The 54475-nt window shown below is 51.7% G+C and carries 60 protein-coding genes and 1 tRNA gene (2 of these 61 running past the window's edge); 41 read left to right on the forward strand and 20 right to left on the reverse strand.

The features are described 5' to 3' along the window. Positions 1-167: the 5' portion of a methyl-accepting chemotaxis protein gene (locus HG1285_RS20225; protein ID WP_008287292.1), read on the reverse strand. The gene continues 121 nt to the left of window position 1, outside the view; the window shows 167 of its 288 coding nt (coding positions 1-167); the start codon lies at positions 165-167; its stop codon lies beyond the left edge, outside the window. A gap of 29 nt (positions 168-196) precedes the next feature. Next, positions 197-2188, reverse strand: a complete 1992-nt coding sequence (locus HG1285_RS10180) for a methyl-accepting chemotaxis protein (protein WP_343122630.1) — start codon at positions 2186-2188, stop codon at positions 197-199. Between the two features lie 38 nt (positions 2189-2226). Here HG1285_RS10180 and HG1285_RS10175 point away from each other — a divergent pair, with 38 nt between their 5' ends. From HG1285_RS10175 to HG1285_RS10155, 6 genes are read left to right on the forward strand one after another with little or no spacing between them, the layout of a single operon-like run. Further along, complete coding sequence (locus tag HG1285_RS10175) at positions 2227-3237, forward strand: FliM/FliN family flagellar motor switch protein (RefSeq protein WP_083793056.1); 1011 nt, start codon at positions 2227-2229, stop codon at positions 3235-3237. Next, complete coding sequence (locus tag HG1285_RS10170; RefSeq protein ID WP_008287295.1) at positions 3234-3791, forward strand: protein phosphatase CheZ; 558 nt, start codon at positions 3234-3236, stop codon at positions 3789-3791. Before HG1285_RS10175 ends, HG1285_RS10170 begins: the two co-directional genes overlap by 4 nt. A 12-nt stretch (positions 3792-3803) precedes the next feature. Beyond that, complete coding sequence (locus HG1285_RS10165; RefSeq protein ID WP_008287296.1) at positions 3804-4187, forward strand: chemotaxis response regulator CheY; 384 nt, start codon at positions 3804-3806, stop codon at positions 4185-4187. Between the two features lie 9 nt (positions 4188-4196). Further along, positions 4197-5141: a methyl-accepting chemotaxis protein gene (locus HG1285_RS10160; protein ID WP_008287297.1), complete on the forward strand. Its 945-nt coding sequence runs from the start codon at positions 4197-4199 to the stop codon at positions 5139-5141. After that, entirely contained in the window at positions 5141-5638 is a 498-nt protein-coding gene (locus tag HG1285_RS18765) for a J domain-containing protein (protein WP_008287298.1), read from the forward strand. The genes HG1285_RS10160 and HG1285_RS18765 overlap by 1 nt, the downstream gene beginning before the upstream one ends. After that, positions 5604-6209, forward strand: coding sequence for a PilZ domain-containing protein (locus HG1285_RS10155; RefSeq protein WP_008287299.1), 606 nt, complete (start codon positions 5604-5606; stop codon positions 6207-6209). The genes HG1285_RS18765 and HG1285_RS10155 overlap by 35 nt, the downstream gene beginning before the upstream one ends. On the opposite strand, the gene glmU is transcribed toward HG1285_RS10155, so the two are convergent. Genes glmU through HG1285_RS10140 form a run of 3 tightly spaced genes read right to left on the reverse strand, consistent with a single transcriptional unit; the run spans position 6206 to position 9084 of the window. Further along, the gene (gene glmU / locus HG1285_RS10150; RefSeq protein WP_008287300.1) at positions 6206-7594 is read right to left on the reverse strand and encodes a bifunctional UDP-N-acetylglucosamine diphosphorylase/glucosamine-1-phosphate N-acetyltransferase GlmU; all 1389 of its coding nucleotides are present in this window, start codon (positions 7592-7594) and stop codon (positions 6206-6208) included. The two genes, HG1285_RS10155 and glmU, sit on opposite strands and share 4 nt — an antisense overlap. A 12-nt stretch (positions 7595-7606) precedes the next feature. Continuing rightward, positions 7607-8392: an acyl-ACP--UDP-N-acetylglucosamine O-acyltransferase gene (gene lpxA, locus HG1285_RS10145; protein ID WP_008287301.1), complete on the reverse strand. Its 786-nt coding sequence runs from the start codon at positions 8390-8392 to the stop codon at positions 7607-7609. Then, entirely contained in the window at positions 8389-9084 is a 696-nt protein-coding gene (locus tag HG1285_RS10140) for a nicotinamide-nucleotide amidohydrolase family protein (protein WP_008287302.1), read from the reverse strand. Before HG1285_RS10140 ends, lpxA begins: the two co-directional genes overlap by 4 nt. 26 nt (positions 9085-9110) lie before the next feature. On the opposite strand from HG1285_RS10140, the gene HG1285_RS10135 reads away from it, so the two are divergent. Genes HG1285_RS10135 through lpxC form a run of 4 tightly spaced genes read left to right on the forward strand, consistent with a single transcriptional unit; the run spans position 9111 to position 12861 of the window. Next, complete coding sequence (locus tag HG1285_RS10135) at positions 9111-9977, forward strand: prohibitin family protein (protein WP_008287303.1); 867 nt, start codon at positions 9111-9113, stop codon at positions 9975-9977. 46 nt (positions 9978-10023) lie between these two features. Beyond that, positions 10024-11337: an FADH(2)-oxidizing methylenetetrahydrofolate--tRNA-(uracil(54)-C(5))-methyltransferase TrmFO gene (trmFO, locus tag HG1285_RS10130; protein WP_008287304.1), complete on the forward strand. Its 1314-nt coding sequence runs from the start codon at positions 10024-10026 to the stop codon at positions 11335-11337. Next, positions 11310-12044: a uroporphyrinogen-III synthase gene (locus tag HG1285_RS10125; protein WP_008287305.1), complete on the forward strand. Its 735-nt coding sequence runs from the start codon at positions 11310-11312 to the stop codon at positions 12042-12044. The genes trmFO and HG1285_RS10125 overlap by 28 nt, the downstream gene beginning before the upstream one ends. 7 nt (positions 12045-12051) lie before the next feature. Next, positions 12052-12861 carry a UDP-3-O-acyl-N-acetylglucosamine deacetylase gene (gene lpxC, locus HG1285_RS10120; protein WP_008287306.1) on the forward strand — a complete coding sequence of 270 codons (810 nt, stop codon included), beginning with the start codon at positions 12052-12054 and terminating at the stop codon, positions 12859-12861. 29 nt (positions 12862-12890) lie between these two features. Here the strand turns inward: lpxC and HG1285_RS10115 are convergent, their stop codons facing one another. Next, positions 12891-13967 carry a cytochrome-c peroxidase gene (locus tag HG1285_RS10115; RefSeq protein WP_008287307.1) on the reverse strand — a complete coding sequence of 359 codons (1077 nt, stop codon included), beginning with the start codon at positions 13965-13967 and terminating at the stop codon, positions 12891-12893. Between the two features lie 101 nt (positions 13968-14068). Between HG1285_RS10115 and HG1285_RS10110 the strand changes: the two genes are divergently transcribed. Continuing rightward, a complete protein-coding gene (locus tag HG1285_RS10110) occupies positions 14069-15250 on the forward strand; it encodes a TRC40/GET3/ArsA family transport-energizing ATPase (protein ID WP_008287308.1) in 1182 nt (393 codons plus the stop codon). Here the strand turns inward: HG1285_RS10110 and HG1285_RS10105 are convergent. Then, positions 15242-16951, reverse strand: coding sequence for a chloride channel protein (locus HG1285_RS10105; protein WP_008287309.1), 1710 nt, complete (start codon positions 16949-16951; stop codon positions 15242-15244). The genes HG1285_RS10110 and HG1285_RS10105 overlap by 9 nt on opposite strands. Before the next feature lie 17 nt (positions 16952-16968). Here HG1285_RS10105 and rtcA point away from each other — a divergent pair, with 17 nt between their 5' ends. Genes rtcA through HG1285_RS10080 form a run of 5 tightly spaced genes read left to right on the forward strand, consistent with a single transcriptional unit; the run spans position 16969 to position 22356 of the window. After that, positions 16969-18039, forward strand: coding sequence for an RNA 3'-terminal phosphate cyclase (gene rtcA / locus HG1285_RS10100; protein WP_008287310.1), 1071 nt, complete (start codon positions 16969-16971; stop codon positions 18037-18039). A gap of 8 nt (positions 18040-18047) precedes the next feature. Next, entirely contained in the window at positions 18048-20393 is a 2346-nt protein-coding gene (locus HG1285_RS10095) for a DNA topoisomerase (ATP-hydrolyzing) (protein WP_008287311.1), read from the forward strand. After that, positions 20362-20583 (forward strand): phosphoribosylformylglycinamidine synthase subunit PurS, encoded by a 222-nt coding sequence (gene purS, locus HG1285_RS10090; protein ID WP_008287313.1) that lies wholly within the window; start codon positions 20362-20364, stop codon positions 20581-20583. The genes HG1285_RS10095 and purS overlap by 32 nt, the downstream gene beginning before the upstream one ends. Beyond that, entirely contained in the window at positions 20583-21266 is a 684-nt protein-coding gene (purQ, locus tag HG1285_RS10085; protein ID WP_008287314.1) for a phosphoribosylformylglycinamidine synthase I, read from the forward strand. Before purS ends, purQ begins: the two co-directional genes overlap by 1 nt. Then, positions 21259-22356 carry an RNA ligase gene (locus HG1285_RS10080; protein WP_008287315.1) on the forward strand — a complete coding sequence of 366 codons (1098 nt, stop codon included), beginning with the start codon at positions 21259-21261 and terminating at the stop codon, positions 22354-22356. The genes purQ and HG1285_RS10080 overlap by 8 nt, the downstream gene beginning before the upstream one ends. On the opposite strand, the gene HG1285_RS10075 is transcribed toward HG1285_RS10080, so the two are convergent. Next, complete coding sequence (locus HG1285_RS10075) at positions 22327-22923, reverse strand: RNA ligase partner protein (RefSeq protein ID WP_008287316.1); 597 nt, start codon at positions 22921-22923, stop codon at positions 22327-22329. The genes HG1285_RS10080 and HG1285_RS10075 overlap by 30 nt on opposite strands. Before the next feature lie 51 nt (positions 22924-22974). On the opposite strand from HG1285_RS10075, the gene HG1285_RS10070 reads away from it, so the two are divergent. Continuing rightward, positions 22975-24363 (forward strand): sigma-54 dependent transcriptional regulator, encoded by a 1389-nt coding sequence (locus HG1285_RS10070; RefSeq protein WP_232219473.1) that lies wholly within the window; start codon positions 22975-22977, stop codon positions 24361-24363. Here HG1285_RS10070 and HG1285_RS10065 read toward each other — a convergent pair. Further along, complete coding sequence (locus HG1285_RS10065; protein WP_008287318.1) at positions 24298-25317, reverse strand: PAS domain-containing sensor histidine kinase; 1020 nt, start codon at positions 25315-25317, stop codon at positions 24298-24300. The two genes, HG1285_RS10070 and HG1285_RS10065, sit on opposite strands and share 66 nt — an antisense overlap. Positions 25318-25504: 187 nt before the next feature. Between HG1285_RS10065 and HG1285_RS10060 the strand changes: the two genes are divergently transcribed. From HG1285_RS10060 to HG1285_RS10035, 6 genes are all read left to right on the forward strand, one after another. Beyond that, entirely contained in the window at positions 25505-26818 is a 1314-nt protein-coding gene (locus HG1285_RS10060; protein WP_008287319.1) for an FAD/NAD(P)-binding oxidoreductase, read from the forward strand. A gap of 11 nt (positions 26819-26829) precedes the next feature. After that, positions 26830-27546, forward strand: coding sequence for a twin-arginine translocation signal domain-containing protein (locus HG1285_RS10055; RefSeq protein WP_008287320.1), 717 nt, complete (start codon positions 26830-26832; stop codon positions 27544-27546). After that, positions 27521-28798 (forward strand): FAD/NAD(P)-binding oxidoreductase, encoded by a 1278-nt coding sequence (locus tag HG1285_RS10050; protein WP_008287321.1) that lies wholly within the window; start codon positions 27521-27523, stop codon positions 28796-28798. Before HG1285_RS10055 ends, HG1285_RS10050 begins: the two co-directional genes overlap by 26 nt. Positions 28799-28887: 89 nt before the next feature. Continuing rightward, the gene (locus HG1285_RS10045) at positions 28888-29943 is read left to right on the forward strand and encodes an OmpA family protein (RefSeq protein WP_008287322.1); all 1056 of its coding nucleotides are present in this window, start codon (positions 28888-28890) and stop codon (positions 29941-29943) included. A gap of 2 nt (positions 29944-29945) precedes the next feature. Further along, a complete protein-coding gene (gene argJ, locus HG1285_RS10040) occupies positions 29946-31085 on the forward strand; it encodes a bifunctional glutamate N-acetyltransferase/amino-acid acetyltransferase ArgJ (protein WP_008287323.1) in 1140 nt (379 codons plus the stop codon). An 8-nt stretch (positions 31086-31093) separates the two neighbouring features. Next, positions 31094-31957, forward strand: coding sequence for a slipin family protein (locus HG1285_RS10035; protein WP_008287324.1), 864 nt, complete (start codon positions 31094-31096; stop codon positions 31955-31957). Between the two features lie 20 nt (positions 31958-31977). On the opposite strand, the gene speD is transcribed toward HG1285_RS10035, so the two are convergent. After that, positions 31978-32376: an adenosylmethionine decarboxylase gene (gene speD / locus HG1285_RS10030; RefSeq protein WP_008287325.1), complete on the reverse strand. Its 399-nt coding sequence runs from the start codon at positions 32374-32376 to the stop codon at positions 31978-31980. Positions 32377-32477: 101 nt separating this feature from the next. Between speD and HG1285_RS10025 the strand changes: the two genes are divergently transcribed. From HG1285_RS10025 to minE, 15 genes are read left to right on the forward strand one after another with little or no spacing between them, the layout of a single operon-like run. Further along, on the forward strand, positions 32478-32930 hold the full coding sequence (locus HG1285_RS10025; protein ID WP_008287326.1) for an RsmD family RNA methyltransferase: 453 nt from the start codon (positions 32478-32480) through the stop codon (positions 32928-32930). After that, positions 32930-33418, forward strand: a complete 489-nt coding sequence (gene coaD / locus HG1285_RS10020; protein WP_008287327.1) for a pantetheine-phosphate adenylyltransferase — start codon at positions 32930-32932, stop codon at positions 33416-33418. The genes HG1285_RS10025 and coaD overlap by 1 nt, the downstream gene beginning before the upstream one ends. After that, positions 33403-33828 (forward strand): hypothetical protein, encoded by a 426-nt coding sequence (locus HG1285_RS10015; protein ID WP_008287328.1) that lies wholly within the window; start codon positions 33403-33405, stop codon positions 33826-33828. The genes coaD and HG1285_RS10015 overlap by 16 nt, the downstream gene beginning before the upstream one ends. 5 nt (positions 33829-33833) lie before the next feature. Further along, positions 33834-34217 (forward strand): DUF302 domain-containing protein, encoded by a 384-nt coding sequence (locus HG1285_RS10010; protein ID WP_008287329.1) that lies wholly within the window; start codon positions 33834-33836, stop codon positions 34215-34217. Then, positions 34214-35302, forward strand: a complete 1089-nt coding sequence (gene ribD, locus HG1285_RS10005) for a bifunctional diaminohydroxyphosphoribosylaminopyrimidine deaminase/5-amino-6-(5-phosphoribosylamino)uracil reductase RibD (protein WP_008287330.1) — start codon at positions 34214-34216, stop codon at positions 35300-35302. The genes HG1285_RS10010 and ribD overlap by 4 nt, the downstream gene beginning before the upstream one ends. Positions 35303-35311: 9 nt before the next feature. After that, positions 35312-36238: a folate-binding protein YgfZ gene (locus tag HG1285_RS10000; RefSeq protein WP_008287331.1), complete on the forward strand. Its 927-nt coding sequence runs from the start codon at positions 35312-35314 to the stop codon at positions 36236-36238. Beyond that, a complete protein-coding gene (locus tag HG1285_RS09995) occupies positions 36189-36530 on the forward strand; it encodes a hypothetical protein (RefSeq protein ID WP_157560558.1) in 342 nt (113 codons plus the stop codon). The genes HG1285_RS10000 and HG1285_RS09995 overlap by 50 nt, the downstream gene beginning before the upstream one ends. Before the next feature lie 17 nt (positions 36531-36547). Next, on the forward strand, positions 36548-37243 hold the full coding sequence (locus HG1285_RS09990) for a dienelactone hydrolase family protein (protein ID WP_008287333.1): 696 nt from the start codon (positions 36548-36550) through the stop codon (positions 37241-37243). A 36-nt stretch (positions 37244-37279) separates the two neighbouring features. Continuing rightward, complete coding sequence (gene rpmB, locus HG1285_RS09985; protein ID WP_008287334.1) at positions 37280-37486, forward strand: 50S ribosomal protein L28; 207 nt, start codon at positions 37280-37282, stop codon at positions 37484-37486. After that, a complete protein-coding gene (gene aroC / locus HG1285_RS09980; protein ID WP_008287335.1) occupies positions 37487-38659 on the forward strand; it encodes a chorismate synthase in 1173 nt (390 codons plus the stop codon). A 24-nt stretch (positions 38660-38683) separates the two neighbouring features. Continuing rightward, a complete protein-coding gene (locus HG1285_RS09975; RefSeq protein WP_032496636.1) occupies positions 38684-39421 on the forward strand; it encodes an MlaE family lipid ABC transporter permease subunit in 738 nt (245 codons plus the stop codon). A 26-nt stretch (positions 39422-39447) separates the two neighbouring features. Further along, positions 39448-40359 carry a cation diffusion facilitator family transporter gene (locus tag HG1285_RS09970; RefSeq protein WP_008287337.1) on the forward strand — a complete coding sequence of 304 codons (912 nt, stop codon included), beginning with the start codon at positions 39448-39450 and terminating at the stop codon, positions 40357-40359. 14 nt (positions 40360-40373) lie between these two features. Further along, positions 40374-40949 carry a septum site-determining protein MinC gene (gene minC, locus HG1285_RS09965; protein ID WP_008287338.1) on the forward strand — a complete coding sequence of 192 codons (576 nt, stop codon included), beginning with the start codon at positions 40374-40376 and terminating at the stop codon, positions 40947-40949. Between the two features lie 12 nt (positions 40950-40961). Then, the gene (gene minD / locus HG1285_RS09960) at positions 40962-41750 is read left to right on the forward strand and encodes a septum site-determining protein MinD (protein ID WP_008287339.1); all 789 of its coding nucleotides are present in this window, start codon (positions 40962-40964) and stop codon (positions 41748-41750) included. Between the two features lie 3 nt (positions 41751-41753). Continuing rightward, a complete protein-coding gene (minE, locus tag HG1285_RS09955) occupies positions 41754-41999 on the forward strand; it encodes a cell division topological specificity factor MinE (RefSeq protein ID WP_343122629.1) in 246 nt (81 codons plus the stop codon). Here the strand turns inward: minE and prfA are convergent. The 4 genes from prfA to mnmE are packed head-to-tail and all read right to left on the reverse strand — an operon-like array spanning position 41996 to position 45955. Further along, complete coding sequence (gene prfA, locus HG1285_RS09950) at positions 41996-43081, reverse strand: peptide chain release factor 1 (protein WP_008287341.1); 1086 nt, start codon at positions 43079-43081, stop codon at positions 41996-41998. The genes minE and prfA overlap by 4 nt on opposite strands. Continuing rightward, entirely contained in the window at positions 43081-43281 is a 201-nt protein-coding gene (gene rpmE, locus HG1285_RS09945) for a 50S ribosomal protein L31 (protein ID WP_008287342.1), read from the reverse strand. The genes prfA and rpmE overlap by 1 nt, the downstream gene beginning before the upstream one ends. 33 nt (positions 43282-43314) lie before the next feature. After that, the gene (gene rho, locus HG1285_RS09940; protein ID WP_008287343.1) at positions 43315-44595 is read right to left on the reverse strand and encodes a transcription termination factor Rho; all 1281 of its coding nucleotides are present in this window, start codon (positions 44593-44595) and stop codon (positions 43315-43317) included. A gap of 13 nt (positions 44596-44608) precedes the next feature. Next, a complete protein-coding gene (gene mnmE, locus HG1285_RS09935; RefSeq protein ID WP_008287344.1) occupies positions 44609-45955 on the reverse strand; it encodes a tRNA uridine-5-carboxymethylaminomethyl(34) synthesis GTPase MnmE in 1347 nt (448 codons plus the stop codon). A 46-nt stretch (positions 45956-46001) separates the two neighbouring features. Between mnmE and HG1285_RS09930 the strand changes: the two genes are divergently transcribed. The 3 genes from HG1285_RS09930 to HG1285_RS09920 all read left to right on the forward strand — a co-directional run bounded on the left by HG1285_RS09930 (position 46002) and on the right by HG1285_RS09920 (position 48227). Continuing rightward, positions 46002-46085 (forward strand) — tRNA-Leu (locus HG1285_RS09930). Between the two features lie 10 nt (positions 46086-46095). Beyond that, on the forward strand, positions 46096-47268 hold the full coding sequence (locus HG1285_RS09925; RefSeq protein WP_008287345.1) for a tRNA (guanine(10)-N(2))-dimethyltransferase: 1173 nt from the start codon (positions 46096-46098) through the stop codon (positions 47266-47268). Beyond that, complete coding sequence (locus HG1285_RS09920; RefSeq protein ID WP_008287346.1) at positions 47268-48227, forward strand: bifunctional phosphoglucose/phosphomannose isomerase; 960 nt, start codon at positions 47268-47270, stop codon at positions 48225-48227. Before HG1285_RS09925 ends, HG1285_RS09920 begins: the two co-directional genes overlap by 1 nt. Here HG1285_RS09920 and HG1285_RS20480 read toward each other — a convergent pair. The 6 genes in view from HG1285_RS20480 to HG1285_RS09895 are tightly spaced (at most 17 nt apart) and all read right to left on the reverse strand, a layout consistent with a single transcriptional unit that may run on beyond the window. Next, positions 48224-48349, reverse strand: a complete 126-nt coding sequence (locus HG1285_RS20480) for a hypothetical protein (RefSeq protein ID WP_008287347.1) — start codon at positions 48347-48349, stop codon at positions 48224-48226. The genes HG1285_RS09920 and HG1285_RS20480 overlap by 4 nt on opposite strands. Further along, a complete protein-coding gene (gene rgy / locus HG1285_RS09915; protein WP_008287348.1) occupies positions 48342-51839 on the reverse strand; it encodes a reverse gyrase in 3498 nt (1165 codons plus the stop codon). Before rgy ends, HG1285_RS20480 begins: the two co-directional genes overlap by 8 nt. 17 nt (positions 51840-51856) lie before the next feature. Then, positions 51857-52153 (reverse strand): 4a-hydroxytetrahydrobiopterin dehydratase, encoded by a 297-nt coding sequence (locus tag HG1285_RS09910; protein WP_008287349.1) that lies wholly within the window; start codon positions 52151-52153, stop codon positions 51857-51859. Further along, a complete protein-coding gene (locus HG1285_RS09905) occupies positions 52153-53025 on the reverse strand; it encodes a methyl-accepting chemotaxis protein (RefSeq protein WP_008287351.1) in 873 nt (290 codons plus the stop codon). The genes HG1285_RS09910 and HG1285_RS09905 overlap by 1 nt, the downstream gene beginning before the upstream one ends. 3 nt (positions 53026-53028) lie before the next feature. Next, positions 53029-53784, reverse strand: coding sequence for an MBL fold metallo-hydrolase (locus tag HG1285_RS09900; protein ID WP_008287352.1), 756 nt, complete (start codon positions 53782-53784; stop codon positions 53029-53031). Positions 53785-53786: 2 nt separating this feature from the next. Continuing rightward, positions 53787-54475, reverse strand: partial view of an MBL fold metallo-hydrolase gene (locus HG1285_RS09895; protein ID WP_008287353.1) — the 3' portion only. The gene runs 211 nt beyond the window's last position; 689 of the gene's 900 nt are visible here — the last part of the coding sequence; the start codon falls outside the window, past its right edge; the stop codon is at positions 53787-53789.

Here is a 54475-nt window from a genome sequence, read left to right on the forward strand (position 1 = left end):
GAAGCGACCACGGCAAAGCCTTTACCCGATTCCCCAACTCTCGCGGCTTCTATCGCAGCGTTCAGGGCAAGGAGGTTTGACTGCTTGGCTATCTTCATAAGGCTCTCGGTTAGTTTAGAGAGCTCCTCCATGTACTTTCCACATTCCAAAGACTTCTCTTCAGCCATAACCCTGCCTCCATTCTACATTATAGGTCTTAATCGGTGCGTGAGCACTCAGCCTTCAACCTGTCAAGGTTGGAAACTATCTCGGAAGCCACCTCCTTCACCCTTAAGAGCTTCTCCGCCGCCTCCTGTTCGTTGCCGGCCTTCTTTAGCTCGTATATCTCCCTCGCGAGCCTGTGCAGTTCTATGTGGGGAGGCTCAATGGCTCTGAAGCTGTCAAGGTGCCCACAGTGCTCCTTACCCATGGAGTAGTACCACTTACCGAGGTAACACTGGGTATGGTCAACGAGTTCGGAGGGATCCATCTCAAGCTCACCCTCAACGAACTTAAGGAGCTTCAGCTTCCACATGTTGTGGGCTACCTTCGCCTTCTCTATGCTGAAGGCGTCAAGCTGGAACTTCTGCATGTCCTCAAGGAGTCCCTTCAACTTCTCCATGGTTTCGTTAGCGATATTCTTAAGCTCCCTCGCCCTGTCCTTGTCCTCATCGGCGAGCCTGCTGAGCTCCATGACAGACTGGGTGAGCTGGTTCGCGGTGCTTGACTCCTCTTCCCCTGCGGTTGCGAGCGCGGATATCCTTCCCTCAACCTCCTTTATCCTCTCCGCAAGCTCCGAGATGGCGTCGCTCGCCTTGTCGGAGACCTCCATGCCCCTCTGAACCGATTCAAGGATCTTGTGGACGAGGTCAACAGCCTTGCTGGTTGATTCACCTATTCCCTCAATTATCTCTATTATGTCCTTCGCCGACTCGGAGGTTCTCTCAGCCAGCTTCCTCACCTCGTCGGCGACCACCGCAAAACCCCTTCCTGCTTCTCCAGCCCTCGCAGCCTCTATGGCAGCGTTGAGAGAGAGCAGGCTCGTCTGCTCCGCTATGGAGTTTATCGTGCCCGTTATCTCCCCAATCCTCTCCACGGACTTGCTGAGCTCCCTTATAACTTCGGAGTACTTCTGGACGGACTCGTATATGTCCTTCATACCCGCTATGAGGGCGTCCAGAGTCTTGTGGCTCTCGTTGAAGGTGGAGTACATGGTCTCAACGAGGTTCTTTGCCTCAAGTATGTTGCCAGCGTTCTGCTGGACTATCATGGAGAACTCTTCTGCGGAGGTTGATATGGCGTTTATCTGTTCGTGTAACCTCTGGAGGTTCTTCTCCATGCCGTAGGCTATATCGGTTAGGACTATAGCCTTGTCGGTGAGGTCGCTTGAGCTGGAGAAGGTCTTGTTGAGCACCTCCTTGAGCTTTAAAACCATGTTGTTGAAATTTTTGTAAAGGTCTTCGTACTCGCCCTTTCTCACCTCTACGGATATGGTGAAGTCTCCCCTGCTCAGCTTTTCCATAGCCTCGGAGAGCTGCCTTATTACCTCCTCAACCTCTCTCGCCCTCTCCTCCATCTTGTCCTTCACGAGCTTCTTTAGTTCAACGTAGAAGTCGGAGAGATCCTTCATGGGGTCTTTCGCTTCCTCTATCCTGTCAATGTCAACACCAACGTCCTTGAGGAAGTCAAAGAAGAAGGCATCAAAGACGCTCTGCATGTCGTAGACGAACACCTTCACTATAGCCTTTATAGCCTTCTCCCTGAACCCTGGCTTGAACCTGAAGGCTCTCTGGAGGTACTTTATTACGAGCTCGGTGTATATGGCGTAGCTGCCTATGTACCACTTCATAGGGAGGTTCAGGACGTTGTGTATGGAACCTATCCTGAGCCTCCTCTCAAAGTAGGGGACTCCGAAGTTCCCCCCTCTCTTGGCTTCCTCAAATATGTCCAGGAAGTACTGGAGCTGGGTTCGCTCCACCTGAGCCCTGAGGGCTTCAAGGGTTATGCCCTTCCTCTGGGCAACCTTCTGCAAGAAGTCCCTCGTTTCGGGGAAGCTGAACTGGACGTCGTAAAACTCCTTGACTATCCTGGGTCCGTACTCTCGCGCCCAGGAGTAAAGCTGGGAGAGGGTTGATATATCTTCGGCAGAAAGACCCATAAACTCCTTCCTGAGCCTGAGGTTCTCCTCAGATATGCCGTAAGTTGTCAGTTGTCATTTATTAACCTCCTTCAAAACGCAATTAAATAATGTTATACAAAATCGGCAAAAGCTCTGCTATATTTAATCCCATGGCGGAGGAAGACTTCCTCTCTCAAGACGAGATAGACATGCTCCTTCAGAGCCTCGGAAAGGAGGAGGAGGAAGCAGAGGAGGAGGTAAAGTACAAACCCTTTGACATAAACGAGCTTGAGCGCATATCCCCCACGAGGCTGATAAAGCTTGAGCAGGTCATAAACCGGTGGATAGCGAGTGCGACCGCAGAGCTAAGAGGGATCATCTTCAACCTGGACAACATATCCCTCTCGGAGATAAAGACTGAGAAGATATCGGACTTCGTCCTGAAGATACCCCTGCCCGCGGCGATAGCGGTTCTTAACGTGGAAGCCCTGAACGGAAGGCTCTACATGGTCTTAGACACACGTCTCATATACACGATAATAAGCATAATCTTCGGTGGACCAGCTCAGCCTTACAAAGTGGAGGGCAAGAGCTTCACCAAGTTTGAGCAGAAGATAATAAACAACCTCGTAGAGGTTCTCGTGAGACACCTCAATACCGCATGGGTTGAGCTCATAAGGGAGGGTGAAGTCCAGTTCGTAGGCATAGAGGACAACCCCAGAAGACTCATAACCATAAGCAGGAACGAGATAGTGATCGTCATAACCCTTGAGGTGGAGATAGAGGGCTTCAAGGGATACGTCTATCTCGCCATACCGATGAAAACCATAGATCCCATAAAGGACATACTCAGAACGGCGGATACGGAGAGCGGTGACTTCAGAGATGTGATACTCAGCAACCTGATGGGCACACCTGTGCTCCTTGAAGCCATACTGCCTACGCTGGTCATGAACGTCCACGAGCTCCTTGAAATGAAGGAGGGAGACTTCATACCCCTTGACCCGAGGGCGACGGACTCCATAACGGTTAAGGTTGCGGGCGTTCCCATGTTCAAGGGGATACTCGGTGAGTCGGCGGGCAGGAAGGCTGTTAAAATAAAATCGTTCGTTGAGCTTCCCGTGAGAGGAGAGGAATGAAGGAACTTGAGGGGATAATAAAGGAGCTCATAACCAACGTAAAGGAGCTTGAGAGCGTTATAGAGGGCATCAAGAAGCCCGTTAGCGAAAGCTCCCAGCTCTTACCGGAGACAGCAAAGAACATAGAGGACGTTATGGTCTTCCTTGAGCAGACCTCCCACACCATAATGAACCTCCTGGAAAAGATAAACAAGAACTCTGACGCCATAGGGAAGGACGTGGAGTTCCTCCTGTCTCTAAACCCCATACCTAAGGTAAGGGAGAGGCTTGAGTCCATAAAGGAGAAAAACGACGATAACATAAACACCCTTTTGGAGCTGTACACCCACATGTCCTTCCACGACCTCGCGGGTCAGCAGTTGAAGACCGTCCTTCAGGTTCTTGAGAAGATAAAGAGCACGCTGCTGGACATAATAGTCTCCCAGGTTATCGCCGGTAAGGAGCTGAAGGAGGAGGAGGTCTCCGGTATAAAGGGCAAGGTGAGTGAGCTACTTTCCCAGGACAGGATAGACCAGGACGATGTGGATAAACTCCTTGAAGAGTTCGGTTTATAGGAGGAAGGAAAGATGCCGATGCCCCCAACCGACATAAAGATCCTCGTGGTTGACGACATGAGCACCATGAGGAGGATTATAAGGACTATACTCAACCAGCTCGGCTACTCAAACATAGAGGAGGCCGAGAACGGCAAACAGGCTCTCGCAAAGCTGAAGAAGGAAAAGTTTGACTTCGTGGTCACAGACTGGAACATGCCCGAGATGGACGGGCTATCGCTCGTGAAGGCTATAAGGAGTGACGACGAGCTAAAGCACATTCCCGTGCTGATGGTCACAGCGGAGGCGAAGAAGGAGAACGTCATGGAAGCTCTCAAGGCGGGGGTGAACAACTACATAGTCAAACCTTTCACACCGGAGGTTCTCAAGGAGAAGATGGAAAAGGTGTTTAAGTGAGGAAAGTGTATGTTCTGGGGTGGTAAGGAGAAGATAAAGAAACTGGAGGAGGAGCTCGCGGGGTGTAAGGAGGAGAACCTTCTCCTGAGGGAGCTCATGAACCTCATGGAGGAGGGGGTCGTCCTCTTTGATAACGGGAAGATCCGCTTCATGAACGAAAAAGCCAAGGAGCTCCTGGGGGAGAGGTCTATCAGGGAGCTACCTACGGAAGATATAGAGGTGGTCGCCCAGAGGTCAACCTTCATCGTCTTCAAGAAAAAAGAGAAGCCTGCCGAGGAGAAGGCTGAAGAACCGGAGAAACCTAACGGTAAGTGTATAGAGGACATAATGGCTCAGATAGAGCCCCTTATTGAGGAACTGAACCGGCTCTCCTCCCAGTCTGCGGCGAGCTTCACGGAGCTGGACGAGGTCGCCAGGATAGTTACCAACGGGCTATCAATAGTTCAGGAGATGAACGAAGCTGTCAAGAAAACGGAGGAGTCCTTGAGGAAGGATATGGAGATAATAAACGAGCTCACACGCCAGTCGGAGAACATAATAAAGATACTCTCCCTCATAAACGAGATATCGGAACAGACAAACCTCTTGGCTCTGAACGCCGCCATAGAGGCGGCGAGGGCTGGAGAGGTGGGAAGGGGTTTTGCGGTGGTTGCCGACGAGGTCAGGAGGCTCGCGAGCAAGACGATGGAGTTCACGGACAACATAGACAGCGTTTTAAAGGAGATAGACAGAAAGATAAACGACGCAAAGAGACACATAGAGGAGGTGGCACGGGAGGCAGACCTTCAGAAGGAGCAGTCCTCCAACGTTGAAGAGCTCTTCTACTTAGTCCAGTACAGGATGGAGGCTCTGAAGAGCAAGTACGAGGAGGTAGCATCCAACTTAGAGTCCCTTATGAACATCATGCAGGATACAAAGAGAATGATAGAAGCCCGGCTCTCCGAGGGAGGCTGATGAGCTCCTTTTGCAGGAAGGTCATTGAGTACATGTATGAGAACAGGTTGAATCAGTTCATATCCTCCTTTTACGAGCTCTACCAGAAGTACAGAGACCTCGGGGAGGAGGACTTCCTTAGGGAGTGGTTCCACCGCTCCATAATAAGGGACCTCGTGTACTACTTCCCGCCCTCTACCCTGATAACCTCCTTTGAGGAGTTTCAGAGCTCAAGGGGACACCTCCTGAGAACCTACGTGAAGACCTACTGGGGTTTCTGCCAGAACCCGAAGAAACACCCCGTAAAGATTGAGGAGGCTATGGAGTTCTTCGGGCTGAAGGAGCTGACAGAGAACAAACTGAAGGTTCGCTACAGAAGGCTCGTGAGGGAGCACCACCCGGACAGGGTCGGCAAAAGTAGGGAAGCCCACACTATGATGGTGAAGATAAACTATTACTATCAGATTCTCAGGAGGTACTTGAGTGACAGACGCAACCAAGCTCTTCAGGTCGGGTAAGAGGTACAGAGGGTTTGTAAGCTTAAACGGAGGCTCCCTTCCCGTCACCTTCACCGCCTATGTCGTAAACACAAGAGAGGTTAAGCTCAAGTATATATTCCCGAGCAAGCTCTTTGACAAGTTCACCGAGGGAACAGTTCTGTACGTTTTAATAGAGGACGAAGACAGGCTCATAGGTGAGCTAAGGATCACGAAGAAGGATGTGGAAAAGAAGGTTCTTCTGGCATCCCTTGACTTTACAACCAAGGATAAACGGAAGCTCCCACGCATACTCGTCAAGGGCATTCTGGATATAAGCGCAAAGGTTCACTGCGGGGACGCTCAGGTGGAAGGAAAGGTGGTGGACATAAGCATGGCTTCCATGAGCCTGGAAGCAAACGAGAGTATAGAGGAGCAGGAGTGTGAGGTTGAGCTAACATACAGAGGCAGGAAGACAAAGGTAAAGGGCAAGGTTGTCAGGAGCGACGGCAACAGCATAGTGATAGAGTTTCTGGAGGGCAACCACGAAATAACCAACTTCCTAAGCAGGATATACTCGGACGTCCTCCTGAAGACCCAGAGGGAAGACTAAGGCTTAAGGAGCTTCTTTCCTCTCCCCTTCAATATCCTAAGCTCCGCCCTCTCAACTGCCAGGGCTTCTTCAGGAACGTCCTTGGTGACAACCGAGCCTCCGGCTACGTAGGCGAAGTCACCCAGCTTTATGGGTGCCACAAGAAGGGAGTTACTCCCCACGAAGACGTTCTTGCCTATCTCCGTTCTGTGCTTCTTCCTGCCGTCATAGTTTGCAGTAACAACCCCTGCACCCACGTTGGTGCCGTCCCCCACCTCTGCGTCACCTATGTAGGCGAGGTGTTTCGCCTTGACCCTCTTACCGAAAGTGCTCCTCTTCACCTCAACGAAGTTACCCACCTCGCTCTTCTCGCCTACCCTCGTCCTCTCCCTGATGTGGGCGTAAGGTCCCACCTTAGCTCCACGTTCCACCTTACTCTTCTCTATGACAGAATACGGTTCTACCACCACGTTCTCTGAGAGCTCAGAGTCGCGTACGACGGCTCCGGTCTTTACCACCACCCCCTCCGATAGCCTGGTTCTGCCCTTCAGAAAGACGTTCGGGTAAACCTCCACGTTCTTAGAGAGCGAAACGTCCGGCTCAATCCAAACGGTCTCCGGTATGTGGAAGGTCACTCCCCTCTGAGCCCAGTACTTTATGAGCTTAAGCCTGAGTATGTTCTCCGCGAAGCTCAATTCCCACCTGGTATTCACCCCCAGAACCTCCGTGGGGTCTGAAGCCATAAAACTCCTTATCTCATACCCCTTGGAGACCATGTAGTCCACCACGTCGGTAAGGTAGAGTTCCCCCGTTGCCTCACTGGGCTTTATCTTGAAGAGGGCTTCAAGCAGGTAGGGAATGTAAAAGATGTAAACCCCTCCGTTCACCTCTCTTATGTTTCTCTCCTGAGGCGTGGCGTCCTTCTCCTCAACTATCCTGAGTATCCTGTCCGTTCCCTCCTCCTTAACTATCCTTCCGTAACCCGTAGGGTCCTGGAGAACCGAGGTCAGGACGACCCCGGCGAGCTCAACCTTCTCATACTCTTCAACGAGAGTGAGAAAGCGCTGCATGTTCTTTATGGTGTCAGAGGTGACGAGAGGAGAGTCGCCGTTTATGATAAGGAGGTAATCCTCCGCGTTCCTCCAGAAGTCAACGGACGCGAGCACCGCATCGGCGGTTCCACCCTTAGGGTTCTCCTGAACGAAGTAGGCGAACTCATCACCAAAGGTTTTCTTGACCTCTTCAGCCCCGTGTCCCACGACAACGGCTATGTCCTCTATACCGCCCTGCCTAACCGTGTTCAGGACGTACCATAGCATTGGCTTACCGAGTATCTCATGGAGAACCTTCGGTTTATCACTCTTAAAGCGTGTCCCCTTACCCGCAGCGAGCACAACCGCCTTCATTCCCCTTCCTCCTTAGGCTTTAGCATCCTTGGAAACTCCTCTCTTGGAGCTCTCTATAAAGCTCACGAGCAACTCCACGTCCTCGTTACCTTTGAACTCCTTCCTCAGCAACTCTATAGCCTCCTTCTTCAGCAGGTTGCTCCTGAAGAGTATTCTGTAGGCTTTCTTTATAGCCATTATCCTCTCCTTTGAGAAACCTCTCCTCTGCAGACCCACCGTATTTACACCGTAGAGCTCCGCATGCTGACCTGAAGCCCTCGTGAAGGGAGGGACGTCCAGGGATACCCCCGTGAGCCCACCTACCATGGCGTAAGCACCTATCCTCGCCCACTGGTGGACTGCCGAGAGTCCCCCTATAAAGGTGTACTCTCCAACCTCAACGTGTCCCCCGAGGGTCGCACAGTTTGCCATTATCACCCCCTTACCCACAACACAGTCGTGGGCTACATGGGAGTAAGCCATCAGCATGACGTCGTCACCTATAACGGTCTTCATTTTGTCTATCTTTGTGCCCCTGTGAATCGTGACGTACTCCCTTATCAGAACGTTGTTTCCTATGATTACCTCGCTCTCCTCCCCTTCGTACTTGAGGTGTTGTGGGTCTTCTCCTATAACGGCTCCCTCGTATATCCGGCAGTTCTCTCCTATCCTCGTCTTTCCCTTTATCGTCACCCTGTTGCCTACCCTGGTTCCCCTGCCTATCTCAACATCACCCTCTATAACACAGAAGGCTCCTATCTCAACGTCTTCACCGAGCTTTACCTTGTCTCCTACCACGCTTGTAGGGTGTATCTTCATGCTTCCTCCTCAAGGATAAGTTTCCTTAGGTTATTTAATGCTACCTGAGAGGATAGAAATCTGTTGGGATTTCTACCCACGCCGAACACCCTCTCGTCAACGTGCACCCTGTCTCTGTAATAGACACCCACGTATGTAAGCCCTTCGGGCTTGCTCTCTGAACCCCCGGGACCGGCTATGCCGGTTATGGCTATACCTGAGGTCGTCCCGAACCTCTCCTTTAACCCTTTGAGCATCTCCCTGCAGGTCTCTTCAGACACAGCTCCGAAGTTTCTCAGGGTTTCCTCTCCAACTCCCAGCAGTTCCACCTTCAGCTCGTTGGAATAGACCACGACACCGCCCACGAAGTACTCGGAACTGCCGGGGACGTTCACAAGTCTCGCCGAGACGAGTCCGGCGGTGCAGCTCTCAGCGGTGCTTAGGGTCTCTCCCCTTTCCTTCAGGAGCTTCCCAACAACGTTCTCAAGGGGAGAGCCGTCCTCCGAATAAATGAACTCAGAGAGCTCCTTCCTCGCCCTATCCCAGTTTTCCTTATCCTCAAAGATTATGTCCACACCCGCAAGGGTAATTTCAAGCTTAAAATCAAGACCCCTGAGCCTTACCTCCACTTCCTCGGGAGAGAGGTCAAAGGTTCTCAGCAGGTAAAGGTTCGTGTAAGACTTTTCCTCAGAGAGACAAACTTCACACTCCATATCCTCTAAGGGAGTATTATATAACCATGGACTTTGACCCCCAGAGATACCCAAAGCCTCCACAGGTTCCCAAGGGGCTTATGGCTTTAGGTGCCCTCGCTGTTGCGGTGGTCCTTCTCGTGCTGCTCTCAAACCCCTTCGTTGTTGTGCCGAGCGGATACGTGGGTGTTAAGCTCACCCTCGGGAAGGCGAGTCCTGACGAGCTCAAACCGGGTCTGCACCTGATAATACCCTTCATACAGAGGGTTGAGAAGATGTCTGTGAGGACCCACAGCTATGACCTCACGGGTTCCAACTCAATAAACGCTTTGTCCAGGGACGGGCTCACGATAAACGTGGAGCTTACAACCCTCTACAAGATAATGCCCGACAAGGCTGCGGAGATATACATAGAGTACGGCCTCCTTTACGAAGACAGGATAATAAAGCCCGTTATACGTTCCTCCGTTAGAGACGTTATAGCCACCCTTGACAGCGCCCAGGTCTACCAGGAGAGGGCTCTCATACAGGAGAAGATAGCCCAGCAGGTCAGGAGCGAGCTTGAGAAGAGGTTCATAATGCTGGACGAGATACTCATAAGGGACATAAAACTCCCCAGAAAGGTGGTGGAAGCTATAGAGCAGAAGAGGAGAGCCCTTGAGGAAGCCCAGAGGATGAAGTTCCTCGTTGAGAAGGAGAAGCTTGAGGCAGAGAGGAAGAAGATAGAGGCGAAGGGTATAGCGGAGGCAAACAGGATAATAGCGGGCTCCTTAACCAAGGAATACCTGATGTGGAAGTTTCTTGAGAACATAAAGGTCTATGCGGAGAGCCCTAACAACACGATAATCCTCATACCCTACGATACGAAGATGACCCCTATAATTCAGCTTCCTGAGCCTAAGGGGAAGAGATAAGGTTAGCTTCTAAATCCGACCTCTGGGGCTATATTATTCTTTTCCGATGAAAGAGCGCATCATCGTAATTGGTGGTGGTCTCGCAGGGGTAGAGTCCGCCTGGAGGCTGGCTAACGAAGGGCATAAGGTAATCCTATACGAGATGAGACCCCAGAAACAGACGCCAGCCCATAAAACGGACAAGCTCGCCGAGCTCGTTTGTAGCAACACCCTCGGAGGAACAGAGCTCACCACGGGTGCGGGGTTGCTCAAGGCTGAGATGAGCCTGCTTAACTCCCTGGTGATAGAAGCCGCGAAGGAGGCAAGGGTTCCCGCCGGGGGCGCCCTCGGGGTTGATAGGGAAATATTCGCTTCATACATAACAAGGAGGATAGAAGGGCACCACAACGTTGAGGTCAGGAGGGAGGAGGTAGAGCGCATACCCGAAGATGAGATAGTTATAGTCGCCACTGGACCTCTAACCTCCGAAAGGCTCACAGAGCACATAAGGGAGCTCGTTGGCTATGACACCCTGTACTTTTACGATGCTATATCTCCCATAGTTGAAGCGGAGAGCGTTGACTTCTCCAAAGGTTTCTGGGGTTCCCGTTACGGAAGGGGCGGGGACGATTACTTCAACTGTGTCCTTACGGAGGAGGATTACAGAAGGTTTTACGAGGAACTCCTGAAAGCGGAGAAGGTTCAACCCAAGGACTTTGAGAAGGCGGTTCACTTTGAGGGTTGTCTTCCCATAGAGGAGATAGCCCAGAGAGGATATCAGACGCTGCTCTTTGGTCCCATGAAACCCGTAGGGTTGGTTGACCCAGAAACAGGGGAGAGACCCTTTGCCGTCGTCCAGCTACGGAAGGAGAACGCTGAAGGGACGCTCCTCTCCCTCGTTGGCTTCCAGACCAAACTCACCTACCCGGAGCAGAAGAGGGTATTCAGGCTAATACCAGCCCTCAGGAATGCTGTGTTTGTCAGGCTCGGTTCCATGCACAGGAACACCTTCATCCAGTCAAACAGGGTTCTGACCCCCTTCCTGAACATGAGGAAGATGGAGAACATATTCTTCGCAGGGCAGATAACTGGGGTGGAGGGCTACGTTGCATCTTCAGCAACCGGCATCCTTGCGGGAATAAACGCGGGAAGGCTTGCAGAGGGCAAAGAGCTCGTAGTTCCTCCGGCTGAGACCATGCTGGGTTCCCTCGTGAGATACGTAACGGGCAAGGAAGGTGAACTCCAACCCATGAACCCCGTGTTCGGTCTCCTACCCCCGCTGGAGAAGAGAGTGAAAGACAAGAAAAGGAGAAAGGAACTCTTTGCTGAGAGAGCCCTGAATAAAATGAGAGAATGGGTGGAAGACTTCCAAAGAGGGTGATACTCACCCGGTCAGTAGAAGATATAGAAAGGGACAGGAAGCTCTTTGAAAAGTATAGATTTGAGGTCGTTGAACTACCCTTGATCAGAACGGAGCCTTTGGACTTCCAGGTTCCCAAGGACAGCTACGAGTATGTGGTCTTCCAGAGCGCAAAAGCGGTTAAGCACTTCCTCAAAAGCTCCGATATACCAAAAGGGGTAAAGGTTATAGCCGTGGGCAATAGGACGAGGGAAGAGCTGGAAAGGCTCGGATACAAGGTGTGGCTCGTCCCGAAAGACATGAGCGCCGAAGGCGTAGTGAATGAATTCCCACTTGGTAGAGGTGAAACAGTCCTCATCCCGCGCTCGGAACAGGGCAGGGACGAAGCTGTGGAAGGGCTCTCAAGTAAAGGATACAGAGTTGTCACAATTAACGTTTACAGAACCTCAAAGGTCAGTTATTCAGAGGAAGAGGTAGTGTCTATACTTAAGGGGGGTGGCTTCATAGTATTCGCGAGCCCTTCGGCGGTCAGGAGCTTTTTTGCAAATTTGCGAAAGGGCACGGCGAAAGCTGTACTCAACGACCTGGTGGTCGTGTCTATTGGAAAAACTACAAAAAAGGAGCTGGAAAAGTTCGGTGTAACCCCAGCCATAGTGCCACCCAAACCCTTGATGGAAGAGGTCACGGGTAAAATTCACGAGTTCTGGCAGGAAAATTGCATAAGTTAAAGTCGCTATGAAGCAGAGAACTATAAAAGAAGCTTTGGAGTTTGAGGGCGTCGGAATACACTCAGGGGAGAAGACGAAGATAATACTGCACCCGGAGAAAGAGGACACGGGGATAAGCTTTTACAGGCACGGCGTCAGGATACCGGTCAGCCCGGAAAACGTCGTAAACACCTTCCACTCAACGGACTTAGGTAAGGATGGTGTCGTGGTCAAAACGGTGGAGCACTTACTCGCAACGCTACACCTCCTCGGCATATCCAACCTTACCATAGAGGTGCAGGGCGGGAACGAGATACCCATAATGGACGGGAGCGGATACTTCTTCTACAGAGAGCTCAAAGGTAATGTCTTGAAGCAGGGTTCCGATATAGAGCCCCTTCAGATAAGGGAAGAGGTGCGCGTCCAGAGGGGAGACTCCCACATAGTTGCCCTTCCCTGTTCGTGCTTTGAGATAACCTACGAAGGCGTATTTGAGACCTACCTTGGCAGGCAGAGGTATACCTTCAGGGGAAACGTCAGGGACATAATCCTGGCGAGGACCTTCTGCTTTGAACACGAGATAGAGTTCATAAAGAAGAACGGCCTCGGGAAGGGCGGAAGTCTGGAAAACACCCTCGTAATAGGAAGGGAGAGGATATACAACGAGGGGGGGCTCAGGTATCAGGACGAACCGGTGAGACACAAGGTCTTTGACCTAATAGGAGACCTTTACCTCCTGGGAACCTCGGTTAGGGGAAAGTTCGTATCCTACAAGGGTGGACACAGCCTCAACTTTGAGCTTGTAAAAGCCCTTTACGAACAGGTTCTCGTAGCATAAAAGGACGCCCCCAGAGGGGGCGTGATTGATCACCTTACAGGCTTCTCTGTGTTTTTGGTGGAGGGTGGCAGTACGGGGAGCTCAAGGGCGTGCTTGGGTATCTCTCCGTCAAGAGCCTTGAGGAAGGCAACTATGTCGCTAACCTGCTTCTTGGAAAGCTCCTTTCCAAGCTGAACTTTAGCCATCACCTGGACGGCATCCTCCAGGTTCCACACTGAACCGTCGTGGAAGTAGGGGTAGGTTCTGGATATGTTCCTGAGGGAGGGAACCTTGAAGACGTAGAGGTCTTCCTCCTTGTGTGTAACCGCGAACTTACCCACGTCCATGGGCATTGTGGGCTTCTCAAGGGTTACGTAGTCCCTCGTAGCCTCCCAGTAAGCCTCAACTATACCGAACCTCGTGAACATGGTTCCGCCGAGAGCGGGTCCGTTGTGACAGCTGGCACATCCCACCTCTATGAAGGTTTTGAGTCCTCTCTTTTCCTTAGCAGTCAGTGCGTTAACATCTCCCTGAAGGAACTTATCAAACCTTGAAGGCGTCATGAGGGTTCTCTCAAAGGCGGCTATAGCCTTGGCAACGTTCTCGTAGTTGAGAGGCTTCCTATCCTTGGGGAAAGCCTTCTTAAAGAGCTTCACGTACTCCGGTATGGACTCAAGCCTCTTCACCACCTCCTCGGGGGAGTCCATAGCCATCTCTATGGGGTTGAGTATGGGTCCCTTAGCCTGCTCCTCAACGTCTTTAGCCCTTCCATCCCAGAACTGGGCTACGTGCAAAGCTGCGTTCAGGGTCGTGGGAGCGTTCCTCGGACCTATAGCCCACCTGTGCCCCACAGAGGTTGGGAGGTTGTCAACCCCGTAGGTTGCGAGGTTATGACAGGTGTTACAGCTTATGAGACCGCTCTTGGAGAGCCTGGGCTCGTAGTAGAGCATCTTGCCGAGCTCAACCTTTGTCTTGGTTACAGGGTTTTCCCTGCTGTCTGCAACCTTAGGTAGGGGCTTGAAGTACTTCTTAGCCTCCTGAAGGAGCTTAGCATCCTCAGCCTTGCCAGCTCCCATGAGCAGGACACTACCAACAGCCACAGCCACAACGGCAGCTACCTTCTTCATCCTTCTCACCTCCTATATGTTATTAAATTGCAATATAATTATATACTAATTTGCGAATAATTCGCAAATGGATCTCCCCGATTCCATATACAATATAACCGATGAGGATAATTCTGTTCTCAGGCAAGGGCGGTGTAGGGAAGACAACGGTCTCAGCGGCTACAGGCTACAAGCTATCAAAGCTGGGCTACAAAACCATAGTAGTCTCTCTTGACCCCGCCCACTCCCTCGCAGACGCTTTTGATATACCCGATGAGGAGAAGTACTCCGCAAAGGGTCTTCCCATAAAAATAAACGAGAAGCTACACATACAGGAGATAGACATTCAGGAGGAGGTGGACAGATACTGGGGAGACGTTTACAGGTTTCTTGAACTCCTCTTTAACACGACCGGGCTGGACGAGGTCTTGGCGGAGGAGCTCGCCATACTTCCCGGTATGGAGGAGGTCACGAGCCTCCTATATGTCAATAAATACTACAGAGAGAAAGAGTACGACGTCCTCATATTAGACCTTCCGCCCACAGGGGAGTCACTGAGGTTCGTCTCCATGCCCACGGTTTTAAAGTGGTACATGAAGAAGATATTCAAGACTGAGCGCCTCGTGATGAAGGTAGCCCGTCCAGTGGTTGGTAGGCTTTCGGACGTTCCCCTGCCGGACGAATCCTACTTTAAAGCCCTTGAAAACTTCTACGATAAGCTGAAGGGTGTTGACGAGATACTCATAGACCCGGAGGCCACCTCCGTGAGGCTCGTTTCAAACCCAGAGAAGATGGTTTTAAAGGAGAGCCAGAGGGCTTTTATGTACTTCAACCTCTTCGGGGTAAACGTTGACTCCGTGATAGTGAACAAGGTGATTCCCCCCGATGCGGGCGAGTGCACCTACCTGAGAAAGTGGATAGATATACAGAAGAAGTACATAGAGGAGATAGAGGACTTCTTCTCACCGGTGCCGGTCTTCAGGATACCCCTACTTGAAGAGGAGGTCTTCGGTATTGAAAGGCTTGAGATACTGTCAGACCTCATATACAGGGACAGAGACCCCTCTGAAGTCTTCTTTAAAGAAAGACCTTACGAGTTCATACAGGAGGACGGCGAATACCTCATAAAGGTCAGAGCACCTTTCATAAAGAAGGAGAGCGTTTCCCTACTGAAAGGGGAGGACGACATAGTCATAAGGGTGGGGAACTTCAAGAGCCATATACTCCTGCCCCGCAAACTCAGGAACTTAGAACCCCAGGGTGCCAAGATAGAGGACGGATACATATACGTGAGGTTAGGTTGAGAACTCCCTTATAGCCCTGCCTATATCAGCCCTCGCTATTATCCCAACGAGCCTCCTGCTCCCCCTCTTGTCCACCACGGGAAGCCTGCCTACTCCCCTCGCTGTCATGAGCCTGAAGACGTCCCCCAGCGTGTCCTCAGGCGTTACAACGACCAAGTTCGTGCTCATTATCTCGTGAACTCTAACCCTGCTCCTCTCATGGTGGGGAACGGACATGACATCGCTCTTAGTCACTATTCCAACGAGCTTTCCCCCGTTGGCTACGGGAACACCCCCTATAAGGTTGTCCATCATAACCCTGTAGGCTTTTTCCACCGAATCGTAGGGCTTCACCGTTATGGGCTCCTTCATGTAGCTCCTGACCTTCAGCTTTTCAAGAATGAACAGACCCCACTCGTCCATGTGGGCTGGTGAGTCAAGGCGCGTGTCCACCTGACTTGGAAAGATGCTTTTCTTACCGCTCAGAAAGTAGGAGATGAATACGGAAACCATCGCGGGAACGAGTAGCTCGTAGCCTCCCGTCATCTCAGCTATGAGGATGAGGGTAGAGAGGGGCGCCTTTGCAGCCCCTGCGAAGAGGGAGACCATCCCCACTATTGTGAAGGAGGGGACGTGTAAAGAAAGAGAGTAGTGCTGGTTCAGGGCTAAGCTGTACGCCGCTCCCACCAGTCCACCTATCATGACCGAGGGACCGAAGACACCCCCGGACATCCCCGAGCCGAGGGTAAAGGACACCCCCAGCATAACCGCAAGCGCTCCGAGGACTATAAAGGTCAGGTCGTTGAGCTTTCCGTCCAGTATGAGCTGGAGCCACCCGTATCCATTACCTATTGCGACAGGAACGAAGGCACCTATGAGCCCAGCAACGAAGCCACCGAGGGCGGGTTTGAGGTAGGTAGGGAGCCTTGGTTTATCAAACTCTTCCTTCACTTTAAAGAAGACGAAGGTGAACACCCTGACCACTATTGCACACACGAACCCAAGACCTGCGTAAGCGAGGAGGGAAAAGGGCTGGACGTTAAGGAGCTTCGGGATCTCCGCGGAGAATATGGGCTGGAACCCAAAGAAGAGCCCGAAGATGCTGTAGGAGGTCACCGAGGCTATGAAGCCGGGGATCATCGCCTCTATCTCAAAATCCCTCCTGAAAAAGACCTCAGCGCTTATTATCGCACCTGCGAGAGGTGCCTTGAATATTGCCGCTATCCCCGCCCCGAGACCCACCGCGAGAGCGGTTCTCCTCTCCTTAGAATTCAGCCTGAAGAGTTCCCCCACCGTTGAGCCCACGCCTGCCCCTATCAGAGCTATGGGTCCCTCCCTTCCAGAGGTTCCGCCAGTCCCTATGGTTATGGCGGAGGTAACCAGCTTCACGACCGACGACTTTATGGAGAGCCTATCCTTGTTGTGGTAAGCCCTTATCGCTGCGTCCGTTCCCACCCCGGCGGACTCTGGAGATAGGAAGTGGGCGAGAAGTCCGGAGACAAGCCCGCCAAGGGCAACCGTCAGGGGGAGAAGGTACGGTCGTTCCGGATAGGAGGAGAAGTGCTCCCTCGTCCCCTCACCGGCTGGAAGCGGTTGAAGGTATCCCACCACAAGTTCAAGAACGTAGTGGGTGAGGAACTCAAGGGCGTGGACGAACAGAACCGCAAAGAGTCCCGTGAGAACCCCTATGGTTATGGGAAGCAGGAGGTATCTCCTGAGCATGGGGTAAATTTTATCTTATGCTTGAGCTTGACGGTTCTTACGGAGAGGGAGGAGGACAGATAGTGAGGACAGCCCTCTTTTTGAGCACGATACTCAAGACACCGGTGAAGATAAGTAATATCAGGGCTAAGAGGAAGAAGCCGGGACTGAAGAGACAGCACCTTCACATAGTTAAACTTCTCAGAGAGCTCGCATCGGCTGAGGTGGAGGGCGACTCGTTGGGTTCCGAGGAGCTCACCTACATACCCGGAGAACTCAAACCGGGGAGTTACAGGGTGAACTTCGGCAGTGCTGGTTCAATAAGCCTCTTCCTTCAGACAATACTTCCCGTATCTCTCTTCGTCCCCGGGAAGGTGGAGGTTGAGGTTACGGGAGGGACGGAGGTTCCCATGAGTCCCACTATAGACTGGGTAAGGTTCGTCTATCTTCCCCACGTATCGGGCATAGCAGAGTTCGCGAGGCTTGATGTGGTCAGGAGGGGCTACTACCCCGCAGGAGGAGGGTGTGTTAAACTCACCGCCGAAGGCGGTCTTTCTGAAGAGCCCAAGGATTTAAAATCCGTAAGGGAGTTTTTAAAAGGCAGGATAGACCTTTTTAAAAACAGGAGGGGTGATATTAAAAGACTTCACCTCCTATCGGTGGCTGAGGAACGCCTGAGGGAGAGGAAGGTTGTGGAGAGGCAGGTAAGTGGGGCGATTGAGTTCCTGAAGGAGAAGGGTTTTCCAGAGCCGGAGGTTTACAGGCAGTATGTCAAGAGTCCCTCAATAGGGACGAGCGTTACGCTGTGGCTTGAGGACACGGAAGGAAACCTGTTTGGAGCGGACAATTTAGGGAAGAAGGGCAAACCTGCAGAGGTGGTTGGGGAGGAGTGTGCGAGAAAGCTCTGGGAGGACTGGAGCTCAGGGGCTACCGTTGACAGGCATCTGGCTGATCACCTCGTTCCGTGGATCGGGCTCACAGGAGGTTCTATAAAGGTTCCCCTCTTCACGGGACACTTAGAAACCAACATCTGGGTCTGTGAAAGGTTCTTAGGAGAAGGCACCTTCAGGGTTAGCAGGGAGGAGAGAGTCGTTGAGGCTGTGGTATAATAACGCCAATGGAAATCATTGAGATCCCCATAGAGGAAGAGGTCAAGCAGTCTTACATAGACTATGCCATGTCCGTCATAGTGGGGAGGGCTATCCCCGACGTGAGAGACGGGCTGAAGCCCGTTCAGAGAAGGATACTCTACGCCATGTATGAGATGGGGCTAATGCCTGAAAAGCCCTTCAAGAAGAGCGCGAGGGTGGTAGGTGAGGTCTTGGGTAAGTTCCACCCCCACGGGGATCAGGCGGTTTACGACGCCCTTGTGAGAATGGCTCAGGACTTCTCCATGAGATACCCCCTCATCATAGGACAGGGAAACTACGGCTCGGTGGACGGAGACCCGCCCGCCCAAATGCGATACACTGAAGCGAAGCTCTCCAAGGTGGCGGTTGAGCTCCTTGAAGACATAGACAAGGATACGGTGGACTTCATTCCCAACTTTGATGAGTCTCTGATGGAGCCTGCCGTCCTTCCCTCAAAATTTCCGAACCTCCTCTGTAACGGAACCGCAGGTATAGCTGTGGGATTGGCAACCTCAATTCCTCCCCACAACCTCAGAGAGGTAGGCAAGGCTCTCGTAGAGCTTGCAAAGAACCCCAACATGAGCACCGAGGAGATACTTGAGATAGTTAAGGGTCCCGACTTCCCGACGGGAGGTGTTATAGAGAACTACAAGGACATAAAGGAGATATACGAGACGGGTAGGGGGATAGTCCAGGTGAAGGCTAAGGCTCACGTGGAGAAAGTTCAGGGCGGAAGGGAGCAGATAATAGTTTCTGAGATACCCTACCAGGTGAACAAGGCGGAGCTAATAAAGAAGATAGCGGACAACGTGAGGAGCGGTAGGCTGAAGGAGATATCCGACATAAGGGACGAGTCGGATAAGGACGGTATAAGGATAGTCATAGAGCTCAAGAGGGAGGCTAAGGGAGAGAAGGTTTTAAAGAAGCTGTTCAAATATACCCAGCTCAGGAAGGGCTTTCCCGTCAACCTCGTGGTTCTCATAAACGGAGAGCCCAAGCTGGTGGGCATAAAGGAGCTCCTCAGGGAGTTCATAAAGCACAGGCTCAGCATAATACTCAGGAGGACTCGCTTCTTCCTGAAGAAGGCTGAGGACAGGCTACACGTGGTTCAGGGTCTTCTCATCGCACTCAACAACCTTGACGAGGTCATAGAGGGCATAAGGAGGTCAAAGGATGTCCAGGAAGCGAGGGAGATGCTCCAGGCACGCTTCGGGCTCACCGAGAGGCAGGCTCAGGCTGTCCTTGACCTCAGGCTCCACAGACTAACCTCCCTTGAAAGAGACAAGCTCAGACAGGAGGAGGCTGACCTTCTCCAGAAGATAGAGTATTACAGGAAGGTGGTGGGAAGTGAGGAGGAGAGGATAAAGATATTCGTAGAGGAGACGGAAAACCTCGTTAAGAAGTTCGGAGACCCCAGGAGAACGTTCATAGAGGGTATTGAGGAGAAGATTGAAGAAGGCTCCCTCGTGGTGGCGGTGCTTGAGAACGGAAAGGTCATGCCCGTGGAGAACATGCCCGAGGGAGAGTCTCCCGTAGTTGATATACTTGACGTTCCCTTCACCGAAGGTCTATTCCTCGTATCCAACAGGGGAAGGGTTTACTGGCTCGCGGGCTCTCAGGCTTTACAGGGCAGCAAGGTGAACTTCAAGGAGTCCGAAGAGTACATAGTTGGTGCCTTCATAAGGGAGAGGTTCGCAGACAGGCTGCTCCTCGCAACCAGGAACGGAATGATAAAGAAGATACCTTTAGTGGAGTTTGAGTACAAGGCTCAAGGGATGAGGATAATAAAGCTCGCCGAGGACGACGAAGTAGTGGGTATAGCTCAGTCCATAGACATGAGCGACATACTCATGTTCACGAGAAGGGGTAAGGTGGCGAGGTTCAGCATAAGGGAGATACCAGCCGCAACTCCGGGTACTAAGGGTGCTCAGGGCATAAAGGTAGAGGATAACGACGAGGTAGCAGGTGCGAGGGTCATAAGGGAAGACCAGCCTTACATAATCGTGGTTACGGTTGACGGCAAGGTCAAGAGGATATACCAGCAGGAGATAGGAGTCAGGAACAGGGGTGTCAAAGGGGTGAACGTCTTAGGGTCTGCGAGGGAGAGGCTCGTTGACCTACTGCCGATAAAGGACGAGCTTGAGCTTCTGATCACCACGAAGCTCGGCAGGGCGTTTTACGACAGGATAAGGGCTGAGGATATACCCCTCTCAAAGAGGGACAGGCTCGCCAAGGAGAGGTGGAAGCTGGAAGAGGAGGACGAGATCAGGAGGATAGTTATAAAGTCTGAGGGGAAAGGTTATGAAGAAGGTGAGAGTTCTGATAACGCCTAAGGAGGGTCTCCTTGACCCCCAGGGAAGGGCTGTTGAGGAGATGCTCAAGGACAACGGCTTCAAGGTAAGGCACGTGAAGGTGGGAAAGCTGGTTGAGATGGAGGTTGAAGAGGGGGAGAAAGTAAAAGAGATCGTTGAGAAGTTCATACTCAACCCTCTCATAGAGGACTACGAGATAGAGGAACTCTGATGAAGTTTGCGGTCTGCGTCTTCCCCGGTTCCAACTGTGACTACGATACCTACTACGTTATAAGGGACGTTCTGGAAAAGGAGGTTGAGTTCGTATACCACGAGGAAAAAGACCTCTCCAGATACGACTGCATAGTTCTTCCCGGTGGCTTCTCCTTTGGGGACTACCTCAGGCCGGGGGCACTCGCCTCCAGAACACCCCTCGCGGAAGCCGTTTACGAGTCAGCCCAGAGAGGAAAGCTGATCATAGGGATATGCAACGGCTTTCAGATACTTACGGAGCTTCACCTCCTTCCGGGAGCGCTTCTACCCAATCTCAACATGAGGTTCGTGTGTAAAGATGTCCTGCTCAGAGTTGAGAACGGGGACACCCACTTCACGAAGGAGCTTGACAAAGGAGAGCTCCTCAGGATACCCATAGCCCACCACGACGGGAGGTACTACGTAGAGGGTGATGAGCTCAGGGAGATGGAGGAACGGGGACAGATACTCTTCAGGTACGTGGATGAAAGGGGAGAAGCGAGTGAAAAGGCAAACCCTAACGGTTCCGTGTCCAACGTAGCGGGTGTTATGAACAGGGAGGGGAACGTGTTCGGTATGATGCCCCACCCTGAGAGGGCTTCAGAGGACATACTTGGAAGCCACGACGGGCTTATGCTGTGGTATTCTCTTATCAGTGATTGAGGTTGACCTCGTCAAAGAGGCTGTAAGGCAGAGGAAAGCCCGCTCGGAAACCTTCCTGGGTTTTGAGTACCTCCGTTTCTCGGACGACTTCAAAGATATACCCAGAGGCACCGCCATATTTCAGGACACCGTCATATGGGGATACCCACACATAGGCAGGATATTCATACTTGAGAGAGGGCTAAAAGAGCAGTTCAAAAACCCATTCTGGGTGGAGGAGAAGGTTGACGGATACAACGTGAGGGTCTTCAAGGTGGGGGACAGGGTGATAGCCCTCTCAAGGGGAGGGTACATATGCCCCTTCACCACCGACAGGCTGCCGGACTTCATAGACCTGAAGTTCTTTGAAGACAACCCAGACCTTATACTCTGCGCAGAGGTGGCCGGACCCGAAAATCCCTACATAGAGGAAAGCCCACCCTTCGTGGAGGAGGACGTAAGGTTCTTCGTCTTTGACATAATGAGAAAGAACGAGCAGGGGTTCTTAAGTCAGGAGGATAAGTTAAGACTAATAGAGAACTATTCCCTCCCGAGTGTGGAGGTCTTCGGTAAGTTCCAGAGAGAGGACGTGGGGGAGCTGAAGGAACTCCTCCTGCGGTTGAACGAGGAGGGAAGGGAAGGTGTGGTCTTCAAGGAAGAGTCGGAGGAAAACAGGAGGGCGAAGTACATAACGAGCTACGCAAACCTGAGTGACATAAAGGTAACCACAAAGAACATGCTCCAACTCCCCCCGGAGTACTACACAAACAGGGTTCTCAGGCTCGTCCTATTCATGGAAGAGGAAGGTATAGAGAGAACGGAGCACCTCTACGAAGAGCTGGGAAGGGCTTTTATAGATGGTCTCTTTGAGGCAATAGAACAGTTCAAGAGAGAACACAAGGTTTACAGGACCTTCAGGTGCAGGTTCAGGAGCAGGGACAATGCCGTTGCCCTCATGGAGCTTCTCCACAGAACCTCAAGGCACATACAGGTCATAGAGAGGGAGCTGAAGCAGGAGGGAGACTACTGGATACTCACCTTTGATAAGGTCTTTCTGAACATGACGGGACTCCTTGGACACCTACTTAGTGGCGGACTTGTGTTTGATTAAGCTCTCAAGAATCCCCCTGAAGTTTTTAGGGTTTATAAACTTTATACCGACCTTGTCAGCCCATCTCCTCAGACCCTCGTCAGCGGTAACTATGGTGCCGTCAAGCTCAAAAGCCAACAGTAAAACGTCAACGTCCTCCCTACTGTCTATTATCCCCTGACGGAGTGCCTCCCTGTACTTTTCCCTCAGCCTGTTTATCACCTTTCCCACATCAACCTCGGTCAGCTTGCCAGCTTCCTTGGCGTGCTCCTCGGCGATCCTAAGACCCTTGTTTATCCTGTGCCTTATCTCCTCTATGAGCTCGTAGAGAACCTCACTGGGTATCCTAACGTTGTACTTCCTCGGGGAACGTATCTTGACAACCATCTCAAACTCTGCAGAGAAAGGACCCAGCTCCACCATCTTGAGCATCTCATCGTAAACGGACGAGGGCATGTAAAAGTTTGCCCCCGAGTGTATGGCGAGATGGATAAAGTTCTCCACCGCACCGAGCTGGTCTTTCTCACCGAAGGTCTCGTAAACGTCCGGGTTTGTGAACACGCTCGTGTCCAATACAAAGTTCTCCATAAGTCCTATTTTAATGCAGGAAAGCATTTCTAATTGACAGGGGGATAGAATGTGCCAAAATTGACACCCATGAGGGGGAGCATACTCATAGTTGAAGACGACGAGAGCCTGAACAGGCTTATATCAAAGAAGCTGCGCGGTAAGGGCTTCAGGGTGGATTCCGTTAGGAGTGGAGAGGAAGCCGAGAGGCTCCTCAAGGAAAAGGGGTACGAGGTCTCCCTGCTGGACATAAAGCTCCTGGACATGAGCGGACTTGACCTGCTCAGGCGCATGGCACCCTTAACGAACACCAAGTTCATAGTCATAACGGGATACGGGGACGTAAACACGGCGGTTGAGGCTATGAAGGCTGGGGCTTCCGACTTTATACAGAAGCCTTTCAGCTTTGAGATACTTGAAGTGAGCATAAACAAGGCTATAAAGGAGAGACGTCTTGAGGAAGAGAACAGAGCTCTGAAGAGCTTTCTCTTTGACAGAGACCACGAGATAATCTTTGATACCAAGAGCCCCAAGTTCAGGAAGACCCTTGAGATGGTGGAAAACGTAGCCCGCAGCGATATAAACGTGCTGATAAGGGGTGAGACGGGGACGGGTAAGGAGATAATAGCCCGCTACATACACAGGCTCTCAGAGAGGAGAGAAAAGCCCTTCATAGTGGTGGACTGCAGCGCCATCCCGGAGCACCTTTTTGAGAGCGAGCTCTTCGGGCATGAGAGGGGAGCTTATACGGGTGCTACCCAGAGGAAACTCGGTCTCGTAGAGCTTGCCAACGGAGGAACTCTGTTCCTGGACGAGATAGGGGAGATACCCCTGACGATGCAGTCCAAACTGCTGAGGTTCGTGGAAACGAGGAGCTTCAGGAGGATAGGGGGACTGAGGGAGATAAAGGTGGACGTCAGGATAGTGTCCGCAACGAACAGAGACCTAAACGATATGGTTAGGAGGGGAGAGTTCAGAAGCGACCTGCTCTACAGGATAAACACGGTGGAGCTGGAGATACCACCTCTAAGGGAGAGAAAGGAAGATATACCTCTGCTCGCAGAGGTCTTTTTAAGGAAGTTCAAGAAGAGGATAAAACCTGAGACCGTGAGGTTGCTCATGAGCTATCACTGGCCCGGCAACATAAGGGAGCTCCGGAACGCAATAGAGAGGGCTTCTCTCATGTCAAAGGGAGAGTATGTGGACGAACACCTCTGCTTCCCTCACCCGAGCGACAGGGAGCTCTGCCTTGAGAACGTGTTCTCGGGTATGCCCTCCCTGAAGGAGCTGGAGCTCCTGTACATAGATTTCCTCTACAGGAAGCTCGGGAGCGTGGACAGGGTGGCAGAGGCTCTCGGGTGCAGTAGGAGAACCGTATTCAGGAAACTAAAGGAGTTAAGAGAGAGGAATGGAGAGCTCAAAGGTACTTCCCTCACCGGGGGTGCTCCGGACGTTAATTGAGCCCCCGTACTCCCTGAGTATGCTGTCAACTATGGCTAATCCCAGACCCGCACCTTCACTCTTGCTCTTCCCCTGATAGAAGGGTATGAATATCTTGCTGAGTTCGTCGGGTTCTATGCCCGGTCCCCTGTCCTCAACCCTGAGCATCCATGCATTTTCGCCAACTTCGGACACAACCTCCACGCTCTCACCGTAGGGAGATACCTGAAGGGCGTTGATGACGAGATTCAAGACGAGGTGCCTTATATCGCTCTCGTTGCCGAGTATGTACCCGTCTCCTTTCAGGTGAAGCCTTATCTCAACCCCCCTCTCCTTGGCGTACATCTTGAGGAGCTCCACGGAGTCCTTCACGGCTTTGTTTATGTCCACGAAGTCTTTCACTGAACTCCTCTTTACCAGAAAGAGGAGTTTATCAACGTAGTCCTTACAGGTGTTGACGGCACTCCTTATCACCTCAGTCTCCTCGCTCGTACCCAGCTTGTCCTCAAGCTCTTCAAGGGCAAGGAGTATGGTGCTAAGGGGTGTATTTATCTGGTGGGCTATGCCGAGGGCTAAGAAGCCGACCGAGCTCAACTTCTGGGAAAGGCTGAAGAGGTAGTATTTCTCCTTGTCACTCTTTATGTCCCTTATTATCTGCACTATCTTCTCTCCGTTCTCTATGGGAAAGGCACATATCTCCACGGGAACCTCGTTGTTGTCGTGGGTGTAGTGGGTGTGAACCACGTTCACAGACCTGCCAGTCTTCTCAATTTCCCGCATGGGACAGGGATGACACTCCCCCTCACAGGGCTTATCCTGATGATGGGAAACCACGTAGCAGAAGTTGCCTATGACCTCCTTAGGGTCTCTGTATCCGAGGTCTGTCGCGTATCTCCTGTTCGCGTAAACTATCCTGAAATTCCTATCTATAACGACCACCTCTTCCTCAAAGTGATCAAAGACCGAGAAGTCCATCGGATTTAATTTATACCTGCCACGGACGGCGAAAAGCTGTCAGGACTGACCCTGCGGGTGACAGAAATGACACCATCTCAAAACTGAGGGTCTTGCACAATTTATTGATAAATCTGTATTTTCGTAAATGGCACGGGGATTGCTCTTAATAGGCTGACGATGAAAAAACCTTAAAAGGGGGTATAGCATGGGTGTAAACAGGAGAGATCTTTTCAAGATCGCAGGAGTGGGAGCTGTCCTCGGAGCTGTTCAGCTCCAGTCAACCGCTTGCGCAACTAAGACCGCAGGCAGGATGCTTCCTCCTTCCAAGGGGAATAGGGTAGTTATAGTTGGAGGCGGCTGGGCAGGCATGACTGCCGCAAAGCACCTGAAGAAGGAACTCGGCAACGGAGTTGACGTTGTTCTCATAGAGAAGAGGAAGATATTCATGTCCTGTCCGATAAGCAACGTATGGCTTGGCGGTCTGGTGGACATGGAGTTCCTCATGCACGATTTCCATACTCCCGCCTCCAAGTACGGTTACACATTCATAAACGCAACGGTCACCGACATAGACAGGGATGGAAGGAGGGTTTACACCACCGAAGGTTACGTTGACTACGACTACCTTATACTCGCCCCTGGAATAGGCTACAACTACGATGCGTGGTTCAAGGGAGATAGGAAGATGGCTCAGCTCTGTGCAACCCACTTCCCCTCAGCCTTCATACCCGGCTCCGAGCACATAGCGCTCAAGAGGAAGGTTCATAACTTTGAAGAGGGTACCTTTATACTCACGGTTCCGCCACCGCCCCACAGGTGTCCGCCAGCACCCTACGAGAGGGCAGCTATGATAGCCCACGTGTTCAAGCAGAACGAGGTCAACGGAAAGCTGATAATCTTAGACCCAAAGGGTCAGATAAAGCCAAAGGGTGAGGGTTTCGGCAGAGCTTATCAGGAGCTCTACCTCGGTCTTGTGGAATACGTCCCCAACGCCAAGATAAAGGAAGTTGACCCCGTAAACAAGGTAATAAAGACCACAGCGGGGGACTTCAAGTTTGACGACGCCAACATAAATCCTCCCCACCAGGCAGGTGAACTGGCATGGAAGGCTGGGCTCGTTAACCCCAAAACGGGCTGGTGCGACGTTAACCCGCTGACGCTCCAGTCAAAGGTTGACCCAAGGGTATTCGTCGCGGGAGACGCTTCTTCCGTTAAAGGATTTCCCAAGAGCGGAGACATGGCTCACAACCACACCCAGAACATGGTCGTGAAAGCCCTCGTCGCACTTCTGAAGGGTAAAGACCCCATTGAATCGGTCAAGGCACCCACCAACACCTGTTACTCCATGGTGAACGGAGAGCCACAGGAGGCGATAGTGATAAACGTTCTGTACGCCATAGATAAGAAAAAGAAGGCACCCGTTAAGAAGAAGGTGAACGTGGTAAACAACAGGTCAAGACAGTTGGCACGCTCCACCTACGAATGGGCTAAGGCACTTTACAGAGACATGTTCAGCTGACGGAGGAGTATATGGACAGAAGGGGATTCATAAAGATGTGCACTGCCGTTGCCGCCGCTTCCCTCGCTTCCCCTTCCTTTTTTATAGAGGGACTTAGAGCTCAGGAAGGAAGTTATAAGTCCTATAAAAAGGCTATCCTCTTGAAGAAGGACGGCACACCCCTAAAGCCCGAGGAGGTTGACCCCAACAAACAGTACATATTCTTCTATCCCCACAGGGCTACACCCTGTATTCTCGCAAACTTAGACAAGGAAGTCCCTCCTGCGGAGGTCAAGCTCTCGGACGGGACAACCTACAGGTGGCAGGGGGGAGTGGGACCAAAAAAGAGCATAGTCGCTTACTGCGCAATATGTCCCCACCAGTTGAGCTACCCCACCCCCGAGTATTCCTTCATCAACTACTACCCCCAAAACGTTCCCTCAAAGATAGTTAAGAAGGGAGGCGTTATCCAGTGCTGCGCTCACCTCTCCGTCTTCGATCCGGAAAAGGGAGGTGCCGTTATAGATGGTCCCTCTCCGTATCCGCTCACAGCCATAGTTCTGAGCCATGAGGGGGGAAAGCTCTACGCGGTGGGAACCTTAGGAAAGGAGCTCTACGAGGACTTCTTTGACGTTTTCAAACCAGACCTGAGAAAGCTGTATAGGTCAACGAGAAAGGCGAAGAAGCTTGTGGACAAGTGTGAAGTTATAGAGGTGGAGGAGTATGCCCAGGAAGTTATCAGGTGTTAGCAGAAGGACGCTCATAGGAGGTGGAGCAACTGCCCTCGTTGCATCGGGCGTGAATGTAGTGGTGGCTAAAACGAGCTCACGCCTGCTGGGGAGAGCAAAGGGAAACAGGGTGGTCGTTGTAGGAGGAGGGTACGGTGGCGTAACAGCAGCCAAGTACGTTAAGAAGGAAAACCCAGACGCAGATGTTTTCCTGATAGAGAAGAACCAGCTCTTCGTATCCTGCCCTCTCAGCAATCACTACCTCGTTGACCTTATAGAGTACGGGCAGCTCTGCTTTCCCTACAACAGGCTCCATACCAAGTACGGTGTGAAGGTCATAAACGACTTCGTCTCCGACGTAGACCTTCCTAAGAGGAGGGTGTACATATCGGAAGGCTACATTGAGTACGACTACCTGATACTTTCCCCCGGCATAGAGTATGACTTTGAGGAGTTTCCTTTTTATGAAGAGGCGTCCTGGTTCTATCCCGGAGCATTCAAGCCCGGAAGCGAACACCTCTACCTCAAGAGGCTCCTTGAGGAGTTTGAGGGTGAGAACCTCGTATTCACCGTTCCCAAGATGCCCTACAGGTGTCCACCTGCCCCTTACGAACGTGCAGCTCTCATGCTGAGCTACATAAAGGAAAATGGACTCAAGGCTCACATGTACTTCATAGATGCCAACGAGTACCCGCCCGTCCTCAGGGAAGGCTTCATGAAGGCATACAACGATTTTTACAGGGGTATGGCTACCTACATAACGGGTGCGACGATAAAGGATATAGACGTAGCGACAAAGACCATAAAAACGGACAAAGGAGAGGTGAGGTTTGACTTCGGCTCAATAATACCGCCTATGAGAGCACCCAAGTTTCTGGAAGAGATAGGGCTTATCTACGGAAGGGAGAAGTGGGTCAGGGTAAACCCCATGACCTTTGAGACTAAGGTGAGGAACGTCTTCGTGATAGGAGACTCCTGTGAGTCTTACCTTCCAAAGAGCGGGTATGCTGCAAACTCCCAGGCTAAGGTGGTCGCCAAGATAGTGGCGGACAGGATCAGAGGAAAGAAACCCAGGGGAGAGCTAATACAACATGGCATATGCTACGCGATGGTGAACATGAAGTCCGCCATAATGGTTGAGGTTGAGTACAAGTACAACGTTGAGACAGGTGAGGTTAAGAAGATACTCCGGGAGGACAACACCTGGAAGGTCTCCACAGCAAAGAGATACTACGAGTGGGCAAGGGGGCTATGGAGAGACCTCTTCTTTTAGAAACGGCTCCCCTCACCCTTTTTCCTTTTTTACTCCTAAACTAACCGAGCCCTGAGCCGTATAGTATAATCATGACGGGAGGGAAAGATATGCTAAAGGCGTTCACAGCTCTCGCCCTGTTGATAAGCGTGGGCGTAGCTTTCTCCTTCAGAGTAACCCAGGGTATAGACGAAGCCCAGAGGGCGATCATAAAGGCGTACAACGTGGGAGCCAAAGACAAGGCACCCTACCTGTACTCAAAGACTAAAGGCTACAAAGAGATAGCTGCCATACTTGCGTCCGAGGCAGACGACGTGGGCTCAAAGATATTTGCCATAAGGACGATGAATTACGCCTCAAAGGCTATAAGCGCCGCCTTCACCAAGAAGGAGGAGATAACTCCCATAGAGCAGCTACCTAAGCCCACCGAGGAGAAGAAGGACGCCTTCCAGCTCGTTGATATAAACGACATAAAGACTAGGCTGGAGTTTCTCAGGGAGAACAAGGCTAAGGACTGCTCCCCGAGGGAGCTTGGAAGGGCTGAAGCCTTTTACGACGCCCTCGTTTACGAGCTGAAGAAGGAAGAACCCAACTCAGCCCTTATACTCAAGTTCTACAACGAGGTCAGCACGGAGAGCAAGATAGCGGAAAGCAAGCTTAAGGTTGCGATGGAAAACGAGCTTGAGTGCTACACGGGTGTGAGAAAGGTCGTAGTTCCTCCTCCGCCTCCAAAGGAAGAGGAAAAGCCCGAAGAGGAGACCGTAGCAAAAGAGGAGCCCAAGCCCGAGAAGAAAGAGCCGCAGTTGATTGAGGAGCCTTTGAAGATAACGGCGAGGATACACTTTGACTTTGATAAGTACAGCATAAGGAGAGAGTACGTGCCCATACTGAACGAGGTAGTAAAGACTCTCAAAGAGAACGAGTTCGTAAAGGTCAGGATAGAGGGCTTCACCGACATAATCGGTCCTAAGGAGTACAACGAGAAGCTCGCAATGAAGAGGGCAGAGGCTGTAAAGAGATACCTGGTGGAGAAAGGCATACCTGAAGATAAGATAGACATCGTCGGGTTCGGTAAGGAAAGATTTATAGCGAGCAACGAAGACAAGATAGGCAGACTCACCAACAGAAGGGTTGAGTTCATAGTCATAAAGCTTCAAGAGGAGTGATAATGCCCGACATACTCATGGGCGTCAGCAGAGCCGGGCTCAAAGAGTCCGGCAACCCCGACATACTCGTGATAGCCCTCCCTTACCCATGCACAGCCTCCTTCCTCTTCACGGACAACTACTTTAAAGCGGGTTCCGTCATATACTCGGAGAGGGTGGCTAAGGGAACTGACAAGGTGAGCGCTCTGGTTATAAACAGCGGGAACGCCAACTGCGGAACAGGGGAGGAGGGAGTGATCCACGCTGAGCTCATGGCACGTCAGGCAGCCCACAGTCTGAACGTTAGGCAGGAGGAGGTTCTCGTCTTTTCAACGGGGATAATAGGCAGACCCCTGCCAATAGATGATGTGCTCGGTGCGATAGAGAACGCCTGCTCCATACTGGAACCCCTTGACCTTGAGAGGGCTTCAGAGGTGATCTCCACCACCGACAGCTTCCCTAAGTTTGACTTCGTGAAAAAGGGAGAGCTTGAAACCTTCGGTTTTGCCAAAGGGGCGGGCATGATAGCGCCTTCTATGGCAACTATGCTCTCCTTTGTGTTCACCAAAGGTGACCTTGACTACGAGACCCTGAGACAGCTCCACAGGAGAGTCAACGAGAGAACCTTCAACTCCATAACCGTTGACGGTTGTGAGAGCACCAACGACAGCTTCGGGCTCATATCTCTCGGGGAGGTTCAGGCTGAACTTGAGGAGATAGAAGCCCAGGTTCTTGAAACCTCCGAGAGCTTCGCCAAGAAGATAGTTGAGGACGGAGAGGGTGCCACGAGGGTAATAAAGGTCACCGTCAAGAGGGCTACCCTTGAGATGAAGGCCAAGGAGATAGCTAAGACGGTAGCGAACTCCCTGCTGGTGAAGACGGCGGTTTACGGTAGAGACCCCAACTGGGGCAGGATAGCTGCCGCGGCGGGCAGCACAGAGTTCCCCATAGACCCCTTCTCCATGAGGATATACGTTGGAAAGCACCTCCTCTACGACGGAAGACCCCACCCAAAGGCGGAGAAGCTCGCAAAGAGATACCTGGAGGAGGAAAAGGAGATAGAGATAGTCATAGACCTGAAGGAGGGTAAAAACTCTTGGACATACTACTCCTCCGACATAGGTTATGAGTACGTGAGGATAAACGCGGAATATCACACGTGAGGTGGACTATGAGGGCTCTTCTTGAGGCACTTCCCTTCTTCATCTTCGTGGCAATATTCCTCGCGATAGCTATGGGAGGGAACTTACTCAAGTACATAGGAGGTTTTGCCATGGTGTTTTCACCAATCGTGATACTCGTGGTTCTCGGAATTATATTCCTACTCGCTGCCATAAAGATAATTCCCGAATACGAGAGGGCTGTGGTGTTCCGTCTCGGAAGGGTGATCGGGGCTAAAGGTCCAGGGCTAATAATCATAATTCCCATAATTGACCGTATAGTTAAAGTCTCCCTGAGAACCGTTACCCTTGACGTTCCCACACAGGACATAATCACCAAGGACAACGTATCTGTCCAGGTTGATGCGGTCGTTTACTTCAGGGTTGTTGACCCCGTGAACGCAATAGTTGAGGTTGAGGACTACCTATACGCCACCTCCCAGATAGCCCAGACCACGCTGAGAAGCGTTTGCGGTGAGGCTGAGCTTGACGAACTCCTCTCCAAGAGGGAAAAGATAAACATTAAGCTCCAGGAGATAATTGACAGGCAGACAGACCCCTGGGGTGTTAAGGTCGTGGCCGTTGAGCTGAAGAAGATAGACCTGCCCGATGACCTGCGAAAGGCTATAGCCAGACAGGCAGAAGCAGAGAGGGAAAGGAGGGCAAAGATAATCTCCGCAGAGGCTGAGTATCAGGCAGCCCAGAAGCTCCTTGACGCAGCCAAGATACTCGCTACAGAACCCATAGCCATACAGCTCAGATACCTTGAAACCCTGCACACGATAGGTCTTCAGAACGCAAAGATGGTCATATTCCCCTTCCCCTTTGAGTTCGTTGAGTTCCTAAGCAAGAAGAAACGAGAGGGGCAGAGTTAAACGCCCCAGGCTATCAGGAGTTAGGCGCTGAGCAGTATACTTCGTAGTTCCTCGGACTGCTCTTCTTCTCCAACCGTTCCCCTTTCGTGAACCTGCTTGTCCACCCTCTTGGGCTCAAGGGTGTTAATGATGTACTCCATAGCCCTGTACGCCTTAGTAGGGTCTCCACAGGTGTATACGTCCACGGTGGCAAGTCCGTGCTCGGGCCAGGTGTGGATTGAGATGTGGGATTCGGCTAAGAGAACTACTCCCGTAGCTCCATGGGGTTGAAACTGGTAGTAGTGAGAGGATATCTTGGTGAGGTCGGCGACCTTGACGGCGGTCTCCAGAAGGTTCCTTATGTCTTCCACGCGGTCAATACGCTCCGCATCAACGCCGTGAAGGTCCGCTAAGATATGCAGTCCGAGGGTCTTTGCCATTTCCTATCCTCCCTTGAAAAGTCTTTGAAGAGCCTGAAATACATAAAGAAGCTCATGACGAGCACCTCCTTAAAAGCAAATATACAGTATAATCATTTTTCGTGAAAAAGACAAGAAGGGTTCAAAACCTCAGACCCACCTCCTCAATGGTCAGGAACGCCCTCTTCAACATACTGGGAGACATAGAGGGGCTTCTGTTCTTAGACCTCTTCGCTGGAACGGGACAGGTGGGTCTTGAAGCTGAGAGGAGGGGAGCCCAGGTCATCTACGTTGAAAAGAACCCAAGGCGCGCTGCCGACATAAAGAAGAAGGCTAAGGGAAGGGTGATAAGGGGCGACTCCCTAAAGGTCCTTGAACAGCTGAAGGTGCAACCGGAGGTTATATTCGCAGACCCACCTTACAACTTTGAGCTCTACAAACCCTTAATAGAAAAAGCTCTTGCAGTCCTCGCACCGGGAGGTCTATTCATACTTGAACACGACAAGAGAAAGAAGTTCTCCGCTGATGAAACAAGGCTTTACGGAGATACCGCTCTGTCCTTCTGGAGGAAGTGATGAAGAGGGCTGTCTACCCAGGAACTTTTGATCCGCCCCACTTAGGTCATCTGGACATAGTGGAGAGAAGCCTGAAGCTCTTTGACAGGGTCGTTGTAGCCGTGGCGGAGAATCCGAGGAAGAACCTGCTTTTTCCCCTTGAGGACAGGCTTGAGATGTTCAGAGAGATGACGCGCAATGTGTCCGATAGGGTTGAGGTTAAAGGTTTTGACTCGTTGCTGGTGGACTTTATGAAGAGGGAGGACATAGACATAATAGTTAGAGGTGTAAGGCTCTTTACGGACTTTGAATACGAGCTCCAGATAGCCCTCACGAACTTCCGCCTCGCTGAGGTGGAAACGGTGTTCATGATGCCTTCCCAAGACTACATACACATAAGCTCCACGATAGTGAGGGACGTAGCCTCCTACTGCGGTGAGCTGAAGGGTCTCGTTCATCCCTTCGTTGAAAAGAAGCTGAGAGAGAAATTCGGATGCGAGCGCTCCTGATAGTTCTGCTTATCGCAACCTTAACTGCCTTCTCCCAGGAACTCTGCATAAAGGAGGTTGAGAACGACACAAACGAGCCTTATCTGAGTTACGCCCTCCTCAGGACAATTGAGAAGGCTATCCTTGAGAGCGGGTGGAAGCTCGGCTGCAAGAAGGGTTCCACTGAAGTCTACGTGCGCATAACGAGCTTTAAGGAGACCCCCATAGCCTACACGCCTGCCCAGAGGGTTAGCTCCTACAACCTGAGCGTGTCCTTCAGCGTCAGGGTGGGTGAACGTAGCTTCTCCCTGGCTGGAACCGTACCCTACTCTCTCCCGAGCGGTGGTCTGGGCGACATACCGAGGAGGAGGGCTATAGACGACCTCCTTGATAAAATATACTGGAACCTGCTCCAAAACTTCAGGAGGTAAGAAGTATGCTTATAAAGGTTGAAAGTTCCAAAGGCGTAAAGGAAGTTAAGGAGAAGCTGGAGGAAACTGCAAAGTCCAAAGGGTTCGGCGTAATGAGCACCCACGAGGTCACCGATATACTGGAGAGCAAGGGTCACCCGATAAGCTACAGATGTGTGATCGTGGAGATATGTCAGCCGAAGGCTGCCAGCGAAGTTCTTTCCAGAAACCCCTACATATCAACGGCTATGCCCTGCAGGGTAGCCATATTTGAGGAAAACGGAAAGACCGTCCTAAGCACTATAGCCCCGACCCAGATGATAGAGATGTACAACGAGCCAGAACTAAAGGGCGTTGCAGAGGAGATAGAGAGGCTCGTGAAGGAGATAATGGAAGAGTCCGCTAAATGAGTGACGTAGGCTATATGTCCTTAGCCCTTTCCCTCGCTAAAAGGAGGAAGGGACTCACCCACCCCAACCCCACGGTGGGCTGTGTCGTGGTCAACGAGGGGGAGATAGTCGGTCTCGGCTATCACGAGGGGGCAGGGCACCCCCACGCGGAGGTGGTTGCCTTAGAGCAGGCGGGCGAAAAGGCTAAGGGATCCACCCTATACGTGACCCTTGAGCCCTGTACCCACTTCGGGAGGACTCCTCCCTGCACCGACGCCCTCATAAGGGCTGGCATAAGGAAGGCTGTGGTTGCGGTTAAAGACCCGAACCCCGTGGTCGGAGGCAAAGGGATAGAGAGGCTGAGAGAGGCTGGCTTGGATGTGGAGGTGGGCGTCCTGGAAGAAGAGGCGAGGGAGCTCAACGAAGACTTCTTCACCTTCATCACAATGAAGAGACCTTATGTAACCCTAAAACTCGCCCAGACCCTTGACGGAAAGGTGGCGACCCCTTCAGGTGATAGCAAGTGGATAAGCTCTCCCGAGAGCAGGAGGTTCGCACACCGCCTCAGGTCGGAAGCCACCGCGGTTCTCGTGGGTCTGAACACATTCCTGAGGGACAACCCTTCCCTGACGATCAGGCACATCCCCTTTGGGAGGCAACCCCTGAGGATAGTGATAGACCCAGAGCTTGAGATACCCATGGACTCAAACCTGGTGTCGGACGGCATGGCTCAAACACTTGTGGTTTTCTCTCGGAGAGACCCGGCAAAGGAGAGCGAGCTCCTCGGAGCTGGAGTCCAGCTTCTTTACATGGAGAAGATAGAGCTCGGAGAGCTTCTCAAAGAGCTCGCCTCAAGAGATGTTCTACACCTTCTCGTTGAGGGAGGTGCCTACACAGTCAGCCAGTTCTTAAAGGAGGGTCTGTGGGACAGACTCGTCGTTTTTCAGGCACCCAGAGTGATGGGAGACGGTATATCATTGTCGGGGCTTGGGGTGGACAGGGTGAACGACTGCCTCAAGCTCAAAATCAGGAGAGAGCACGCCCTCGGAGAGGACAGGGTCTTTGAGTATGTCCCCGTCATGGAAAGTCCAGGTCTGAGATGGTAAAACATTACCATGAAATGGATAGAGCTCAACAGGTCAAAGGTAAAGATATTCGGTAAACCGGCAAAGGTTCTCATGAAGGGCATGACCGCCCCCGAGGAGCACACCCACTTCCTCCACAGCCTATTAACAAACAACGTGAAGGCGCTCAGCCCCGGAACCTTCAACTACAACCTCTGGCTAAGGCAGAACGGACAACCCGTCGCGGACTTCTTTGTCTACAAAGTCCAGGACTACTACCTGCTGGACACGGATAAGCCTGCTGAGGAGGTGATAGAGGAGTTCAACCGCCTGAAGCTGTCCCTTAAGGTTTACTTTGAAGACCTGACCCAACAACTCCGGCACATATTCCTCTTCGGAGAAGGTAGCGACGAGTTTATAAAGGACGCCTTCGGCGTGGAATTCGGAGACTTTGAGGTCAAAGAGATAAACGGACTCCTCGTGGCGAAGAATCCGGTAAGGCTCAGGCAGAAAGGCTACGATGTGATGGGAGACCTGTCCAACTTCATGGGTGAACTACCGGAGGGAGATCGCATTGGGGAAGTTGAGTTTGAAGACCTGCGGATAGAGAGGTGCGTCCCGAGGATAGGCAAGGAGCTTAAAGAGGGTTTTTCACCCCTTGAGGCGGGTGTTCTTAGCTACGCCATAGACATGAACAAGGGATGTTACGTAGGGCAGGAGGCGATAGCCCGCGTTTACTTCCGGGGAAGAACACCCCGTATGCTCGTAAAGGTACATAAAGTTGAGGGGAGCATACAGGAAGGAGATAAACTCCTTGAGGGTCAGAAGGCTGTGGGTGTCATAACCTCCGTTAACTCCACGGGAGAGCTTGCCCTCGGTTACGTGCTGAGGAACATATACAGACCCGGCATGGAGGTAAGCACGGCAGGTGGGAAGATCAGGCTCGGAGATAGCTGTGAACAGGTGGGAAGAGACTAAAGCTCTGATTGAGGAGTTGCTCAAGGAAAGATGTCCTGAGTTAGAAAGGGAAGAGGAAAATGACAGAGTCCTCTTCTTCTGCAGAGGAGAGCTATATGGGAGTATGGCTAAGTTAGGAGAGGACAGGTTTGCCGCCACCGTTTACTCAGAGAAGATGAGCGACCCCTTACACAGAGAGTTTATAAGGAGGGCTAAGGAGTTCCTAAAGGGGGACGTTCTGGAAGCGGACACAAAGCTCTCAAGCGGGGTGGAACAGAACTTTTACTACACCTACCTTCATGTAAAATTATAGGCAAAGGAGGGAAGGAAATGGGAAGAAACGTTGAGTTTGAAGCCAACGGAACCAAGGTTAGCGGATACCTGGCTGAACCTTCCGGCAGAGGTCCGGCGGTCATAATCATACACGAATGGTGGGGGCTTGACTCACCCCTATCAAACATAAAGGAGCTCACCGACAAGCTCGCCCAGGAGGGCTTCGTAGCCTTCGCACCAGACCTGTACAGGGGCAAGACAGCGGACAACCCAGACGACGCGGGTGCCCTGATGACGGAGATGTTCCAGAACAGGATGGACGACGTGGACGCCATGTTCAAGGCGAGCGTTGAGTACCTGAAAAACCTTGACATAACAGACCCGGTCAAGGTGGGAGTTACGGGCTTCTGCTGTGGCGGGACTCTGTCCATGTATTTCGCCAGCAAGTTCTCCGACCTGATAGACGCGAGCGTTCCCTTTTACGGACTTCCTCAGCTTGCACCCATAGACCCTCACACAATCAAGGTTCCCATATTCTTCATCATGGCTGAAAAGGACGAGTTCGTGAACAACGACAGCGTCATAGACATCTTTAAGGACGTGTGGAGGAACGGCGTGGAGGCTCAGGCTAAGGTCTATGCGGGTGTCAACCACGCTTTCCTGAACGACAAAAGACCCGACGTTTACGACGAGGATACCGCTCAGGACGCTTGGGAGTTAGCGGTTAAGTTCTTCAAAAGACATCTGGGCTGAGTCTCTGATAAAATACTTTCCCTCTGGAGGTAAGGAATGGCAGCCTGTGAAATATGCGGAAAGAGGGTAATGCACGGAAGGAGAGTCACCTTCTCCGCAGAGAGGAATCCCAGACTCTTTAAACCCAACGTTCAGAAGGTTAGAGTGAGACTCCCTGACGGGAGTGTTAAGAGAATGTACGTATGTACCAAGTGCCTCAAGGCGGGAAAGGTGGTCAAGGCAGCTCGCGTTCCAAAAGAGTAAATGTCCCTGAGGGTTTTAAGATTTCTAACGGCGGGGGAGTCCCACGGGAAGGGGCTCACCGCTATCCTTGAAGGCATACCTGCCAACCTTGAAATATCCGAAGGGTACATAAACAGAGAACTCCGCAGGCGTCAGGGCGGTTACGGACGCGGAGGGAGGATGAAGATAGAGAAGGACAGAGTCCAGATAACCTCCGGTGTCCGCTTCGGAAAGACCCTCGGGTCTCCCATAACCCTCTGGATAGAGAACAAGGATTGGGAAAACTGGAAGGAGAAGATGGCAGTGGAGGGTCAGCCATCAGAGGCGGTGGTGCCCTTCACCAGACCCCGTCCCGGACATGCGGATCTCGTGGGCGGTATCAAGTACAACCAAAGAGATCTGAGAAACATACTTGAGAGGGCTTCCGCAAGGGAGACGGCAGCACGGGTGGCGGTTGGAGCTGTCTGCAAGAGGTTCTTAGAGGAGTTCGGGATAAGGATAGGGAGTTACGTGATAAACATAGGTGAGTGCTCCTTTCCCATAGAGGAGGAAGACCTCTTAAAGAGGCATGAGCTTGCGGAGAAGTCGGAGCTCAGGTTTCCAGACCCTACCAGAGATGAGGAGTTCAAAAAGTACATAGATAGCGTCAGGGAGAAGGGAGAGAGTGCGGGCGGAATGTTTGAGGTCTTTGCGGTTGGGGTGCCTCCGGGACTCGGTAGCCATATCCAGTGGGACAGGAGGATAGACGGAAGGATAGCCCAAGCGATGATGAGCATTCAGGCGATGAAGGCGGTGGAGATCGGGCTGGGCGTGGAGTCTGCGGTCAGGCTCGGATCTCAAGTCCACGACGAGATAGGCTACAGCCCTGAAAAGGGATACTTCAGACACTCCAACAACCTCGGCGGAACGGAGGGTGGGATCACCAACGGGATGCCCTTGCTGGTGAGGGTCACCATGAAGCCCATACCAACCCTGAAGAACCCTCTCAGGAGTGTGGACATAGACACCAAAGAGGAGCTGTCCGCCGGGAAGGAGAGGACGGACGTGGTAGCGGTTCCAGCGGCGTCGGTGGTAGGAGAAGCTATGCTCGCAATAGTCCTTGCAGACGCCCTTTTGGAAAAGCTGGGCGGGGACTTCATGGAGGAGTTGAAGGCACGCTTTAAGCTCTACATGGAACACGTAAAAGGCTTCTGATATCCTATTCCCAGCATGAACTGGTTGTTGAAGCTCACTGAAGAGGTGGGCAAGGCTTCACTTCTCGCCCTGCAGGCGGTTTACTTCCTCTTCAAGAAACCCCCAAAGGTGAGACACTTCATAGACCAGTTCACCTACATAGCCGCCGAGACCTCCTTAGTTGTTCTCGTCACCTCAACCTTCACGGGAGGAGTCATAGCCCTCCAGACCTACTCAACCTTCCACAGGTTCAACGCAGAATACCTGATAGGTGCGGTGGTAGCCCTCTCCATGGGCAGAGAGCTCGGTCCAGTCCTGACCTCCCTGATGGTGGTCGCAAGGGTAGGCTCCGCAATGACCGCCAACATAGGAACGATGAGGATAACCCAGCAGATAGACGCCCTTGAAGTTATGGCTGTCAACCCCGTGAGGTATCTGGTTACACCGAGGATATTCGCCACCACCGTGGGCGTTCCCCTCCTAACTATAGTTTCAAACGTAGCGGGCATGTTCGGTGGATGGCTCGTTGCCACCAAGCTGTTCAAGGTGAACGAGTACCTTTACTGGCAGAAGATGATAGATCTTACGGAGTTCTACGACATAGTCGGAGGGCTTTATAAGGCGTTCGTGTTCGGCTTCATAATAGCTGCGGTGAGCTGCTACTTCGGCTTTTACACGAGGGGAGGCACCGAAGGGGTGGGCAGGTCTACGACCAACTCCGTCGTGACAGCCTCAATGCTCATACTCATAACCGACTACTTCCTGACGGCGATAATATTCTGATAGCTGAGTTCTGCTAAATTTTTATCATGGACAGAAGGAACAGCGTAAGGGTTCTCGGTATAAGCTTAGCCCTGATATTTTCCTTCGCCTTTGTGGAACTCGTAGGCGGTATCCTCACAAACAGCCTTGCGCTCCTGTCCGATGCTGGACACATGCTCACAGACAGCGTCTCCCTTTTGATAGCCCTCGTTGCCCAGCTCCTGGTTCAAAAAGCCAAGGGAAAGAGAATGACCTACGGACTTTATAGGCTGGAGGTACTCGCTGCGCTCGTGAACGGCGTCTTTCTTATAACTCTGATAGGCTACATAGCCTACGAAGCCTTCCACAGGTTCCTGAATCCGGAGCCCGTCCTCGGTCCCCAGATGCTCCTCATAGCTGGTATAGGTCTTCTTATAAACCTCGTGGCAGGCTACCTCCTCTTCAAGAGCGCCGAAGAGAACATAAACGTAAAGGCAGCCTTCCTGCACGTTGTCACGGACACCTTAGGCTCCGTAGCCGCAATAGTGGCTGGTGTGGCTGTAACCTTCTGGCAGTTTTACCTCGCGGATCCCATACTGAGTGTGGCTATTGCCCTGCTCATCCTCCCGGGAGCCTACTCAGTCATAAGAAACTCCCTTGACGTCCTCCTTGAGCTCGTGCCCTCGGCGATAGACCCAGAAAAGATAGAGGAGGACATAAGGAAGGTGCCGGGCGTAATGGACGTCCACGACCTACACGTCTGGTCTATAACTGCAGGAAACGTAGTACTTACAGCCCACGTGGTTGTTAGCGATGTAGAAGCATGTAACGACATACTTAAAACCATAGAGGAGGTTGTCCGGGAGCACGGGATAAACCACTCCACCATACAGATAGAGAGGGAAGGCTACTCATGTCCACCCTCGTGCCCACTGCTGAAGCATACGGGAAGCCTCGGACACCACCATCACCACCACTGATATAATATCCTTACGTGGTAGAGATAAAGGGTATAACGCTTCCTGTCATAGCGGTAAAGGTAAAGAAGTGCGAGGACATAGAGTCCCTTAAGGAGGAGATAAGGGCTAAGGTAAAGGGAAAGCTCTTTCAGGGAAGCTACTTCATACTAGAAAACACCGAAGAGCTACCCGAAGACTGGGTTCCAGAGATAGAGAACTTCTTGAAGGAGCTGAGCCTTGAGAGTATAAACCGCATAAGCGAGCGGAGAAAGGAAGACACCAAGGGGGACAGACTACTCGTTGTGGACAGGTCTCTAAGGTCAGGGCAGAAGGTAGAGCACAACGGGGACGTCCTCGTCTTAGGTGACGTCAACAAAGATGCCGAAGTTTTAGCCGTAGGTAATATTATTATTATGGGAGCTCTGAGGGGTATAGCCATAGCCGGAGCCCTCGGTGATGAAGGCGCCGTCGTCGTAGCGCTAAAGATGGAACCCCAGCAGATAAGGATAGGTAAGAAGATAGCTATATCGGACGACTCAGAAAGGGTATCTCCCGGCTACCCTGAGGTAGCCCGTGTTGAAGATGGTATGATAGTTTTAGAAAAGGTATAAGGGGTTATAGATATGACAGAGGTTATCGTTGTCACCTCGGGCAAGGGAGGTGTGGGCAAGACCACCCTCACGGCAAATCTGGGGGTAGCCCTCGCTAAGCTTGGCAAGAAGGTTCTTCTCATAGATGCGGACATAGGGCTTAGAAACCTTGACATGATACTCGGTCTTGAGAACAGGATAGTCTACGACATACTTGACGTCCTTGAGGAGAGGGTGCCCGCCGAGAAGGCTTTCGTTAAAGACAAGAGAGGACTGAACCTCTTTCTCCTGCCCGCCAACCAGACCAAGAACAAGGACGCCGTGAATACGGAAAAGTGGCTGGAACTCGTTGAAAACATAAAGTCCAAGGGGGAGTTTGATTACATAATCATAGACTCTCCGGCGGGTATAGAACAGGGCTTTAAGATAGCCGTCAGTCCTTCGGACAGAGCCTATATAGTTGTCAACCCAGAGGTGTCCTCCGTAAGGGATGCAGACAGGGTCATAGGACTCCTTGAGAGCATGAACAAAGAGGATTACTGGGTGATAGTCAACAGAATCAAGTGGAAGATGGTCAAGAGGGGAGAGATGCTCTCCGTTGAGGATATAGCGGACATTCTCAAGGCTCCCCTTATAGGTGTTATTCCTGAGGAAGAGAAGCTCGTTGACTTCACAAACAGGGGAGAGCCCATAGTCCTGCACCAGAAGTACAACGCTGCAAAGGCTATAATGGATGTAGCCAAAAGGACGCTGGGAGAGGAGGTTCCCTTTGAGAGGTACGGGGAGAAAGAGGGCTTCCTGAGTAAACTGTTCGGAGGTTAAGATTTGTTGAACTTAGGGTCTTTATTCAGGAAAAAGAGTAAAGACGTTGCCAAGCAGAGGCTTATGCTCGTTCTCAGCTATGAGAGGCAGGGGCTACCTCCGAGCATGGTTGATAAGCTGAAGGAGGACTTGATCTCACTCTTTTCCAAATACCCTCAGTTTGATGCCGCCGGCATAGATGTCTCCCTTAAAAAGAACGAAGACGAAAGGGAAGAGCTCTGGATAAGCATACCCTTCAAGGGGAGTTAAGCGGTCTCCACGAGCCTGAGTCTCTCCTCAAGCTCCTTAGCCCTCAACGCATCTATAAATTCGTCCAGCTTGCCTTCAAGGACGTCGTTGAGCTTGTACAGGGTTAAATTAACCCTGTGGTCTGTTACCCTGTTCTGAGGGAAGTTGTAGGTTCTTATCTTCTCACTCCTCTCTCCCGTTCCCACCTGCTCCTTTCTCTCCCGGGCTATCTCCTCCCTCTTTTTACGCTCATAAAAGTCCTTGAGCTTAGCGTAAAGTATCTTCAGAGCCTTCTGTTTGTTCTGGAACTGAGACCTCTCGTCCTGACAGGAGACAACTATGCCCGTGGGTGTATGTGTTATCCTAACAGCCGTTTCCGTAGTGTTTACGTACTGTCCTCCCGCACCCGACGCCCTGAAGGTCTCTATCTTAAGGTCTTGGGGATTGATCTCCACGTCCGCCTCGTCCGCCTCCGGTAGAACCGCCACGGTTGCAGTTGATGTGTGTATCCTCCCCCCGCTCTCCGTGACCGGTATCCTCTGAACCCTATGGACTCCGCTCTCGTACTTCAGCCTTGAGTAGGCGCCCTCTCCCTCTATGAGGGCTATAACCTCCTTATATCCCCCGAGTCCCGTCTTGTTGGCATTTAGTATGGAAAATTTCCAGCCTTTGTCTTCAGCGTACTTCTGATACATCCTGAGCAGGTCTGCAACGAACAGGGCTGCCTCCTCGCCTCCGGTGCCAGCCCTTATCTCAAGTATTACGTTCTTGGAGTCGTTCGGGTCCTTAGGAACGAGGAGGAGCTTTAACTTTTCCTCAAGCTCGGGTATCCTGCTCTGTATATCTTCAATCTCTTCCTGAGCGAGCTCCTTGAGCTCCTTCTCCGGGCTCTTGAGAAGCTCCTTAGCCTCATTGAGCTCCCTTTGAAGACGCTTGTACTCCTGGTAGGTCTCGTAGAGCTCTGCAAGTTCCTTGTGTTCCCTGCTGAGCTCCCTGTAGCGTTTTACGTCCTGTATTACTTCTGGCTTTGAGAGCTCTTCTTCAATCCTCTTATACTTCTCGGTGAGTTTCTCTAACTTGTCTATCAGCTCCTTCTTGAGCATCAACCTTCCTTCTTTTCACCGGGGGAGGCAAGCTCAAGGAACATGGGCTTCAACCTCAGTTTCCCGGTGTAGAAGGGGTGGCACTGGTTGCACACCTCAACGTGAACAGTCCCACCTTTAGTTGACATCAGCGTGAAGGAGTTTCCGCAACCACAAACGAAGTTCGTTGGCTGAAGCTCCGGATGTATGCCCTTCTTCATCTCAAACCTCCGTTCCAGAAGCAAAATATTATACTACGCATTCATCGCCTTCAGAAACTCTCTGTTGGTCTTAAACCTCTTCAGCTTATCAAGGAGGAACTCCATAGCCTCAACCGGATCCATAGTGGCGAGGAACTTCCTGAGCACCCACATTCTTTGGAGCTCCCAGTCCTCAACGAGGAGCTCTTCCTTCCTCGTTCCCGACCTCTCCACATTTATGGCGGGGAAGACCCTTCTCTCCATAAGTCTCCTGTCAAGGTGTATCTCCATGTTTCCAGTTCCCTTAAACTCCTCGTATATGACATCGTCCATCCTTGAGCCCGTCTCTATCAGGGCTGTAGCTATTATGGTGAGGGATCCGCCCTCCTCTATGTTCCTCGCGGCACCAAAGAACTTCTTTGGTCTCTGAAGGGCTGTAGCCTCTATACCTCCCGACAGAACCCTTCCCGTCGGAGGAGTCACCGCGTTAGACGCCCTCGCAAACCTCGTCATAGAGTCCAAGAGTATTACCACATCATTTTTGAGCTCCACCAACCTCTTAGCCTTCTCTATCACGAGCTCAGCCACCTGCATGTGCCTCTCCGGAGGCTCATCAAAGGTTGAAGCTACCACCTCAGCCCCGTCCCCGACTATCCTCCTCATCTCGGTGACCTCTTCTGGTCTTTCGTCTATGAGAAGTATTATCAGGTGGACTTCCGGGTGGTTCTCTATGAGAGCCCTGGATATCTTCTGGAGCAGAACCGTCTTACCAGCCTTGGGTGGTGCAACGAGCATACCCCTCTGCCCCTTACCTATGGGCGATACGAGGCTTATGACCCTTGTGGAAAGCTCCTTGGGGTCAAACTCAAGGTTGAACCTCTCGGTGGGGTGATAGGGCGTCAGCCTGTCAAAGGTCGGTCTTGACCTAAGAACCTCCGGCTCCGCACTCAAGCCGTTCACCGCCTCCATCTTTATGAGGGCTTTGTACTTCTCCCCTTCCTTGGGGAGTCTCGCAAAACCGACTATGGTGTCCCCCGTCCTCAGACCGAACTTCTTTATCTGAGAGGGTGCAACGTAAACGTCTTCCCAGCTCGGCATGTAGTTGTTCTGGGCACTCCTCATGAAGCCGTACCCTTCAGGGAGCACCTCAAGCACGCCTTTGACGAACACAAGACCCCCATCTTTAGCCTGCGCTCCCAGTATCCTCTCTATGAGCTCCTCCTTCTTGAGCCCTGTCGTCCTCGGTAGTCCGAGCTCCTTACCAAGCTTCTGCAAGTCCTGTAGGGTCATCTTCTTGAGCTCTTCAAGTGTGTAGATCTTTTGAAGCTCCTGCATACTATCCTCCTGATTATTTTCCTATGCAAAACCTTGAGAATATGCTTCCGAGAACCTCCTCGGTGGTTATGTGTCCAACTATCTCTCCAAGAAAATCGGAAGCTTCCCTGACGTCAAGCATGGCTATCTCCGGACTTATGTCCTCCTTTGCATATCTATCTCTGAACTTAGAAAGTGTTTCACGAGCCTTCTTGAGAAGTTCTTCATGTCTAACCGAAACATATATGTTTAATCCTTCGTGAGCTACCGCTCCCGCCTTCTTGAGAATTTCCTCTTCAAGGTCTTTTAGTCCGTAGCCCTTGAGGGCACTAACCTTTATTATAGAATGTCCCTGGAATTTTTCAAGAGGGACGACTTCTCCTCTGTCTATCTTGTTAAAGACCACCACGATATCCTTGTCCCCCAGCTTTTCGTATATAAGCGAGTCCTCCTCCCTGAGCTCTTCAGAGGCGTCCACAACGAAGAGAACCACATCCGCCTCCTCTATCTTCTCCATACTCCTCTCAACCCCGATCCTCTCAACGGGGTCTTCCGATTCCCTTATACCAGCGGTGTCTATAAGTCTGACCGGTATACCTCTGAGGTTAAGGCTCTCCTCTATGTAATCCCGTGTGGTTCCCTCTATGTCCGTAACTATAGCCCTGTCCTCCTTAAGGAGTGCGTTAAAGAGGGAGGACTTTCCCACGTTAGGTCTGCCCACTATTGCAAGCTTTATCCCCTCCCTGAGCAACTTTCCCGTTTTAGCTGTGCTTAGGAGCTGGTCTATCCCCTCCAGAACCCTGTCAACCATGCCGATCACCTGCTCCTTGGTTAGGGTAGGTATGTCCTCCTCGGAAAACTCTATGTCCGCTTCTATATAGGCTGAAAGCTCAAGGAGGCTTTCCCTTAAGGAGTTTACGTACCTGCTCAGCTCGCCCCTCAACTGCCTCAGGGAAGCCCTGCGGGCTAACTCCGTCTTGGCTGATATCAGCTCGGCAACAGCCTCCGCCTGGGCAAGGTCAAGTTTGCCGTTGAGGAAAGCCCTCCTCGTAAACTCACCAGGCTCTGCGAGCCTGCATCCGGCGCTGAGGAAGAGTTCAAGGACTCTCTTGAGTATCAGAGGGTTTCCGTGAAGGGAAAGTTCCACCATATCCTCACCTGTATAACTGTTAGGAGCCCTGTAATAGACCAGAATGCCCTCGTCTATGGGTTCTCCCCTTTCATCAACGAGAGTGCCGTAGTGGGCGTACCTGGGTTTGACCTCAGATTTAGTCCTGAAGTATCTGAGTACGGTGGGGAGCACATCCTTACCGGTAAGCCTGACTACCCCTATGGCGCTCTCTCCAAAGGGGGTTGCTATCGCAACTATGGGGTCTTTCATGGCGGATGCGTGGTCTAAAATATAATATAGCCTTTCTGAGGGCTAAGGGGGTATGGCGGAACTGGCAGACGCAGCGGACTTAAAATCCGCGGGCCGCACGGCCGTCCGGGTTCGACTCCCGGTACCCCCATGGGAAAAGAATGAAAATAATCCAAGAGGGAAAGGCTAAGATCCGTGTTCCCGAGCTCAGAGAGATCGTCTCCTCCGACATGCCCGTCTTTTACAACCCCAGAATGAGGGTCAACAGAGACCTCGCCGTCCTCGGACTTGAGTTCGTGTGCAGGAAGCTCGGCAGAGAGGTCATGGTCGCAGACCCCTTAGCGGCGAGTGGAATAAGATCTATAAGGTTTTTGAAAGAGACCGACTGCGTCGGTAAGGTGTTCGCGAACGACATAAACGAGAAGGCAGCTCAAATAATGGAGGAGAACTTCAGGCTCAACGAAGTCCCCCCCGAGAAGTACGAAGTCCACAGGGAGGAGGCAAACTACTTCCTCAGAAAGAGCTGGGGCTTTGGTTTTGACTACGTTGACCTTGATCCTTTCGGAACGCCGGTTCCCTTCGTAGAGTCCGTGGCTCTAAGCATGAAGAGGGGTGGGCTTCTCAGCCTTACGGCAACGGACACCGCACCCCTCTCGGGAACTTACCCGAAGACCTGCGTAAGGAGGTACGGGGCGAGACCTCTCAGAAACGAGTTTAAACACGAGGTAGGTATAAGAATCTTGATAAAGAAGGTTATAGAGCTGGGTGCCCAGCACGACATAGCGATGATACCCATGTTCGCCTACTCCCATCTGCATTACTTCAAGCTATTCTTCATGAAGGACAGGGGCGCCAAGCTGACCAACTCGCTCATTGACCAGGTGGGCTACATACTTTACTGCTTTAACTGTCTCAACCGCGAAGCGGTCTTTGACGTCCTGAAGGTCAGGGAGTTCTGTCCCGTGTGCGGTACCCGTTTCAGCGTTGGGGGTCCCCTGTGGCTCGGGAAGCTATGGGACGAGGAGATGACAGACTTCATTTACAGAGAGGCTCAGGAGAGGGAAGAGGTCTCCAAGGAGACGAAGAGGATTACGACTCTTATATGGGAAGAATCAAAGCTGCAAACTGTTGGGTTTTACCTGCTCTCAAAGCTCTCCGAGAAGGTGGGAATACCCCAGCAGCCTCCCATAAGGAAGGTGGTTGAGTTCTATGAGGGGACGAGAACCCACTTTGCCGGCGACGGATTCAGGACGAGGCTTGATCACCTTAAGGTTCTTGAGAAGTCAGAGGAGCTTAAGGGTATAATAGAACGGCGTTTGAAAGGAGGGGTGTGATGAGTCCGGAAGAGATGCTCAAGAGTTTTCCAGACCAGCTTGAGTGGGAGAAGCTTGATATTGACCTCTCCCTCTACCACACCGTAACCTTCTGCGGAATGGGTGGCTCTGGAATAGTGGGCGACATAGCCAAGAGCTGGCTGGAGCACAGGGGCTGTAAGGTTCCAGCTCTCACACACAGGGGATACGGACTCCCCAACTGCGTGAAAGGAGAGGAAAACCTCGTGGTATGCATAAGTTACAGCGGAAACACCGAGGAGACCGTGAGCAACTTTGAGGAGGCTATGCAGAGACAGGCTACGATAGTATGCGTTAGCTCCGGAGGTAAGTTAGAGGAGCTTGCCAAGAGCAGTGGCGTGCTCCACCTGAAAGTCCCAGAAGGTTTTGCCCCGAGGTTCGCTCTGGGATACATGCTCTCCAGAGTTCTTGCCGTGCTCGGTATAGACAGGGAAGAGATTGAAGACGCGCGGGACAACCTGAAGAACTCTTACGAGGATATAAAGAATAAGGGAGAGGAGATAGCGAACAAGCTTTACGGCTACATACCTGTCATATACTCAACACCCCTCACAGAGGTGGCAGCCTTCAGGTGGAAGACCCAGATAAACGAGAACTCAAAGACACAGGCTTACTTCGCAACCCTGCCCGAGATGCACCACAACGAGGTTATGGGGCTGGAGAATGCGGAGATAAGGAGCAAGTGCGCCTTCGTCGTCATGTTTGACCCTAAAGACCACGAGAGGGTCAGGAGAAGGGTTGATATAACGATAAAGCTCCTTAAGGACTTTGGGATAGTACCCATAGCGATAGGCGGGGACGGGAACTCCTACCTCGCAAGGACTCTACACCTCATACACGTGGGTGACTGGGCGAGCTACTACCTTGCGGGGAAGTACGGGTTTGAACCCCTTCCTGTGAGTACGATAGAGAGGATAAAGGAGGAGCTCTCAAAGGGTTAATCCTCCTTCCCGTACATCTTCTCGTACTTCTTCTTCCGGGCTGAGCCCATCCCCTTCCAGTATATAAAGAGAACACCGTGCAAAAGACCTATAAACAGAATTAGAGCCACGACCTCACTCATAGTAGAACCTCTCCGGCGCTTTAACCTCTCCCAGCTCTTTCAGTATATCCTTCACCCTGTATGCCTCTTTCAGTATCTCCATGTAGTCAGCCTCTCCCTTCTCAACCATGTCCATAGCTCTCTCAAGCTCCCTCGTAAGCTCCTCACTGACGTAGTTAGGATAGTGCTCTCTCAGGTAGCTGTAGACCTCCATTCCCATCTTAGTTGGGAAGAGCCTTCCCTTTACCTCCTTCACGTAACCCCTATCAAGGAGCGTCTGGACTATGTGGGCGTATGTTGAAGGTCTACCCAGACCCTTTTTCTTCATCTCCTGTATGAGAGTCCCTTGGGTAAATAGGGGAACCTTGGGGACTTCTCTCATACCTACGGGCTTGATCTCATAGGGTATCCTCTTCTCAAAGAGCCTGAAGGTGGGAAAGATCAGGTCAAAGCCGTGCTCTATTACCTCAGTAACGACCTCCTCTTCCCACTCGTAGTAAGGGAGTTCCACGCGAAGGGTCTCCGCCACGACCTTTGCAGGTCTCATCTGGGATGCCATAAAGCGCTTGAATATGAGCTCATACAGGCTCAAAGCCCTGTTGGGTTCTTCCAGCTCAATCAAACCCGCCGTGATCATAAACCTCAAGTTTGAGGGATCCACGGGTCTTGTTGGTCTTATGCACTCGTGGGCGCCGCCCTCTCCCCAGCTTCTCGGATAGAAGAGCTCCTCTCCGAACTTCTCGCTTATGTAAGGTTTAGCTACCGTATACCTGCCGGCTTCGGAGACGCGGGTGGAGTCCGTCCTGTGGTAGGTTATCAGACCAGCCTCAAAGAGGCTCTGGAGGAGCTTCATGGTCTCCTGGGCGGAGAGCTTCAACCTCTCGCTCGCATCCTCAAGGAGAGTGTCCGTTGCGTACGGGGGCAGAGGTCTCTTCTCCACCTCACGGGGAGAGTGGGTATAAACCCTCGCCAGCTCAAGCTCCTCGTAAACGCTCCTTGCCACATCAAGGTCTTCTATCTCAGCCCTGAAGGTATGTCCGTTCACCTCAAATACGACCTCCCCCTTCTTCTCCTTGGACTTCTTATAACGTTCTATTATCCAGCCAAGGACGGGGGTCTGAACCCTGCCCGCCGAGAACCAGTTCTTTCCGAAGACCTTCCAGAGAACCCTTGATAGGGTGAAGCCAACCCACCTGTCAAGGACACGCCTGACTATCTGGGCTTTCACAAGGTTCGTATCCAGCTCTCTCGGGTTCTCAACAGCCTCTCTGAAAGCCTTAGGTGTTACCTCGTGAAACTCCGCCCTCTTCACTTCCGCGTTGAACGGTCTAACGAGAAGGTAAAGGTCGTAGGCTATCTTCTCACCTTCCGCGTCCGGGTCTGTGGCTATAAAGACCTCGTCAACCTCATACCCAGCCTCTCTCAAAGCCTCTACGACACTGAGCTTGTCTTCAACCTTTCCCCTGCACCGCCTCTTAAGGTAGTCCAGGTCTGTGTGCTGAAGCCCCTGGGGCTTGCACCTCTTTATAGTATCGTAGACGGGAGTGAACTTACCGTTCTCAGCTATAACTCCGAAGAACCCCTTGTCGGTCACGAGGTCAAGGACGTGCCCGAGGGACGCCGTTATCACCAATAACCTCTCGCCGAGGGGAACTTCGTAAGCCACGCTGTCCTTTATGAGCCTCATCTGGGGCTTCCCGAAGAAACTCGCTATCGTCCTCGCCTTGTTGGGAGACTCAACCACCACGAGGGTGGTTTTGAATAGGTCTTTAATCTCCTGGACAACTTTACCTTCAAGAACGAGCCTCGCCCTTTTTCTGTCCTCGTCTATCTCCCTAAGGAGCTTGTCAAGGTCTATCTCCTCAAGTCTCTTAAACTCAACGTCTGACTGCATGAAGTAGGCGGAGAGTCTCCTTCTTAAGGAGTTGAAAGCCTTCGGGTCTGAGTAGAAGAGCACGGAGAGCCCCTTCGTCATGCCGCCCGCTATGAACCGGGAGGTTCTTCCCGAAGCCTGAATGTAAGAGTTGGCATCACCCACGACAACGTATAACTTCCCCTCCTTCCTGACGAGGGATATGTCCTCGGAGCGTTCTATCTTTCCCATAAACTCCTCGTCGGAGAGGTACCTGTCAAGGAACTCCTTTATCTCCTCAAGCCTCTCCTTCACGCGGGGATACCTGTCAAGCAGCTCTTCCCTAAGGGTCAGATAGCGCCTTGTGTAGTTTATGTACTCCACCGCCTTCAGGCGGTCTTCTTCACTGAACAGGTTTAACAAGGTCAGGAGCAAGGAGTGGAGTAGAGAGGGTTGCAGGCTGAGTTCGGTGGGGAACATGTGCTTTGGAGGATCAAGGAAGATCGCATACCTTATTACGTGGGGAAGGTCAAGACCCCTCACGAGGGGGTTGGTTATGTGGGATATACCCACTGCCACATCAAAGTCACCCTTTTCAAGGGTTTCGTAGAGCTCCTTAGGCTCGTAGTCAAGGTAGCTTATAGCCTTCAAACCTCTGCTCCTGTAAAACTCAACGACCTCGTTGACCTTCTCCTTCCCGTAGAATACGGAGATGTAAACGAGACCTCCCCTGCCCAGCCTCCTTATAAGATCAGCGGAACTCTCAAGGGCTTCTTGCAGGTCTTTAACGGGCTGTGCCACGTCTACTATGTTCCTCAGGGTGGTTACAGCCTTCTGAACCTCAAAGCCGAGCAGGTTTCTGAAGAGGAACACCCTGTTTCCCTTGGGCTTCAGGGTCGCCGAAGAGACCACTAGAACCGTATCCCGCTTCCTCTGCCTTATCTTAGACAGCCTTTCCCAGTCCTTCTCGGTCTTGTTCTCCTTGAGGGCGAGCTTCAGTTCGGACTCGCTGAAGCCGAGGAGCTTAAAGAGGTTATCCACGTTTTTGGAACGCTTCAGGAATGAGTCTATGTCGTCTATGAATATTAGGCTGAAAGAGAACCTGGTCAGGTTCTCAAAATTCTTGTGCAGGAACATGTTAGTCCCACAGAGAACATCAAAGTCACCCGCCAAGAACCTCTCCCTGACCTTCTTCCTTGACTCGTAAACGAGGACGTTCTTATCTACACCGAGCTTCTCGGACAACTCCTTGAGCCTGTTGCCAGCCTGACTGGCGAGTATCCTCGTGGGGAATATCAGGAGAACCTTGGGCTTAAGGAATAGGGCGCTGACCAAACCGAAGGTGGTCTTCCCAACACCCGTAGGCGCCACCACCGCAAAGGAGTGTCCCATGAAGACCCTCTTAGCCCAGAGCCTCTGTAGGCTCCAGGGACGAGCTCCCACAGCTTTCTCAAAGAACTTCTCAAACTCGGAGAGTCTCCTCTCGGTTTCGCAGAAGGGAAGTAAAGCTTTGAGCCTGTGGAGACTACCCAGCGCCCCACACACATCATCCGAGGGTTCTGGAAGACATCTGTAACAGGGAAGACCCCTCCCGAGCCTCTCATCGCTTATGGCTCCCCCACAGTTGGGGCAACCTCTCTCCACTATCAGGAGGCTCATAGGGAAATTATAAAGCCTCAGTGCTTCAGGACGTCTCCAACGAGCCGGTCTATCTCCTTAGCCAGTTTTATGTCCCTCTCCGTCACACCACCCGCCTCGTGGGTGGTCAGTTTCACCCTCACCTTTTTGAAGCTCACCTCAAGATCCGGATGGTGCCAATGGGCTTCTGCCAGCCCTGCTATGGTGTTTACCACGAATATGGTAGTCTTCCAGTTCTTGGTATTAAACTCCTTGTGTATGTACCCATCGCCAAGTTCCCAGCCTTCCAGTTCGGAGAGATCTTTATCTATCTCTTCCTTGCTAAGAACTTTCATCACTTCTCCACTCCCATGGTGTCTATAACAGCTTTTATCTTGTGCTCAAGGAGTTCCATGTTCTTCATCAGTCCGCTCACGTTGGTAGCTATCTCGCTGGCGGTTGCGTTTTGCTCCTCCACCGCTGTGGCTATCTCGCTGATGTGACCCTTTATGTTCTCTATTGACTTGGAGTTTGCCTCCGATCTTCTGTCTATGTCCTCAAAAAGTATGATCACCTTCTCAAGGTTCTTGGCAAGTATCGCCATTCTGTTGGAGAGCTCTTTGATGTCCTCGTCCAAGGATTCTATCTTCTCGTTTATGGAGTTGGCGAATCCGTCCGTCCTGTTGGCGAGCTTGCGAACCTCTTCGGCAACTATGGCGAATCCCCTTCCGCTCTCCCCAGCCCTTGCAGCCTCTATGGAAGCATTCAAAGCGAGCATGTTGGTTTGCTCAGCTATAGAGTTTATCTCCCTGACCGAGTCCTTTATGCTCTCAAAGGAGTCGTGGGCTTTTAGGAGTGTGTGGTTGTAGGTCTTTAGTTCCTCCCGTACGCTCACTATCCCTTTGGCTTCGTTTACTATAACCTCTCTCGCTTGAGATACCTCTTCCGTAAGGGTGTCTATCTCTTCTTTGATACCCACTATGCTCTCCGTGAGAGCTCTTATGGTTTGGGTGAACTCGTCTATGGCGGTGCTTATGCCTAAACCCGTTTCCCTAACGTTACGGATTTCCTTGGTGAAGAACTTGAACATGTGCCTTGAGGCTACCTTGGTGTGAACGAGCTTCCACAACCTTTGGGAGACTTTCTTCAGGGTTTGGGTGGTGTAGGTGGTATCTTGAGGTTTGACCTCTTCCCGATGGGTTTCCTTTTTCCTAAAGAGTGAAAACATGCCTTACTCCACTATCTTTTCTAATATGTCCACGCCACAATCAAGATCAGAGAGCCAATCAAGAAAGCGGTTTACCGACTCACCCTTAAAGAGCGCCCCGTGCTGAGGAGCTATCATCTGAGGGTTGTGTTTCTTAACCATGTTCACCCATATCCTACAGGCTCTTTTGGACGCCATGTATCTTCTGTGGAAGCCCTCCGTGTAGGGCAGGTGTCTATCAAAGTCTTCAACGAAGGAGTAAGACTCTCCCTTGGGAAATACGGAAGCGCCTATGTCTCCCGAAAATAGAATGCGGGATCTCGTATCAAAGAGGGTGAAGTTACCCGTTGAGTGGAGAAAGTGGGCGGGTATCAGAAGGAGTTTATCGCCCGTTCCGAGGGTTATCTCACCTCCCTTGTCCTCTATACCCACTATCCTGCTGGTGTCCATCAAACCGAAGTGAGGCAGAAATCTCGTCCACAGCTTAGATATATAGACCTTAGCGTTGGTGTTTTCCAACCACACGGGTATGCCAGAGCTCACATCCGGGTCTTGGTGGGTGTAGAAGATGTACTCTATCCTGTCCAAGTCTATGTGTTCGGATACGGAAGCTATGACCTCCGGTAGGACGTAAACACTACCGGGATCAAGGAGAACCCCCTTTCCTCTGTTGATTATCAAGAACTGGTTGGTCTGAACGAGCTCGCCTTCCTCTTCCTGATCCCACTTGAGCCAGATGAACTTATGGTCGCTGTCTTCGTATAGAACCTGTGCACTCATGATCAAAGCTCCATATCAAGCTCGTTGAACACACTGTAAACGTTCCTCATGTGGAAGACTTCGTACATCTTTGAGTCCTTGAAGGGTGAGTCCTTCAGCTTCTCCTTCACCTCGTCTATGAAGAGTCCCTCGTCCTTCAGCCTTCTGACCTCTTCCCTCACGAAGGTTATGTAATCTCTCGTCCAGGCAATCGCCTTCTTGTCCATGGGGTCTCCATGTCCTCCCAAGAGAACCTTAGGTCTTAACTTCCTTATCCTATCAAGAACCTCAAGCCACGCCTTCGTGGACACGTTCCTGTCCCCCATAAAGGGTATCCTCTTGTAAGACACGAGGTCCCCGACGAAGTAAAAACTGCCAACCCTTATGACGAGGTCTGTATTGGTATGGGCGGGTGTCATGGGGATTATCTCTATCACATCTCCGCCCACCCTGAGCTTAACCCTGCTGTCCACAACTATGTCCGGCGGGAACAGCTTAACGCTCCCGAACACCCCGAAGGACTTCTGAGCACCCTCAAGCACCATGTCCGCACTTCCATCTTCGTAAAACTCTTTGAGGTTTGTGTGGGCTATGAACTTGGCTCCCTCCTCTTTGTAGGGAGCTATCCCAAACCAGTGATCCATGTGGTAGTGGGTCACGATAACGTAAAGGATAGGAGCATCTTTTACCTTTTTCAGCTCTGAAATGAACT

This window comes from Hydrogenivirga sp. 128-5-R1-1 (assembly GCF_000171895.1).

What these genes read in the sequence shown, in the direction of transcription:
- HG1285_RS10035 (WP_008287324.1), top strand. Translation starts at nt 31,094, where the DNA reads ATGAGGGCTCTTCTTGAGGCACTTCCCTTCTTCATCTTCGTGGCAATA.
- HG1285_RS10165 (WP_008287296.1), top strand. Translation starts at nt 3,804, where the DNA reads ATGCCGATGCCCCCAACCGACATAAAGATCCTCGTGGTTGACGACATG.
- HG1285_RS10060 (WP_008287319.1), top strand. Translation starts at nt 25,505, where the DNA reads ATGGGTGTAAACAGGAGAGATCTTTTCAAGATCGCAGGAGTGGGAGCT.
- HG1285_RS10105 (WP_008287309.1), bottom strand. Translation starts at nt 16,951, where the DNA reads ATGCTCAGGAGATACCTCCTGCTTCCCATAACCATAGGGGTTCTCACG.
- HG1285_RS10115 (WP_008287307.1), bottom strand. Translation starts at nt 13,967, where the DNA reads ATGAAGAAGGTAGCTGCCGTTGTGGCTGTGGCTGTTGGTAGTGTCCTG.
- HG1285_RS10135 (WP_008287303.1), top strand. Translation starts at nt 9,111, where the DNA reads ATGGACTTTGACCCCCAGAGATACCCAAAGCCTCCACAGGTTCCCAAG.
- minD (WP_008287339.1), top strand. Translation starts at nt 40,962, where the DNA reads ATGACAGAGGTTATCGTTGTCACCTCGGGCAAGGGAGGTGTGGGCAAG.
- rpmB (WP_008287334.1), top strand. Translation starts at nt 37,280, where the DNA reads ATGGCAGCCTGTGAAATATGCGGAAAGAGGGTAATGCACGGAAGGAGA.
- HG1285_RS09910 (WP_008287349.1), bottom strand. Translation starts at nt 52,153, where the DNA reads ATGAAAGTTCTTAGCAAGGAAGAGATAGATAAAGATCTCTCCGAACTG.
- HG1285_RS10015 (WP_008287328.1), top strand. Translation starts at nt 33,403, where the DNA reads ATGCGAGCGCTCCTGATAGTTCTGCTTATCGCAACCTTAACTGCCTTC.
- HG1285_RS09920 (WP_008287346.1), top strand. Translation starts at nt 47,268, where the DNA reads ATGAGTCCGGAAGAGATGCTCAAGAGTTTTCCAGACCAGCTTGAGTGG.
- HG1285_RS09990 (WP_008287333.1), top strand. Translation starts at nt 36,548, where the DNA reads ATGGGAAGAAACGTTGAGTTTGAAGCCAACGGAACCAAGGTTAGCGGA.
- HG1285_RS10125 (WP_008287305.1), top strand. Translation starts at nt 11,310, where the DNA reads ATGGGTGGAAGACTTCCAAAGAGGGTGATACTCACCCGGTCAGTAGAA.
- lpxC (WP_008287306.1), top strand. Translation starts at nt 12,052, where the DNA reads ATGAAGCAGAGAACTATAAAAGAAGCTTTGGAGTTTGAGGGCGTCGGA.
- mnmE (WP_008287344.1), bottom strand. Translation starts at nt 45,955, where the DNA reads ATGAAAGACCCCATAGTTGCGATAGCAACCCCCTTTGGAGAGAGCGCC.
- HG1285_RS09970 (WP_008287337.1), top strand. Translation starts at nt 39,448, where the DNA reads ATGGACAGAAGGAACAGCGTAAGGGTTCTCGGTATAAGCTTAGCCCTG.
- HG1285_RS10065 (WP_008287318.1), bottom strand. Translation starts at nt 25,317, where the DNA reads ATGGACTTCTCGGTCTTTGATCACTTTGAGGAAGAGGTGGTCGTTATA.
- trmFO (WP_008287304.1), top strand. Translation starts at nt 10,024, where the DNA reads ATGAAAGAGCGCATCATCGTAATTGGTGGTGGTCTCGCAGGGGTAGAG.
- HG1285_RS10110 (WP_008287308.1), top strand. Translation starts at nt 14,069, where the DNA reads ATGAGGATAATTCTGTTCTCAGGCAAGGGCGGTGTAGGGAAGACAACG.
- rpmE (WP_008287342.1), bottom strand. Translation starts at nt 43,281, where the DNA reads ATGAAGAAGGGCATACATCCGGAGCTTCAGCCAACGAACTTCGTTTGT.
- HG1285_RS09905 (WP_008287351.1), bottom strand. Translation starts at nt 53,025, where the DNA reads ATGTTTTCACTCTTTAGGAAAAAGGAAACCCATCGGGAAGAGGTCAAA.
- HG1285_RS10095 (WP_008287311.1), top strand. Translation starts at nt 18,048, where the DNA reads ATGGAAATCATTGAGATCCCCATAGAGGAAGAGGTCAAGCAGTCTTAC.
- HG1285_RS10160 (WP_008287297.1), top strand. Translation starts at nt 4,197, where the DNA reads ATGTTCTGGGGTGGTAAGGAGAAGATAAAGAAACTGGAGGAGGAGCTC.
- HG1285_RS20480 (WP_008287347.1), bottom strand. Translation starts at nt 48,349, where the DNA reads ATGAGTGAGGTCGTGGCTCTAATTCTGTTTATAGGTCTTTTGCACGGT.
- rgy (WP_008287348.1), bottom strand. Translation starts at nt 51,839, where the DNA reads ATGAGCCTCCTGATAGTGGAGAGAGGTTGCCCCAACTGTGGGGGAGCC.
- coaD (WP_008287327.1), top strand. Translation starts at nt 32,930, where the DNA reads ATGAAGAGGGCTGTCTACCCAGGAACTTTTGATCCGCCCCACTTAGGT.
- HG1285_RS10175 (WP_083793056.1), top strand. Translation starts at nt 2,227, where the DNA reads ATGTTATACAAAATCGGCAAAAGCTCTGCTATATTTAATCCCATGGCG.
- HG1285_RS18765 (WP_008287298.1), top strand. Translation starts at nt 5,141, where the DNA reads ATGAGCTCCTTTTGCAGGAAGGTCATTGAGTACATGTATGAGAACAGG.
- argJ (WP_008287323.1), top strand. Translation starts at nt 29,946, where the DNA reads ATGCCCGACATACTCATGGGCGTCAGCAGAGCCGGGCTCAAAGAGTCC.
- HG1285_RS10000 (WP_008287331.1), top strand. Translation starts at nt 35,312, where the DNA reads ATGAAATGGATAGAGCTCAACAGGTCAAAGGTAAAGATATTCGGTAAA.
- ribD (WP_008287330.1), top strand. Translation starts at nt 34,214, where the DNA reads ATGAGTGACGTAGGCTATATGTCCTTAGCCCTTTCCCTCGCTAAAAGG.
- HG1285_RS10050 (WP_008287321.1), top strand. Translation starts at nt 27,521, where the DNA reads ATGCCCAGGAAGTTATCAGGTGTTAGCAGAAGGACGCTCATAGGAGGT.
- rho (WP_008287343.1), bottom strand. Translation starts at nt 44,595, where the DNA reads ATGCAGGAGCTTCAAAAGATCTACACACTTGAAGAGCTCAAGAAGATG.
- HG1285_RS10075 (WP_008287316.1), bottom strand. Translation starts at nt 22,923, where the DNA reads ATGGAGAACTTTGTATTGGACACGAGCGTGTTCACAAACCCGGACGTT.
- HG1285_RS10010 (WP_008287329.1), top strand. Translation starts at nt 33,834, where the DNA reads ATGCTTATAAAGGTTGAAAGTTCCAAAGGCGTAAAGGAAGTTAAGGAG.
- HG1285_RS09900 (WP_008287352.1), bottom strand. Translation starts at nt 53,784, where the DNA reads ATGAGTGCACAGGTTCTATACGAAGACAGCGACCATAAGTTCATCTGG.
- prfA (WP_008287341.1), bottom strand. Translation starts at nt 43,081, where the DNA reads ATGCTCAAGAAGGAGCTGATAGACAAGTTAGAGAAACTCACCGAGAAG.
- HG1285_RS10055 (WP_008287320.1), top strand. Translation starts at nt 26,830, where the DNA reads ATGGACAGAAGGGGATTCATAAAGATGTGCACTGCCGTTGCCGCCGCT.
- HG1285_RS09925 (WP_008287345.1), top strand. Translation starts at nt 46,096, where the DNA reads ATGAAAATAATCCAAGAGGGAAAGGCTAAGATCCGTGTTCCCGAGCTC.
- glmU (WP_008287300.1), bottom strand. Translation starts at nt 7,594, where the DNA reads ATGAAGGCGGTTGTGCTCGCTGCGGGTAAGGGGACACGCTTTAAGAGT.
- aroC (WP_008287335.1), top strand. Translation starts at nt 37,487, where the DNA reads ATGTCCCTGAGGGTTTTAAGATTTCTAACGGCGGGGGAGTCCCACGGG.
- lpxA (WP_008287301.1), bottom strand. Translation starts at nt 8,392, where the DNA reads ATGAAGATACACCCTACAAGCGTGGTAGGAGACAAGGTAAAGCTCGGT.
- rtcA (WP_008287310.1), top strand. Translation starts at nt 16,969, where the DNA reads ATGCTTGAGCTTGACGGTTCTTACGGAGAGGGAGGAGGACAGATAGTG.
- HG1285_RS10170 (WP_008287295.1), top strand. Translation starts at nt 3,234, where the DNA reads ATGAAGGAACTTGAGGGGATAATAAAGGAGCTCATAACCAACGTAAAG.
- purQ (WP_008287314.1), top strand. Translation starts at nt 20,583, where the DNA reads ATGAAGTTTGCGGTCTGCGTCTTCCCCGGTTCCAACTGTGACTACGAT.
- HG1285_RS10045 (WP_008287322.1), top strand. Translation starts at nt 28,888, where the DNA reads ATGCTAAAGGCGTTCACAGCTCTCGCCCTGTTGATAAGCGTGGGCGTA.
- purS (WP_008287313.1), top strand. Translation starts at nt 20,362, where the DNA reads ATGAAGAAGGTGAGAGTTCTGATAACGCCTAAGGAGGGTCTCCTTGAC.
- speD (WP_008287325.1), bottom strand. Translation starts at nt 32,376, where the DNA reads ATGGCAAAGACCCTCGGACTGCATATCTTAGCGGACCTTCACGGCGTT.
- HG1285_RS10140 (WP_008287302.1), bottom strand. Translation starts at nt 9,084, where the DNA reads ATGGAGTGTGAAGTTTGTCTCTCTGAGGAAAAGTCTTACACGAACCTT.